We start from the raw sequence: 57,671 nt of genomic DNA on the forward strand, positions 1-57,671 counted from the left end.
GGATAATTAGTATTATTGTCGGCAAGACCGGCTATCGATTCGGAGTCCCTGCCCTGTTACTATTCCTTGTCGTCGGCATGATTTTCGGTAGCGATGGTTTCGGACTACAGTTTCATAACGCTAAAGAAGCACAATTTATTGGTATGGTTGCTCTTAGCGTTATTTTGTTTTCTGGCGGTATGGATACTAAATTCAGCGAAATTAAACCGATTCTTGTTCCGGGTATTGTCCTCTCCACATTCGGCGTACTGCTTACCGCCGTCTTTACAGGATTCTTCATCTGGTGGATCTCCGGCATGAGTTGGTCAAATATTTATCTTCCTATCACTGCATCCCTACTACTTGCTTCTACCATGTCATCTACCGATTCCGCTTCTGTATTTGCCATCTTGCGTTCGCAGAAAATGAATCTGAAACATAACCTTCGTCCTATGCTGGAGCTTGAAAGTGGTAGTAATGACCCCATGGCTTACATGCTTACCATCGTACTGATACAGTTCATACAATCCGGTGGAATGGGTATTGCAGGTATCTTCGGCTCATTCGTTGTACAGTTTATAGTAGGTGCAGCAGCCGGATATCTTCTTGGCAAACTTGCCATCCTCATGCTGAACAGACTTAATATTGATAATCAAGCCCTCTATCCTATTCTTTTGCTTGCATTCGTATTTTTCACTTTTGCCATTACCGATCTTCTGAAAGGAAACGGTTACCTCGCCGTTTACATTGCCGGTATTATGGTAGGCAACAACAAGATAATGCATCGAAAAGAGATTTATACTTTCATGGATGGATTGACCTGGCTGTTCCAAATCATCATGTTCCTTTGCCTCGGTTTGTTGGTAAATCCTCACGAATTACTCGATATTGCTTTGGTAGCAACGCTTATCGGTGTATTTATGATTGTTATCGGTCGTCCGCTTAGTGTCTTCCTCTGCTTGCTGCCTTTCGGCAAGAAGATTACAAACCATTCGCGACTCTTCGTTTCCTGGGTAGGTTTGCGCGGAGCAGTGCCTATCATCTTCGCCACTTATCCGGTAGTAGCGCAAGTACCGGGTGCCGATGTGATCTTCAATATCGTATTCTTTATCACGATTGTTTCCCTCATTATCCAGGGTACTACCGTTTCCTTAGCCGCCCGCTTGCTGAAACTTTCTACCCCGTTGGAGAAGACCGGCAATGAATTCGGTGTGGAGTTGCCCGAGGAAATAGACAGTGATCTCAGTGATATGACCGTTACCACAGAGATGCTGGAAGAAGGCGATACCCTGAAGGATATCACTCTGCCTAATGGAGCACTCGTAATGATTGTGAAACGAGGCACGGAATTCCTGATACCGAACGGATCGTTGAAATTACATTTGGGGGATAAGCTGTTGCTGATTTCGGATAAGAAGAATGATTAGCACATTATCCCCCCAATTGGTTATTTTTTCTTTTTCTTTCGCCTCCCACCAAAGAATAAATATATAAACTTGCACGCCATCACATTTAGCTCTATATTTGCGCAGTTTTAACTAAAGTGTGCAAATTTAACAGATGGAACAAGAACAACACTTCATTGATTACATTGAACAAAGCATCATTCGGAACTGGAACTTAAACGCCTTGACTGACTACAAAGGTGCTACTCTCCAATATAAAGACGTAGCTCGCAAGATTGCAAAATTCCATATTGTACTGGAAAGTGCCGGTATCCAGCCGGGTGATAAAATTGCCGTCTGCGGTCGTAACAGTGCACACTGGGCAGTTACTTTCCTGGCAACCATCACTTATGGAGCTGTTATTGTACCTATCCTTCACGAATTTAAAGCGGATAATATACATAATATCGTCAACCACTCAGAAGCCAGACTGCTTTTTGTGGGAGACCAGGTGTGGGAAAACCTGAATGAAGACGCCATGCCGCAATTGCTGGGCGTTATTCTGATGACTGAATTCACCCCTGTAGTCTGTCGCGACAAACGATTGATGGAAGCTTTCGAGCACCGCAATACTCTCTACGGACAACGCTATCCTAAAAACTTCCGTCCCGAACACATCTGCTATCGGAAGGATGAACCGGAAGAACTTGCCATCATTAACTATACTTCCGGTACTACCGGATATTCCAAAGGTGTCATGCTTCCCTATCGCAGCCTTTGGTCCAACGTGAATTACTGCCATGAGATGCTTCCGGTGAAACCAGGCGATAATATGGTTGCCATGCTTCCTATGGGACATGTGTTTGGAATGACTTATGATTTCCTTTACGGTTTTTCAGCCGGGGCACACCTCTACTTCCTCACTCGCATGCCGACTCCTAAAATTATCGCACAATCTTTCGCTGAAATCAAACCACGCGTCATCTCATGCGTGCCTCTGATTGTAGAAAAGATTATCAAGAAGAATATTCTGCCCCGTATAGATAATAAAATAGGTAAGTTACTGCTTCGTCTTCCTATCATCAATGATAAGATCAGAGCTCTTGCACGCAAAGAAGCAATGGAAATATTCGGCGGTAACTTCGATGAAATTATCATCGGTGGAGCCCCGTTCAATGCAGAAGTCGAGCGCTTCCTCAAACAGATAGGTTTCCCCTACACCATCGCTTACGGTATGACGGAATGTGGTCCGATCATCTGTTCCAGCCGCTGGGAAACCCTGAAGCTGGCATCATGCGGTAAGACAACCACACGCATGGAAGTGAAGATCGATTCGTCTGATCCGGAGAAGGTGGCGGGAGAAATCATTTGTCGAGGTACCAACCTGATGCTGGGATATTATAAGAACCAGGAAGCAACGTCACAAATCATTGACGTAAATGGCTGGCTGCATACCGGCGATTTAGGCACAATGGATGCGGAAGGTTATGTAACTGTGCGCGGGCGCAGCAAGAATATGTTGCTCACTTCCAGCGGACAAAACATCTACCCGGAAGAGATTGAAAGCAAACTGAATAATATGCCTTACGTTTCCGAGTCGCTCATAGTGTTGCAAAAAGAAAAATTGGTAGCACTGATTTATCCGGACTTTGACGATGCATTTGCCAATGGACTGCAACAAACAGATGTAGAGCGTATGATGGAAACTAACCGTAACGAACTCAACCAGCAATTACCGGCTTATTGCCAGATATCAAAGGTGAAGATACATTTTGAGGAATTTGAAAAGACAGCCAAAAAATCTATTAAACGGTTTATGTATCAGGAGGCTAAAGGTTAACAAAGATATAAGATTAAGTCTATATTTTTAATTAATGTTATAGAACATACTTTTTTATTTGGATAATTTGCAGTTATCCTGAAAGTACGTATCTTTGCACTGTGTTTTTCATAGTATTAGATTTAAGGTTAACAAAGGTTGGAGTACAGCGGTACTCCTTTTTTTATGCCTATACTTTCCGGAATATTTATATCAGAAGCAGGAAGTTGCCACAAAGTGCCATCTTCTCCTTTCACTTATAGTTTTCGATGCAAAAATAAGTAAAATCCTCAATAATCCGGCAATCAATTGTTATCTTTACTTCCAAACCAAAACTCTGTTATCATGGATATACATACTTTTATGACCAATTATCGAGAAGCATTTGGTGAACGCGCAGAACTTCCCATCGCCTTCTGGTACTCCGATAAACAGGAAAGCGAAACAGAAAAAATTGGCGGTTGCTTCTTCAAGGACCTGCAACAAGTAAGGGAAGGTAAAACTATCAGCCTGAACAGCGACGTCATAGGATGTGGCGGCGGAAAATTCTACACCGGTTTCACGGAAATGCCTATACACGTACCTAACTTCGTATCTCTGAAAGAGAAGTACAAAAAGACTCCTGAAATGGTAACAGATTTCATAAAGCAAATCCAGGTACCGCGTACGGAAAAGGCCTATCTGCATTTTGCCCGGATAGATAAACTTACTTCTTTCGATGATGTAGAGGGTTTGCTGTTCCTTGCTACGCCTGATATCCTGTCAGGGCTTACCACATGGGCTTTTTATGATACGAATGCATTCGATACCGTAGCTACTCCTTTCGGTTCCGGTTGCAGTTCCGTTGTAACCCTCACTGTTCTCGATAACCAAAAAGACGGTAAGCGCTGTTTCCTCGGCTTCTTCGATCCGTCCGTGCGTCCCCACTTTGAAGCCAATCTGTTGAGCTTTACTATTCCCATGTCCCGTTTCAAAGAGATGTATCACACCATGCGCGAAAGTTGCCTGTTCGATACACACGCCTGGGGAAAGATAAAAGAGCGTATCAACGAATAAAACCTTGAAAAAAAGTAAAGAAACAATGTCTATCTTTTAATTAGTGTTATAAAAACACTTATATTGGTCTAATCATTTGGAAATACGCAGAATATCCGTACCTTTGCACTGTGTTTTTCATAGTATTAGATTTAAGGTTAACAAAGGTTGGAGTACAGCGGTACTCCTTTTTTTATGCCCATACGTTTGGAATATCCTCGCAAAAGGTTTTTCTTTGTGATAATGCTTTAAAACAATAATGCCATGAAAAAACACTGTTACTCATCAATCTTCTTCTACTCTCTGTATGCGTATTCCCGCAAGAGAATATCGAAGTAAACTATGCTACTATTAAAAAGTATGTAAAAAAATAGTCGGATGATTACCAACAGCTGATTGAACGCTTTGAAGCTAATGACAGCTTATTATCCTTAAACGATTACGCGCTAATCTACTACGGTCATTTCTTTCACCTCAAAATACAAAGGGAGTATGGAGCTTTGGAAAGAGCTTGAGACGCTAATGGAAGAAAAGAAATGGGAAGAAGCATATACCCTATTAAAAGAATGCCGGAAAAAGAATCCTGTATCTCTTAAATTACTCATTTATGCCGTGAATCTGGCGAGTGAGCTGCAAAGAGAAGAAGAAGTTCAGGCTTATATAGATAAATACATAAAACTTTCCTCTGCCATCATATCCAGTGAAGATGGCACAAGCGAAGATACAGCATTCAAAGTCATCAGCGTCAATGATGAATATCAGATATTAAACAATGTCTTCAAAGTAGAAGGTCTGAAGCAACAATCATTAGTAAACAAATGCGACCTGATGGAATTTGAAAGCAGTCCATACTATGAGGGCACTCAAATCTACTTCGATATCAGCCGCTCGCTGGACTATATGAAAGATTTATTCAAATAAAAAACAATATCCCCTTCCTTCACTCTGAACCACTGTACTTGGTGATCGGAGAGCTGAGGAAGGGGATTTTTATATACCAGATATTTCGGTTTATCAGATATTACCGGACAGTTTTTTCAATCCTTTCAATTCCGCCTTATCTTTCACCTCCATAATACTGATGGCATAACCACCACCCGGAGCCGCTTTCAATTTCAGTACGGTTTTAGGAGAAACAATCCCTTTACGGATTACGTAAGCCTGCGGATTCGTTTTATAATCAGCATCCTTTGCGTCCGCATAAACAGTAGCTATATACTGTTTATCAGCATCCAGAAAATCCAGTTTCAGAGTAGAAGCATGTCCCTGCTCACTGCTGGTACAACCTATAAACCAATCATTCGTACCTTTCGCCTTACGGGCAGCCGTGATATAGCGTCCCGGTTCTGCTTCCAGGTATCGGCTGTCATCCCAGTCCAGAGCCACATCTTTAATGAACTGGAAAGCATCCATAAAGCGTTCATAGTTCTCGGGCAGATCGGCTGCCATTTGCAGAGGGCTGTACATCGTTACGTAGAGTGCCAACTGACGCGCCAATGTAGAGTTTACATGAGCATGACTATTCGGATTCAGTTTATTCATATCCATTTCAAAGACACCCGGCGTATAATCCATCGGTCCGCCTTGCAGACGGGTGAAAGGAAGAATGGTCGTGTGGAAAGGCTTGCTGCCTCCGAAAGCTTCATATTCCGTGCCACGGGCAGATTCATTTCCTATCAGGTTCGGATACGTACGGCACAAACCAGTAGGCCGTACAGCCTCGTGGGCATTCACCATAATCTTATGCTTGGCAGCTTCGGTCACGGCATACAGGTAATGGTTGTTCATCCACTGCCCATAATGATATTCGCCACGCGGAATGATATTGCCCACATAGCCGCTTTTCACGGAATTGTAACCGTATTGGTTCATCAAGTCATAGGCAGCCTCCATGTGGCGTTCGTAGTTGCGTGCGGAAGCCGATGTCTCATGGTGCATCATCAGTTTGACACCTTTGGAGTGGGCATACTCATTCAGGTATTTGATGTCAAAATCAGGATATGGAGTGAGAAAGTCGAAAACATAATCCTTGCTGTTGCCGAACCAGTCTTCCCAACCGGTATTCCAGCCTTCTACCAATACCTGGTCGAAACCGTGCTCCGCAGCAAAATCAATGTACTTCTTTACATTCTCCGTATTGGCGGGGTGAATACCATTCGGTTTCACTTTCGTATAATCCGTTTCATCCAGTTTTACGGAAGGGAGATCAAATGTATAAGCCCACGGCTTGCCTGCCGCAATCATTTCCCACCATACGCCTACATACTTCACAGGCTTAATCCAAGAAGTATCCTCATACTTGCAAGGATCATTCAGATTCAGTATCAGATTGGAAGCCAGCATTTCACGGGCATCATCACTGACTATCACCGTACGCCACGGAGTGTGGCAAGGTGACTGCATATACCCTTTATCACCCTGTGCATCCGGTGTCAGCCAAGATTCAAAGATAAGGTTCTTATCATCCAGATTCAGATGCATGCACGAATAATCCACCAAAGCAGCTTCATGGAGATTCAGATAGATTCCGTCAGCTGTTTTCATCTGGAGTGAAGTCTGTACACCTGTCAGTGAAAACTGGGTTTGTGACGCATTATCAGTAATGGCTCCCTGCATCAAACCGCGAATTTCCGAAAGTTTGGATTCCGTATAATCATATTCCTGAGTATCGTAATCACCGGGAATCCACCAGGCGGTATGATCGCCCGTCATAGCAAACTGGGTATGTTCGTCCTTAATCACAAAGTAAACCAGATTCTTCTGTTGCGGAAACTCATAACGGAATCCTACACCATCATCATATACACGAAAACGAAGGTTCATATAACGATCCGTGGCGGGCTGTTTCAATTCAACCAACAATTCGTTGTAGTGATTACGAATATCTTTCGTCTCACCCCACACCGGTTGCCAGGTTTCGTCGAAGGTAGAGGTAGAAGCTTTCAGGACTTCAAAACCATCCAACAGATTATTGGCATTCTTCAATTCCAGTCCCAAGGTGCTGGGGTTAATCACGGATTTCCCTTTATACTCCACCTGATAGGTCGGAGCACCATTCTTTGATAATTCGAAATCCAGCTTCACCTGGCCCGAAGGAGACGACACTCCTTCTGCTTTCCCCGCTAAGGCAAAAAGAAGACAAATTGCACTAAGCATTAACTTTCTCATAACTATACTTTTTAATAATTTAAGTTTCACATGCTGCCTATATACAATTGAGATACTTCTATCAGCATATAACAGCATGCGGAATATGGTTTAATAAATAAATTCAATCGTGTGTTTCACCCCGTCATCCGGCAATCTCAACATACAAAGATTCTGTTTCTTATCCGGACACCATGCGATAACCTTGAACTCCGTCTCCATTCCTTCATTCAGTTTTTCCGCTTTCATCTTCCTTACTTTCTGTCCGTCAATAAGCGCTTCCTTCGGCATCTGCCCGGTATAAATGCAAAACATCAGGTTACGTTCTCCCAGAAGGGCATACTTCTCTCCCGCCCTTTCCCCGACTTCGAGCACATATCCCTTTTCCGTTGTCCGGCAAGATACAGGAGTACGCATAAATTCTCCACGCTGATATCCCAGATCAGTTCCTGCATCTTCATACAGAGAGAAAGACATTTCACCGCCCGTCACAGCCGGAAATACCTCAAATGTAATCGGATAAACCGCTTTCTCATCCGTATAATTCATCACAGGCATCTGAGGGATGATACTTCCTTTCCGCACAAACATAGGAATGGTATTCAGCGGAGCATTTGCCGTAGTCCACTGTTCACCGCTATATTCCGTGCGCTTGTCATTATAATCAATCCAGGTACCTTCGGGCAGATAAACATTCTTATTAGTTGCCCCCTTCTTCACCACCGGAGCCACCAGCAGTTCGCTACCAAACATAAATTGTGCATCTGTAGAGACTGTTTCCAAATCCGCCGGATATTCCATAAACATGGGGCGCATAATCGGCAAACCCGTTTCATACGCTTCGCGGGCATAAGTATAAATATAAGGCAGCAAGCGATATTTCATTTCTATGGCAGCTTTAACGTTCTTCTCCGCTTCCTCCCCAAAGAGCCACGGTTCTACTGCCACATCTCCTTCATGGTGAATACGGCTCAGAGGATTGAACGCTCCCAACTGTACCCAACGGGTATAAAGTTCCGCCATAGCGGGATAATCTTCAATATCCCCGCAATAACCGGAAATGTCACATGCCACGAAAGGAATCACACCCAGTCCGGCAGATAAAAGTACCGGGATCTGATTAGCCATCTGTCCCCAGCCTTGCAGCACATCATCTCCATTGCCACAATCTCCGGTCCAGCCGAAGGTGTAACGCTGTAATCCTGCATAGGCGGCACGTGTCATCTGGAAGACACGAAGATCCGGATTCCGTTTCTCAAACTGTTCCTTTACCACCTTGTCCCAGGTCAGACCATACACGTTATGAATTTCATCGTGCATACCCAGGTGGTGCTTCATTACAAGACGTTCCGTTTGTTCCTCATTGCTCCAGGCAGGCTCACCCATATCCGTCCAGAAGCCGGCAATGCCGTCATCTATCGGTTTCTGCTGATAGGCTCCCCACCAGTCCGCCACTTCGGGAATGGTAAAGTCCACCACACCGCAGTTGCCACCCCACGGCCAGGGCATATCATAGCTCTTACCTGTAGTGGAGTCTTTCACCAGATAACCCAAGCGGTCTGCTTCTTCCCATTGCTTTTTATTAGCCTGAGAGATAACCGGATCTTGCGAAACAATCACTTTGAAGCCCATCCCTTTCAGGTCGGCAAGCATCTTCCTCGGATTCTGATAGTTTTCTTTCCGCCAGTTGAAGTCCTGTAGGTATTGAGTCCAGCCTATATCCTGATAGATGATATCGCAAGGAATACCACGCTCGCGGTACCCTTCGGCTATTTCATAAGAGAGCTTCTCGGTAGTCAGCAGGCCGCGGCATTGTGCAAAGCCCAGTGCCCACTTCGGAGGCATGATGGGTTGTCCGGTCAATACGACATACTGTTTCATGATTTCCTTATAATCCTTACCGAAGATAAAATAGTAAATCATCTCCCCACCAGGAGCTTCAAAGCTGTAATAATCACGGCTTTCAGTGCCGAATTTGAATTCTGTCTTATACGTGTTATCCAGAAATATACCATAGCGATAACTGCTCATAAAGAAAGGGATACTCTTGTACAGGGGGTCTTCCACAACGCTGTAACAAGGTTTATCACTGTTCCACATCTTATAAGATTCGCCACGGCGGTCCAGTTTGCCGGTCTTCTCGCCCAGACCGAAGAAGTGTTCGTCCCGGCGCAGGGTCTTATACTCCACTTTACGCTCTCCATCGCTGATATGCCCCTTGTCGGCATAGTCGCCGAACAAGAGCTTCTGATACTTGTCGAATATCTGCAAGCTGAACGGAGCCTTGTTGATGCGGATACGCAATTTAGGCGTAAATATCTCATAGCAGGCATTCTGTTCGTCCACCCGGACAGTGCCTACATCTTCCAATTCTTCATTAATCACCGAAAAGGAAGGATTTCCCCGCTCCAACTTACCGTCCGGCGAAAACCAGACGCGCACAACGGAGGGACTGCAAAGTTGCAACTGCACAGCCGAATTATCGTCTAAATGAAACGTAACGTCTCTCCCTTCCTGCGAATAAGAAGTACAGTTTCCCGTTACATTTCCGCCATATAAGTGCGGAGACAGGCAACACAGTGTTAAAAATAAATATATATATTTTCTCATGGTTCTATATCTTTTATAATCTGTTCTTTTCTGTAGCGGTTATGAACTGAAAAAAACAGGATAACGGTGCATATTATTTACAAATAATATATGTTCCTAAAATAGTCGTATACTGAACCTAATTCAGTCGTATACTGAATGCCATTCAGTCGTATACAGAATAGGGTTCAGTCGTATACTGAATAGGGTATGGGCTAATAATTTGATAATCAGAAAATTGCAAAAAACCGCATTGCCATTAATAAATTCTGACAAATCTCTGTTATATATAGCACAGCTACTTTATCGCCCTATCACTTTACCACTTTACCACCTTATCACTCTTTTCTTTCCAATTTATTTTGAATCAACTCCAATAACCGTTTATTCTATTACAATCATGCTCCAGTATTTCAGCGAAGGAAGCGTAAAGGTTATCGCTCCGTCTTTCTGTTCAAAAGCTAATTCCTGCGAAGCTCCGGCATGTGCGTCGGGAGTAGCCACCCACACTTTGCTCACTTTCCCCGCAACATTCAGCTTCAAGGGCACTTTAGTCACCAACCGTGGTTCGGGCATTGTCCCGTTCAGGTCTCTCCAACTCAGGCTGTTTGCACTAAGGAAGTTCAGCAGATGAACCACCTGTTTGCCGTTCACCCTTCTGGCAAAAGAAGTAATGACCGATTTCTGTGGCGGCCAAGTGTTCAGATTCAGATTCTTGCTTGCATCCGTACATACCAAAGTTACCTCCTCCTCCTCCCCGCCATCACGAAGAAGATTCTGATAAGCAGTCATAAAGTCATAATAGCGCACAACAGCCGTCTTCAAGGCATCACTCATCTGCAAACGGGTATTTGGAAAATATTCACTGCACAACATGTGGTCGCCTCCCAATTCCAGGTGCGAACCTCCCAGAGCAAACATCACCGCATCCGTCAGCAAGATTCCCGGCATATTGAACTCGCCGGAACCTTTTTCATAATTCATATAAGCCGCAAACACCGTCTTCAGTGCCTGATTTCCGTACTGATGGCTCGCTTTCAGGATCGTATATAAATCCGTAAAATCAGCTTCATCCCCCCAAACTTCATTATACAGGAAATCCACTTTCCCCGTACCTGCAATCTGGGATGCACCATAGCTGCTTACTGCATTCATCACCAGTCTCTTATCAGGATGTTTCCCCTTCATAGCCTCAATAAACGAAACATAAGTCTTAGGCAGATTCACCTTATTCCCCTTGTAATCATAGCGATCACCGCGGTTTCCCAACTGGTCTATCTGATAGCCGTCAAAGTCAAGATTGGCATAAACATCATCGTTGCGTTGGGCGATATATGCCTGCCATTCGGCATTACCCGGATCGAGCAAATAAATATTGCTCTTCCAACTGTCAGGCAACGTATGCGCATCCTTATCCGTATGCCCTGTGCCTTTAAAGATGTACCATTCTTCTTTCACACCGTCACCGGCTGCATCATCGAGCGCACCGAAACAAAGATTATAGAACATAGCCTTCATTCCAAACGAGTGCTGGATGCGGATATAATCCTTTACCGACTGTGTATAGATATCCCGGTTGGCGATGTCCTTATATACCGCATCGAGATGTTCACGCGTACCGCCTAACGGCCAGTGATGCTTGTTGTGCCAATCCTGAAACTGCACACCATTGATATGGCAACGGTTCAGAAAAGCCATTTCCTCCTGAATTTTACTTTCCGTTTTAGAAGCGTCGAAGGTGGCGACAAAGCCATAACGCGGGAAGCGTGTCCAGTCGCTGGATACATCGACGGCAACAGTACCGAGAATGACTTCCGTACCGTCTTCTTTAGTGCGATAGATATCCGCCAGATATCCGGTGAAATCCGTTGCAGGGGCAGTCCACGTCCAGGAACTGCCTGCGGCTGCCTGTTCGGAGATTACCTTATTCAAAGTACGGTAACGTATCTTTGCTCCCGCAGGCAGGGCATCGGCTGTGAAGGAAACGGTTTCACCCGGTTTGTAACAAGCCTTGTCAGTGGTCAGGTTCACGGTCAAATCGGAGGTAACGGGAGTGACATCAGTCACTCCTCCGGTTTCTCCTCCACCGCCGTTACCACCGCCGGTTTCATCATTGTCTTTGCTGCACGAAGCCAAAAAGAACGTGGCAGCCATTGCATAAACTATATATTTCATCGTTTCACTGTTTCACTATTGAAATCGTCTCTTCCAGTTGATTCAGGGTAATCTTATAAGAACCTGCCGTCGTGATTTTCCATTTCAGGTCGATACCTCCAATCATTACATCCAGGTATTGAGCTTTGAAAGCGTCACTGGCCTTATCCAGGAACAACATTGGTTCCGTCTCGCCCGAAGGCTGCTTATCGGCTACGGTCGGCATAAACCAAGCACCGTTCCAGTCCTCTTTCTTATCACAGGTCAGTTTCAACTCACCCACATTCAGTACACCTTGCCAGGTAAATATATACGGATTATCCGTGGCCTGCATCGGCGTGGCATCTCCAATGCTCCATCCCGCAGGCGTAGCATCCCCTACCATATAAATCATCTCATAAGGAACAAATTCGCTCATCATCATGCGCTCTTTCCCTGCACGGATATCGACACATATCTTATAGGCCTTGCCACATTCGGCATCTTTCAGCACCCATTTATTGTCAGGATCGAACCCTTTCACAAACACCATTTCCGTATCGGTGTAAGCGGCATCCGCATTCTTTGCCTTATACATATTCTCCCAGCTTCCTTCCGAAGTTCCGAACTTGAATTCCCCACTCTGGCCTGCATCGAACGAACGGGCATAGCGGAACAGGAATGGATCGAGCACATCCTTTTTCATCGGCACAAATCCCCAGTCGTTCATACCTCCTACGAAATAAAGCTGATCGTAAGCCGGTCTGAGGTTCTCGGTCTGAGTCAGAGTGACAACACCGGTAAACAGGTTCGCTTCAACAACATAGTTGAACTCTTCTTCAATCGTAAACGATTCGTCCGGCTGATCGGCACTGGTACGAAGCACCAGTTTACCGTCAGTCCCTTTGTTGTACGACGGCAAGAAAGAACCCAGCGTAGTGATAAACTTAAAGGAACCCGCAGTCATTTTTCCCGTCCATGTAAAGATACCATTATCTTTCCGAGTCATTTCCGTTGCATCGTCCGCACTCCAACCGCCGGGAGTGGCATCACCTATCAGGTAAAGAGTGGCAGTCAACGGTTTGTAGGCAGTGACACTAAAAGAGGTGGTGGCCACCTGCGTCTCTTCCCGATCCGTTACTTTGGCTGTCAGGCGTGCTTCCAGAGAGATGTTTTCAGTAGTTTCCGCACCGAAATGCTCACGAAGGATGTTATTCAATTCCTCCACGTTCTTCTTCCAGGTATATTCCTGCACAACGTTCTCCAAAGCCACATAAGGAGCGGCAAAATTACTGCCCGCCTTGGCTAGTTCCAGTGTATAGGAAATCTTGTTTCCCGTACCATAATTCGTGCCCGTTGTCCAGGAGAGTTCCAGGGCATCATCACCATGCGCCTGTTCGTTCAAAACGACTTCCGTGTTGCTGGTGGAAAGTGCCAGTTCATTGTGCCCCTTGTCCAGTTCCATATAGTCATTGTCCACGCATGCAGACAGTGCCATGCAACCCAGCAATGCAAATACTAAATGTGAAATATATCTTTTCATATTCTTCTTCTGATTTAAGTGATTAATAACCCGGATTCTGTGTCATCAGTATATTCGCATCCATTTCCGTCTGCGGAATGGGGAACAACAGGCGATTCTTGTTCACACTGTTCTTGCCGATGGATTGCAGGAAACGGATGGCAGACTCTCCATTATTGACGCGGATCATATCGAACCAGCGATGTCCTTCGAACGCCAGTTCCATGCGCCGTTCGTGAATAATCTTCTCACGCATCGCCTCCTGTGACAGACCCGAAACTTCCGGCAACCCGGCACGTTTGCGAACTATATTCAGGGGAGCGGTAGCCTGATCGGGTTGTCCCATTTCATTCAACGCTTCCGCTTTCTTCAGCAAGACGTCCGCATAGCGGTACACAACAAAGTTATTGGGGTTCGTATTGTATTCCGGCGAAATAGTCTTGGACACCAGAAATTTGCGCACGTTATATCCGGTATTGGAATAAGAACTCTTGTAAGTCTTTCCGTCGAAGTCCGGGCAACCTGCATAAAGAACCGTCAGTTCCTTCCGTTTGTCACCTTCTTCATACTGGCTCACAAATTCCTCCGTAGGCTGGTTCCAGCCGTAACTGCCTGCAACAAAGTTCGAGTTACGGGGCCCCATAAAAGTGGAAAGCCAAGAAGATTGACCGTCCGTTCCCCAGAAATCATATTCCGTACTTCCGGAATACTGCACTTCAAACAGAGATTCGGGACCGTTATTGATAGTAGCATCGAAGTTATTTTCATACTTACAGGTGGAAAGGTCGTAACCCAAGTTCGTAATCTCATTGCACAGTTCCACCACGTCTTCATAATAACTCGTATGGTTGGGAGCCAGTGTCAGGTAAATATCCGCCAGCATGGCAAGGGCAGCATCCTTACAGGCACGTCCTTTTTCTTCTTCATTATATTCAGCTTTCGCCGGAAGCAAATCGACCGCATTCTTACAGTCCGAAATGATCTGCTCATAAGTCTGATCCAACGTAGTGCGTGCTATTGCAGTAGATTCACCCGGATTATAAGGTTCCAGACGCAAAGGAACACCACCATACAAACGGGCTAAGATATAATAGTAATGGGCACGAAGGAAATATGCTTCACCCATACAACGGTTCTTTATGCTTTCCGATACGGCCTCGGCCTGCGGAAGACTGGTCAGCACAATGTTGCACTGCCCGATGCCTACCCACGGAGAACGCCACATATACAGGGCCATACCATTATCGCTCTGCGTGATAAAATTGGATGCCTGTATGGTTTCCAGACCGTCCGTACCACCGCCTGCACCTACCAGGCTGTTGCCCGCAACGATATCCAGCGACCACATACGCTGGTTGTAGAGATTGGAAGACTGAAGCGCCTTGTAACAAGCGCTTGTCAGTGCCACGGCCACATCATCGGTCACGGTTGTTTCAGGGTCAACGGCATATTTGGGCGACTTATCCAGGAAGTCGTTACATGATACCAGCATCAATACAGCCAGCACGTATAGTAAGTTTGTTATCTTTTTCATATCCGAATCTATTTAAAAGTTAAAGTTTAATCCTACACTGAATGTACGGGAAATGGGATAACGGGACAGATCAATACCGTTGATATCCACCTCCGGATCGAAACCGGAATACCCGGTAATGGTAGCCACATTCTCACAAGAAAGGGAAAGGCGTGCATTCTCTATCTGCAACTTCTGCAAGCATTGTTTCGGGAAGGTATAAGAGAATGTGATGTTCTTTACACGCAAGTAAGATCCGTCTTCTACAAAGCGGTCAGATACACGGCAGTTCTGATTAGGATCACCGAACACGGCACGCGGCATGGAGTAACTTGTCCCCTCTCCGCGCCAGCGGTTCAGCACATCAGTCGTCTGGTTGTATGCGGCAGCCATACCGACGTTGTCGATATTGTTGGCATTATAAATCTTATTGCCGGCCACTCCCTGAAGGAATATGGAAAGCTCGAATCCTTTATAAGACAAGTTATTGTTCATTGAGAAGAACCAACTGGGATTGGGATTGCCAATCACCGTGCGGTCACTGTCGTTGATGACACCGTCGTTGTTCAAATCCCTGAAACGGATATCGCCCGGTTCAGCTCCCGGCTGCACGGCATGCGCATCCACTTCCGCCTGGTTTTGGAACAAGCCGTCCGTCACGTAGCCGTAGAAGGCATTAATCGGATAGTCTTTTGCCAGCATCGTCACATACGAGTTGTTGATCTGGTTGATATAGTAAGGAACCGCGCTGTTCAGGTCCTTAATCTTATTCTTATTATAAGTGGCGGTCACGTTTGTTTCCCAACCCAGTTCTCCGGTCAGGTTGATGGTGTGCAGACTCATTTCCAAGCCTTGGTTGCGCACTTTACCGGCATTCGTATAAGTGGTGGTGGTATCTTCAAATCCCGATGTGATGGGGATGGATGCCTTCACCAGCATGTCCCTTGTCTCTTTCAGATAAGCATCCAGTGAGAATACGATCCGTGAATTGAACAGGGAAGCATCAAAACCGATATTCGTCTGTGCCACCTCTTCCCAATGGATGTAAGGATTGGCAAGCGTAGAGGAAACCAATGTGGTCTGATTGCCACTCGTTGTTCCGAATGGATATACACTGGTGTTGTAAGATGCCAGGTAACTATAATTGCCGACACTTGCCTGGCTACCCGTCACTCCATATCCTACACGTATTTTCAGGTCGTTCACAATGTCATTCTTCGGGAACCAGCTTTCCTGTGAAATGCGCCATGCGGCAGATACAGAAGGGAAAGTACCCCAACGGTTCTTCTTACCGAAACGACTGGAACCATCACGACGAATAGTTGCCGTCAGCATATAGCGGTCTTCGTAAGAGTAGTTGATACGTGCCATGTAAGAGAGCAATGCCCATTCATTGGAACTGCCTCCAATAGCGTACATCTCCTGACCGTTATCCATTTCATGCACATTATCGAACATGAAGACGTTCTTCTGAGCATTCAGGTAATCATTCTCATTCCACTGTGCAGACGAACCCGCCATTACTCCCACACGATGCTTTTCTGCAAAGGTATAGTCGAACAGGAAATAGTTATCCCACAGGTAAGTGAATGATTTATTATCGCTTTTGTAACGTGAAGTTTCTTCCGTCGGAATAGGCTTCCAATTATATTTCGGCGTGAAGTTATCGATGAACCAGAATTTGGCATCGTAACCGAAAGTACTCTTGAATTTCAGCCATTTGGTAAAAGTCAGTTCCGCCGTCAGGTTGGCAAGGAAGTTATAACCTTTCGTCTGACTCTTGTTCAGTTGCGTAGGTCCTATCGGGTTGCGGATGCTACCGTACCATTCCGAATTACCTTCCGGCCCACTCCATGAACCGTCTTCATTCTTCACCGGAAGAACGGGAAGAGCCTTCAGCGCATCACCGATATTATAGCTGCCCGAATCCTTCGTATCAGTACTGAAAGTGATATTATTGGAGAACTTCAACCACTTCAGCACCTGTGCGTCGCTGTTGGACTGAAACGTAAAACGGCGATAGTTTACACTGCGCACCGTACCTGACTGATCGAGAAAACCACCGGACACATAATAATGGGACTTCTCATTTCCTCCGGAATAACTTACCGTATAGTTCTGCATCACACCCGTGCGCAGCAATTCGTCCATCCAGTCAGTACCTGCACCCAGTTCCGAAGGATTTGCCCAATTCGGGTTCGGGTTGCGACCGCTGTTCACCATCATATCATTACTCAAATCGGCATACTGGCTTGCGCTTAGCAAAGAAGGAACGTTCGTGGCGTTCTGGAAAGCACAATTAGCGGATACCGACAATTTGCCTTTCCCTTCCGTTCCGCGCTTAGTGGTAATCATCACTACCCCATTGGCTCCACGCGAACCGTAAATGGCTGTAGCCGATGCGTCTTTCAATACGTCCAAGCGTTCCACATCCGCCATGTTCAGTGAAGACAAACCCAAGTCGGTAGGCACACCGTCAATCACCACCAGCGGATCGCAGTTGTTAATGGAACCCAGACCACGAATCTTGATAGATACATTGTCACCGGGCTTTCCGGCATCCACTACCTGCACACCGGAGATGCGGCCCTGAATGGCTTGTCCCAGATTAGAAACGGGGGCATTTTTGATGTCCTTGCTTCCCAAAGAGGAAACAGCACCGGTAAGATCACTTTTCTTCATGGTTCCATAACCGATGACCACCACTTCGTCGAGCATTTCACTGTCTTCCGAGAGTGTTACCATAATCTGTTTCTGCCCTTTCACGGGAACTTCCAAAGACTTATAGCCCACGAATGAAACTACTATAACGGCATCCGAAGGCACATTCAGCGAGAAGTCGCCATCAATACCCGTTATCGTACCGTTCGTTGTGTTCTTCTGCACCACACTGGCACCGATAACGGTTTCTCCGGTCTGGTCTTTCACTACACCTTGTACTGTGATTTGCTGTGCGAACATGCACATCGGAAGTAACATTCCTATCAGACAAACCATGATTCGAAGCCTGATCGGCATTTTGTACTTTTGCATAATATAAGAGTTTAAAGTTAGTAATAAAAATATAGATTCACATGCATTTGTCCCCTCTGTGAAGGAACAATGCAAATGTATCTGATAAGAGGAAGCAATAAGGGGGAAAAGAGTGAAAAAGTAGTAGTTTTAGGCGTTTTACAAGGCATAAAACGCTGATAATAAACATTATCAAGAAGACACATTGTGCCAAAAAAAGTAGTAAAAATATAAGCGTAAAAAAGACACTTATATGCCTTAAAAGTGTGGTTTTAGTCTCTCGACTTACCTATTTTCATTACTTCCTGTTCCAGTTGGTCACGGTCGCCCGCAGCTTTATTACGAACTTTGGTACGGTAATTATAAATGGTAGTCACAGAATAGCGCAGGAATTGGGCAATCTTCACACTGTCGGTAATTCCCAAACGGATAAGGGCGAAGATACGCAGTTCGGTACTCATTCGTTCGTTGGCCTTGGGGTAAATCTGCTCCCCTTCAGCAAGCAGGGTGTTGAAGTCTTCTACAAAAGTGGGAAACAGTTGCAAGAAGGTATTATCAAAATTGGCATAAAACTCTTTCAGCTCCTCTTCTATGAACTTGGAAGATTTGATGTTTTTGTATAGCTCATCTACCTTGCCCGTAGCGGCTATCTTGCCCAGCGAACGGCGATAGTTGTCCATCTTTTCCAGATATACGGAACACTGGTCCATATAGCGGCCGATGTATTCCTCTTTCAGGTAGGAGTTTTCGGCAATGATGTGGTTGGCTTCTTTCAGTTGCAGATTGTAGCGGTGGAGTTCTTCATTCAATTCTTTCAGACGCTTGTTGGCATTTATCACTTCATGGCGTGCAGCTGCTACGCGTTTCATCTGCTTATACACATAGAAGATTGCGATCAGTAGGAAAATGGACAGCAGGCTGATAGAGATTAACGCCCATTTCATTTGTTCCTGTTGTTTTTCAGCCTTTTGCTGGTAAGTGTCGTTGATGAGGGGGAAGATTTGCAGGATTTCCAGAATACGTAACCGGGCGTTGCAGAACACGGCATCGTCCATACACAGTTTCAGATACGAATAGGCACGGTCTATGTCTCCTTCCTGATAGAGCAACACAGCCAGTTTCCTCAAAGAAATATATTCGCGCACTGCGGACTTCATGTCTGCAATGGAGGAAAGAATCAAATACTCCTTCTCTTTTTCGGTGTCTTCTTTCAGGCGGTATGACTCTGATAAAGTGTAGGCACAGATGGCCACATCGTGCACATTGTCTATCTGTCCCGCCAGGTAGTCGGTCAATAACTGGATGGCTTTATCGAACTCACCCCGCACATTATGCTGGTCGGACTGAATCAGCGTGTACACCAGAAGATTGTCTTTGTTGACCAGTAGCAGAGAATCACGGTATCTATCCGTTATCTCGGCATAGAGTTTTTTCTCCTGTTCCGTAACGGCATAATCGGCCATGAGGCCATAGACGGTACGATAAATATGGTAATAATATGGGTGGAGTTCATCCGGCAGTTGATTGATTTGTACGTTGTGCATCAAGTCGATTGCTTCTTTATACATGCCTGCCGTGCCCATAATCTCAGCAGTGTTCATGAGGGCGTTGTCCTGATGTTCCTTGTTTTTCAGTCGCAGGGCTACCTGGTATCTCTCACGTGAGATGTAGAGCGAAGAGTCGGTGTTGTAGGAACGATATTCATCCAGATATTCCCCCAATAGGGCAAAGCGGTTTTCATCAGAAATACGTTGTCTCAAGGCTCGTCTCAGGTCGTTCAGCTTCTTTTCTTTTTGCTCGATGTATACAGGGCGGTTTTGAATTACATGGTCCAGTTGGGATAAGAGGGAGTCTACAACATTGTTGGCGGCATGGAGCTGACACATACATACACAGCATAATATATATAAGAATGTGAGTATTTTCTTCATCTGAGTTTCGATTGGTTAAAGGTTACTTCTACAAGAAGTTCTATGCAAAAATAAGTAAAATTTAATAGAATCCCATGCGGATAGCACTTAAATCAGAATATCTTTAAAGGTAAAGCATTACTTGTCAAATAACATTCATCAATCCCCAGTGTTAGTAAACCGTCCTTCCGGCAGGGCTACACCCTTTCTCCCAGATGGCTACACCCTTTGGAGGTAATGGCTACACCATCCGCAAGAAAGGGTGTAGCCCTGTAAAAGTTGTACCACAACTATCTCCTGAGCGGATATAGACCGTTTTTACTATATTCCGTCCCGACATTATCATGTAACATTTTCATACTTCCGAAAGTTCTTTTAAAAAGGGCTTCTTTAAATGACTGTTAGTTGGTACGGAATTAGGAAATATCTTTTTGATGACCCGTGCAGGATTACCGGCCACAATTGTCATCGCAGGAACATCCTTTGTCACCACACTACCGGCTCCCACAATGGCTCCGTAACCAATCTTAACGCCCGGTAGTATCGTGGAATTTATACCTATCCAAACCTTGTCTTCAATCACAATCGGGCGACCATATGTGGCACTACGGTTCTCCGGATTCACGTCATGGTTAATCGTAATCAGATTCACTTTCGGTCCGATAAACACCTCATTGCCTATCGTAATTCCACCTCGTCCGAAAAACGTGCAGCATTGCTGGATAAAGCATCCTTTACCGATAGTTACAGGCTTTCCGTAATCGATGTAGAGTGGCGGCAGAACGGTGGTACTTGCATCCAGTTCCTTATCCAAAATACGTCCCATATATTCATGCACTACTTCGGGAGTGTGATAACCTGTATTCATTTCGGTTGCAGTCTTCATTGTGGCGAAGATGTCAGTTATCAGTTCGTCATAGCCCGGTTCATTAGGTGAAACCATCTCACCGCTTAGATCTTTTGCAAAAATATCGTTCATAGCTTATTTGTTTTTAATATTCTGCGACAAAGGTACGTGAAACAGGATACATGGACTTTGTTGCACGGCTCAAAGTATTTTGTTCGGAAGGTCATAAATAAAGATACTCTGCATCCACCTCTCCTTATCAACTCGTGCGCGGCTTCAAGACGGCGTTGTATCAACCATTTCTGCGGAGAGAGGTTGTATATTTCCTGAAATCCCGTTTGAACGTGGAGAGACTGCGTCCCGTGTTGGCTATTTCTTCTATTGACAGATCATTCATGTAATTTCGTTCTAAAAATTCAAGAATATCAATCTTCCAAGGATCGATAAAGTCAAAAATGGAGGCATAAAGGTTTTTACTGGTATTGAGCAGTACACGAAGCCCCTCAGTCATTTTCAATTGGAGTAACTTATCTGTAGTCTGAATGTTTGAATTGAAATAAGGAGTCATAGACTCGAACAAACTTACAATATCGGGGCGATTGGATGGTAGTTTGCAAAGACTTACTTCGAGATTACTCCCGAATGAATTGAATGGGCAACAGAATTAGCGCAAACCAAATATAAAACACCTCACATCATTGAATTAAGCCATAAAACCGATACGGATGACCAGATTTATTTAGAAGGGCTGACCAACGTTATTTTCGATAAACTTAATATAGATTTAAACGATATACCTACGATATGTAAATGCTATGGCATCTATCTTATAAGGCAAGGATTTGCTGAGAATAAAGATGTATATGAAATATTAACCCAGCTTGCCAACCTGTTTATAGTGACAAATTACTATGTATTTTACGATTTCTACACTCTTTACTTAGCATATACAGAACTAAAAAAAGAAGGAGAACAAAATTATTGGGATGGATTAGATTTCAAGAATAAGGAAGAATATATCTGGAACAATGGATAAAAAATTCCAGTAGTCAACTTTATAACAAATGGAATGAGAAATCTAAATTTCGAAAAACGGCAGAAATATATTTATTCAACCAATATACCTATTGGCTATATATTAGAGTTTATGGTAATTCGCACTTCAGCGCACGCGCGTATGTGCGCATATACAAAAACTAATCTACAAGAACTCTATTATAAAAGTTATGGGGAATACTACTGAAACGCAAACCATAGCTTATACCAATGTCACAACTTCAGCTTTAAGATTACTTGGATTACCACTAAAGAAAACTGTAAAGAAAGAAGAGGGTAAGAAATCTCCTTGGATAGAACAAATAGATATTACTTACGATTCCCAATACAACATAGCAAAAAAAGTTTCTTCAGTTAATACTACATATACCACTTTAGAAGAGAGTTATACTTATGATTCTTTTGGCAATGTTTTGACAAAATCAGGTAAACCGTACACGTCTACGAACCCATTAACTACTAGTTATAAGTACTCCGCAAATGGAAAATTTCTTTCGGAAATGACAAACTCGTATGGATTTAAGACAACTTATGCTTATGATGGACGGGGAAAAATGATTCAGGAAAAGAATCACAAAAATAAGATTACTCTGTATGAATATGATAATATGGGTAATTTAATCAAGACAACGTATCCTGATAATGTGGTTGAAACTAATGATATATCATGGGCACAATCTGTTCCACAAGCTTTATATTCTGTTGTGAAGTCATCTACTTTAAGTCCTACTACTACCTATTATAATATTTTTGATAAGGTTGTTAGATTAGGAACTACGCAGTTTGACGGTAAAATAGTATATACAGACTTTTATTATGACCGGAACTGCTTATTACAAAAAGAATCTTTACCATTTGTAGGTACTTCGGCAACACTATGGAATACCTATACATATGATGAATTTGACCGTCCGGTGAAGATACAATATGCATCTGGTAAAGAAGATCTCTTCAGTTATGCCGGAACATCCATTACAGAAACCAAAAACGGAATAACAACAACTCGCACAATTAATGATTTGGGTAAACTGGCAAAAGTCAGTGATGAATCCGGTAGTATCACCTATAGTTACCTGACTAATGGAAATCCTGATTCTATTCGTATATCGAATGAAATTTATACAACTTTCACCTATGATACATATGGCAGATTGGTTAGTATAGCCGACCCGTCAGCGGGAACAATTACTTATGGATATGACAGTTATGGTAACAGGAGCACGGAAACGGATGCAAGAGGGAAAACTGTTAGTTCAACGTTTGATAAGTTTGGCAAGGTTTTAAAACGAATTACTCCGGAAACCACATTTACTTATACATATAATTCAGACCAATTGTTGTCTTCTATCTCAGGAACGAACAGTACTTCTTTTACTTATACATATGATGGTTACGGCAATATACTAACGGAAAAAGAAGTAGGGATAGATAGTAAATGGTTACAGAAAAATTATTCATATATCAATGGAAGAATAACGGGAACAACTTATGTGTCTCAAACAGAAACGATAGCTTCGGAAAATTACACTTATACCAATAACCATCTTAAAACTGTCAAAATAGGAAATGTCCCTATTTGGGATTTACAGGCAATAGATGTTTTCGGCCATCCTACTAAAATTGTAACCGGAAATATAACGCGGAATTATACTTATGATGGGTATGGTTTCCCTACTGGGAGAACGGCCTCGTCAACAGCAAGTGGCACTTTCTTAAATAGTACTTTTGATTTTGAATCGGTTAATGGAAATTTGAATTCCCGCAAAGATGTAACAAGAAACCTCACTGAGAATTTTACATATGACGGTTTGAATCGTTTGACAGGTTATAAAAATGCAACAATTTCTTACAATAACTTGGGTAATATTATGTCAAAAAGCGATGCTGGCACGTTAGGATATGACAAATATAAAGTACAAACTATCACACCGATTAGCGGACTGTCCAATACGCTGTCTAAGCAGCAGGATATTACTTATACGTCTTTCATGCGCCCCAATTCGATTACGGGAAATGACTATCAAGCTACATTTTCGTATAATGCGGACAACCAGCGTGTAAAGATGCAGATTAAAAAGGGCGGAAATAATTATCTGACACGCTACTATCTTGGGAATGTTTATGAAATTGATAATAAAGTTGGAGAAACCAAAGAAAAGTTGTACTTTGGTGGCAATTATTATGATGCTTATGCGGTCTACGTCAAACAGAATGGTGTCTGGCAACTGAATTACATTTGTCGGGACTATCTGGGAAGCATTACTCACGTCACAAATAGCACAGGCGCTTTACTGGCTGAATATAGTTATGATGCATGGGGAAGGTTGCGTAATCCGGTAAACCAATCGGTTAATGCGCCAGAAACGGAACCCGAGCTTATGTTAGGACGTGGATATACTGGTCATGAACATTTAGCGGTCTTTGGTTTAGTTAATATGAATGCCCGGTTATATGATCCGATTCTTGGGCGTTTTCTTTCTCCGGATCCATATGTACAGTTGCCTGATAATCTACAAGGATTTAATCGTTATACATATGGTATGAATAATCCATTATGCTATGTAGATGAGAATGGTGAATTCTGGTGGTTCGTAGCTGCTGCTGTAGTTGGAGGAATCATAAATGTCGCAACGAATTGGAATAATATAGATAATTTCTGGCAAGGACTGGGATATTTTGGTGTTGGTGCCGCTGCTGGTGCTCTTGGATATGCAACAGGGGGAGCTGTAACCGGTGTTTTAGAAGGTTTAGCCGGAGTCGCAGGAGGTGCTGCTGTTGGAATGGCAGCAGGAGCAGCGTCTGGTTTTGTACTTGGAGGTGGTAATGCGATTATGGCTGGGGGGAATTTTACGGATTTCATGACAGGTGCAACAACAGGGATGTTCTATGGAGCGGCAACAGGGGCAGCGTCCGGAGCAATAGTCGGAGGGGCGATTTCTTATTTCCAGGGAAAAAATGTGTGGACTGGAGCAGATATCGCACAAGGTCGGAACCCATTCTCTGTAAAGAATACACCGATTGGCAATATAGAGCATCCTGAATCTCCAATAGCACTTCCGGAAGAATTGCCGAATGCAGCTTCTACAGAAGTGTCTCCAACAACATTAAATGATTCTCCAACAACATTGACTCATTATACAACGGAGCAAGGATATAACAGTATAATGGAGAGTGGAGAATTGCTACCATCAACTGGACCGGTCCATGCAAGATTTGGTGATGGACAGTATTTAACGGATATAAACTCTTTGGATTTTACGGCTGGGCAGGTCTCTAGACGTTTGTATGGCGTTCCTTGGAAGGCTAATTCATTGACTCATTATATAAAGATTGACGTAACAGGATTAAATGTAATAAAGAATATGTCACATAATTTTCTTATACCTAATAATCAACCGCTAAATATTAGCAATAGAATTTTGGATGGTGGTATTACTATTTTTAAAATAAAATTTTAATATGAATGATTGTTTCATAAAAAAATATTGGAAAGAAGAAGATATATTGTTTTATCTTCATTTTCATAATAAATTAGTTGTTAGACAAATAGAAGTGTTATCGGGAGAAACTGTTTGTTTAACAATAGAAAGCCCTGTTCAGGGAGAACATCTACTATGTGATAAAGAGTTGGATGATTTGTCTCTTGAGGAATCTGATTATATTTCGGAAAAAGAATTTAACAAAGCATGGTCACTACAATTCATTAAAAATAAATAGCAATATGGTAAGATACGTAAATGAAGGGAATATTTTCACTATTAATGGAATTAAGTGCTATGCACATGGTTGTAATTGTGCAGGTGCTATGGGGAAAGGAATTGCGTTGCAATTTAAAATGAAATATCCTAAAATGTACAGGCTATATAAAAAGAAATGTATAGATGGGACGTTTACAGTTGGGGATGTTTTTGAATATGTAACGGGAGATGAACATATCTATAATTTAGGAACTCAAAAGGATTGGAAAACGAAAGCGGATTTGGAAGCCATAAGAAAATCAATTAGTACAATGATGGAGTTGGCTTCTCAAGGTAATGTAAAAGCAATAGCTATGCCTAAAATAGGTGCGGGGTTAGGAGGACTGGATTGGTGTGACGTTAAGGCTATAATTGAGGATATCGCTTTGAAATACTCTGATATAGAACTGGTTGTAGTAGAGAATTATAAGGAGAAAAACACTGATTGTCAATAACAGAACGTGTAATACAAAGCTTTTAACGAAGCAGTAGTGTATTATATCATAAAAAATCCGTAGTGAGTTCTATGATAGTGAACAACAAAGTAAATTGTATAATTATTTTCTGGTAATTGAATAAAAAATATAATCTTTTATAGATAATTTGGAATAGAACATTAGATAAAATGAAGAGTCTGTTTGGGACAAAATTATTGGTTGTATTATTTTAATTTTTCATATAAAAATATTAAGACACTAGAATTAAGCATTATTTTTAATGAAAGAACAAAAAAAGAAAATACAGTTATTATTGGAAGAACATTTTTCCCAATATGGGTTCAAGAAAAAGAAGCTCAATAATTATATACGCATTAAAGATGGTAATGTAATACAAGATATTGGCTTTACTACGACAACTCATGGTGAGAGACATGTAATCTATCTGAATCCTGTTGTAGGAGTTATTTACAAGAATGTGGATGAGATAATGGTACAACTTAGAGAAGGAACTAATAGTTGTCTTGAAATGTATACCCCCATGATTTCACTTCCCATCGGTTATCTTATGCCTGAGAACAATTTTAAAGAATGGAAATTCACCATAGATAAAGATGTTAATGAAGATGTTAATAACATGGCAAGAGCTATTATAAACTATGGTTTACCCTATCTTGAAGAATTGTCAAATATGGACCAGGTGATTCACGGGCTTGTAGCTTCGCAGTATTCGTATATCGGAGAAGCAAAAGATTATATTTTACCTGTATTGTACCATTTGCATGGGAACAGTGAACAAGCATTGAAAACAGTAGAGGAGTCTATAAAAAAACGCTCTAAAGATATAAATATAGATGAATACAGGGTAATGCAAGCAATGTATGGTGAGGATGTTATACAAATTCCATCTAATAAAGCTTTAGATTCTTATATGCCATTTGTTGAGAAGTTCAAGCAACTTTTGAAACAAAAAAAGTAATCTTAGAGCCTGTTTAAATTTTGTTCGGAAGGGAGCTATCTCAAAAGTAGGATAGCTCCTTTTCCACTTGAACATGTAGAAGGTCTGACACATATCTGGTTACGAAAAACAAATAAGAAAGAAAAATATCAAGGAGTTTATACGGTTGGCAGTGGTGTTCGCCTCATTACCCTATATCCTTTCCCAAAAAGCAATCAACTTATTCTTGGGAAAGAAAGACCTACCCATAAATTACTGACATGGTATGAGGGATATGTTTCCGAACCTCAAAAAGAAAAAGACAATTGGTATATTGAATTTACAGAAGAAAGCGCAAGAAGAATACCCATTTATATACACCAATGAGACATATTATCTTTTTATAAGACAAAAGAACATAAGAACAAAAATATTTGAGAAATGGAAATAGAGAGCTTAATAAAAACAATTATTCAGCGTGCGTATAATGTAAGAATGCACCTTGCCACTGGTTTTCTTGAAGCTGTTTACCAAAAAGCATTGGTAATTGAGTTAATAGAGAAAGGAATTGATGCAGAAACAGAAGCGCCTATAAATATATATTATTAAGAATATAGTTGTAGGAGAATTCAGAGCAGATATAATTATAGAAAAAAAGATTATCATTGAACTTAAAGCTGTTCAAAATTTTATTCCAATACATGAAACCCAGCCAGTAAATTACTTAACTGCCACTAATACAGATCATGGCTTATTAATAAACTTTGGAGGTGAACGTATCGAAATAAAAAGAAAATTCAGAGAATATAAACATAAAAAATAACTCATAAGAAAAAAATTGTACTTTTGTTCTTATGTCTAAAAAATAAGAATGTCTATTATGGAACAACAAATTCAACTCAACGACCACAACAAACAGGAATACCCACCTATGCATACCTGCGAGCATATAGTCAACCGTACCATGATGAATCTTTTCGGTTGTGGACGGTCAGTATCCGCACATATAGAGAGAAAGAAAAGTAAGCTGGACTATGCTTTGGAAACTGCTCCTACCGAAGAAGATGTGAAACAGCTGGAGGAAGTTGTAAATGCAGTGATTGCGCAAGGATTGGATGTTACCACAGAATTCATCACGCAGGAAGAAGCACAAGGACGCTTTGACTTGAAACGACTGCCGGAAGATGCTTCGGAAACCGTACGCATAGTGAAAGTAGGCGATTATGACGAATGTCTTTGTTTGGGAACGCACGTAAAAAACACCTCTGAAGTAGGAACCTTCAAAGTCATCAGCCACGACTGGAATGAAGAAGCCAAACGATGGAGAATGCGTTTCAAACTGCAATAAACATTCTCATCTGTTTCCAATTGGGTATGCTAATGTTGCATTTGCACGTAAAGTGCTAATTTCCATTTGCCTGTTGCCTATAAAGATTTTATCTTTGCCTGTGAAGGTACAGCTAAATCTAATAATATCATATTAATATGAAGAAAATCATCTTATCCATCTTTATTATGATGGGACTGGCAAATCTCTCGCATGCTCAACAAGGATATCAAAATCCAATCATTCCGGGCTTCCATCCTGACCCGAGTGTTTGCCGTGTTGGCGAAGACTATTACCTGGTCAACAGCAGTTTCTGTTATTTCCCTGGAGTACCCCTGTTTCATAGTAAGGATCTGGTCAACTGGGAACAGATTGGAAATTGCCTGACGCGGGAATCACAGGTAAAGTTAACCAATGCCGGCACATGGGGCGGAATCTACGCCCCTACCATCCGCTACAATGAGGGAGTGTTTTACATGATTACTACCAATGTTTCGGACAAGGGAAATTTTCTGGTTCACACCACTGATCCACGTGGTGAATGGTCAGAACCTGTTTGGATAAAGCAAGGAGGCATCGATCCATCCCTTTATTTTGAAAATGGGAAGTGCTATTTGGTCAGCAATCCGGATGTAGGCATCTATCTGTGCGAAATAAATCCGATGACCGGAGAGCAGTTAAGTGAATCCAAACGTATCTGGAACGGTACGGGCGGACGCCATCCGGAAGGACCACATATTTATAAGAAAGATGGTTGGTACTATCTGCTGATTTCCGAAGGAGGTACTGAATATGGGCACAAGGTAACCATTGCCCGTAGCCGGGATATTGACGGCCTGTATGAGGGTAATCCCGCCAACCCCATCCTGACGCATATAAACAAAAACGCACAGAACAGTCCGATACAGGGAACCGGTCATGCCGATCTGATAGAAGCTCACGATGGTTCGTGGTGGATGGTATGTCTCGCATTCCGTCCGCAAACCGGCTCGCATCATCTGCTGGGGCGCGAAACGTTTATTGCACCTGTACGATGGGATAAGAATGCCTGGCCTGTGGTAAACGGAGATGGAACCATAGCCTTACAGATGGATGCCCCCACTCTTCCACAGCAACCTTTTGTATCGAAAGCTCCCCGCACCACCTTCAATACCGAGAAACTGGGACCGGAATGGATCTATCTGCGCAATCCCAAACAAGAGAACTACATCCTGAACGGTAAGACACTCCGATTGAAAGCAACTTCCGTCAATCTGAACAGTATGGACTCTCCCACTTTCATCGGCCGCAGACAGCAACATATCAGTTTCACAGCCGGAACATCCGTTGAACTACAGAAAGGACAACCGCAGGACGAAGCCGGAATAACGGTATTCATGGAAAATCATTCGCACTATGACCTTTTTGTAAGGCAGGATGCTAAGGAACAGCAGTCTATCATCCTGAGATATCAGTTGGGAGAGCTGAAACATATAGAAAAGGAAATCAATATCCCTCAAGGAAAAGTGCAACTGCAGGTCAAGGGGAATAATGAGTTCTACTCATTCAGCTATTCCACCGCCGGAAATAAATTCCAGGAAATAGCCAAAATGAACACGCGCTACCTCAGTACCGAAACTGCCGGCGGATTTACCGGTATCATATTGGGCTTGTATGCCGTATCCGCCTCCTCAAAGGCACAGGCTGACTTTGATTATTTCGACTATCAGGGAAACGAATAAGCCGGAGGCGAAACATTTCACATTCATAGTATTCGAAAGCAATTTTATATAACAAACATACAAAACGGCATAAAACAAGTAATTTTGTCAGAATTTTAGTGACATTTTGTTAATCAGCGAAACTAAAATCAATTGGCACACGTTTTGCAATTATGTTTGTGAACGACGGTTCAGGAACCGCATGGGAAGTGATTGAAAAATGACTTCCGAAAGCAGCTCAGGACCGGAAGTTCAGAACTAACCGAATGTTTAACTTAAAGGATAGGAGACTAAAATTATGATGCCTGTTAGAAGAACTCAAAATTGGTTACCAAGTATCTTCAATGATTTCTTTGATAACGAATGGATGGAAAAAGCCAATGCAACCGCTCCGGCTATCAACGTGCTGGAAACGGAAAAGGAGTACAAAGTAGAATTGGCTGCTCCGGGAATGACCAAAGATGACTTCAACGTTCATATCGACGAAGACAACAATTTGGTTATCAGCATGGAAAAGAAGACTGAAAACAAGGAGGAAAAGAAAGACGGTCGCTATCTGCGTCGCGAATTCTCATACTCTAAGTTCCAACAGACCATGATATTGCCGGACAATGTGGACAAGGAAAAGATTGCAGCACAAGTAGAAAATGGCGTGCTGAACATTAATCTGCCGAAGTTCTCAGCCGAAGAAAAACAGAAGAATAAGAAATCCATTGAAGTGAAATAAGGTTTCCGGTGAACCCAACAGATGTATTAACCAGAACGGGCAGCTTCTCGCAAGAGAGGTTGCCCGTTTCTTTTTATATCTCCGGATGTATTTATTTCGCCTTACGCGCTCCTTTCAGAAAACGATTGGTCAGCCATTTGCGTACCGGTTCGTCATAGAGCTTCAGGCAGACATAAGCAAGGACGAAAGCTCCGACAAAGGTCAGTATCATATAAGGAAGACCTTCGGTAATGGTTGCATTATGGTTGCATGCCCAGGCTGTGTATGTATATATCAGTGGATAATGAGTGATATAAACGGGATATGAAATATCGCCCAGGAACTTACAGATACCCACAGAGCGTTTTCCCGTCACTTTACCACCGGCTCCCATCGAGACAATGACCGGGAAGATGAAGATAATGCAAAGTGCCTCGTAGAGTCCGTTCATCCAGAAACCATCTTCACCACCGATTCGGGGAACGGAAAGAACAATCACAATCATCAGGCTACACCACCAGAATGCACGTTTCTTCACCCGTATGAGCCAACCCAAGCGTGAAAGTAACAAGCCTGCAAAGAACGGATAGAGTAAACGGACAAAGCCTACATATTGTTGCTCCCAATTCAAAGCCCACCCGCCTACAATATCACCTTTCGGGGCAGTAAGACAGAGATGTAAAGTTGCACAAGCTGCCAGAAAAACAAGAATGGATAAAGCGACCTTGTTGAATTTACGGACAAACAGTGCGTACAGGATATTGCCGATATATTCATAATAGAGCGACCATGCCGGCCCGTTCAACGGGTGCATTTCCGTCCACCCGCGAATGTCCCACTTCAAAGGAAGGGGAAGCAACGTACAGCCATAGAGCATGATTATCAGAACTGTTCCGACCGATACGTTATCCATATTGGGAAAACAAGGGGATTTCTGGAAGAAAAAGAAAAGGGCGCCGATAATGCTACCCATAATTACCATAGGATGCAGGCGGATGACACGGCGTTTGAAGAAAGTAGCGATACTCATCCGATTCCAGCGGTCATCATAGGCATAACCGATTACAAAGCCCGAAAGCATAAAGAAAAAGTCGACGGCAAGATAACCGTGATTGATGATTTGCGTGAGATGGCTACCACCTGCATGTGCTTCGAAAAGATGGAATATTACGACCATAACAGCTGCCACTCCACGCAATCCATCCAGGATTTCATAATGTGGCTTAGAGGCAAGATAAGTTGTCTGCGTGTTCATTAGGATATCAGATATAATTAATTTCAGATGCAAAAGTAGGATAAAATGTGGAATTACTGAAAGGTACATCAATTATTCTTTCTATAACTCCTCACCGCCCACAAATTAAAGAACACTGCAAAAGCTATCAACGCTCCCAGCTGTGGAAGTAGCTCTACAATGCCACCACCCCGCAGGTAAATGGTACGCATCACCTCTACAAAGTATTTCAGCGGATTGAGCGCGGCAATCAGTTGTGCCCACTCCGGCATGCTGTGTACAGGAGTGAACAAGCCGCTCATCAACATCAGTATCAGCATAAAGAACCACATGACGAACATGGCCTGCTGCAACGTAGCGGAATGATTGGAAATCACCAGACCGAATCCGGAGACAACAAACAGGAAGACCACTGCAAAAAGATATATCGTCACGAAATGCCCCACAGGCAGAATGCCATAAAGCAGCCATGCCAGAAAGAAACATATCGTAAGCACAATGAAACCTATCAGCCAATAAGGTATCAGCTTGGCAAGAATAAACGTCAGTTTGGAGACAGGCGTTACATTGATCTGCTCGATAGTGCCCACCTCTTTCTCGCCTACCACATTGAGCGCCGGAAGAAAGCCGCAAATCATTGTCAGCAACATCACCATCAATGCCGGAACCATAAAGAGCTTATAGTTCAGGTTCGGGTTATACAGATTCTGCGTTGAAATGCCAATCCGGGGTAATCCCATCCCGGCAGACATTGCCTTTGCCGGTGATTCCGATTGCAACTCACGGGTATAGTCATTAATGATGGAAGACAGGTACGATCCGCCCAATCCTCCCTTTGTACCGTTCACCGCATTGACGGCAACCAGCAGGCGGGGACTTTTGCCCGTCACCCAGTTTTTCTCAAAATCGCGGGGAATCTCCAGGATAATATCCGCCGAACCGATTTCGATGGAGTGCAATCCTTCATTGTAAGTATCAGGAAGGGCCGTTGTACGGAAATAGGTGGATGCACCGATCTTATCCACAAGGCGGCGCGAAAGGACGCTGTGGTCATTATCCACAATGTTCAGGTTAATGTTCTTTATCTCCAGATTTGCCGCCCAGGGCATCAGTATCATAATCATACAGGGAAAAATAAGAATCATCTTCGGCAAGAACGAGTTACGGAGCAACTGCTTGAATTCTTTTTCTATCAGAAACTTTATCATACCACCACTCTCCTATTCTAATCGGTTCTTAAACTTCTTGAAACTAATCGTAATCAGCGCAACCGCCATTACAGCAAGAATACTGACTTCCGTCAATACCAGTGAGATGTCCACTCCTTCGATCATCAGCTTCCGCACAGCCTGAATGTACCAGCGGGCAGGAAGTACGGCCGAAATGCCTTGAAGCAGCAAGGGCATGCTCTCTATGGGGAATATCATACCGGAGAGCAGCATGGTAGGCATCATCAGTATCAATCCCGATGCAAGCATGGCAGCAACCTGCGTCCGCGTCACCGAGGAAATCAGCAAGCCCAGAGCTAGGGAAACAAAGATAAAGAGCAGCGATACCACAATCAGCCAAAACAAGCTACCCGCCACGGGAACATCGAGTACATGAACGGACAACAGCAAAATCGTTGTCAGGTTGACAAACGAAAGCACAAAGTAAGGAACTGCCTTAGCAAGAATAATGAATAGCGGCTTCACCGGAGAAACCAACAGTATCTCCATCGTTCCCGTCTCCTTCTCCCGAACAATGGATATGGAAGTCATCATGGCACAAATCAACATCAAGATCAGTCCCATCACACCCGGCACAAAGTTGTAGGCGCTCTTCATCTGCGGATTATAAAGCAGCTTCACTTCGGGAACAATAGTGGAAACCTGCATTCCCGCCGGAAGCATTTCGCGTCCGGCAGAGGATATGATGTTGGCGGCATAACCGGTCTGTGTGGTTGCCGTATTGGGGTCAGTAGCATCGGCCACCAATTGTACACAAGCATCTCCGGTATAAACGTGATTCGCAAATTGCTCGCTGAAGATGACTGCCAGGTCAATGTCTCCCCGTCTGAAAGACTTCTCAACCTCGTCCGGAGTATTCAGATTCGTGGTGACGGAGAAATATTCACTCGCATCCAGACGGTCGATAATGCGCCGGGTGACAACATCGTTCGACGGGTCGAGAACGGCGACACGGACATTCTTCACTTCCGTGGTTATGGCAAAGCCGAAAAGGATAATCTGCACCACAGGCATACCCAGCAATATCAGCATGGTTCGCCTGTCGCGGAAGATATGGAAGCATTCCTTTCGGACAAAAGCTATAAATTGTTTCATTGTTAATTAAGTTACGAGTTACAAGCTACGAGCTACAAGTGGCTGCGCTATGTTTTGAAAGTTACAAGTTATAAGCTACAAGTTACGAGCTACAAGCTACAAGTGGCTACGCTATATTCCGAAAGGTACTTGTAGCTTGTAGCTCGTAACTTGTAGCTAAGTCCGCACCGCCTCCCGTGCCAACTGCTGGAAAACATCATCCATCGTAGCAACTTTAAATTGCCGTTTCAATTCATCGGGTGTATCGAGAGCACGGATCACGCCATCCACCATGATAGAGATACGGTCGCAATATTCAGCCTCATCCATGAAGTGAGTGGTGACAAAGACAGTGATCCCCCGGTCGGCAGCCTGATAAATAAGCTCCCAGAACTGGCGACGGGTAGCAGGATCTACCCCACCCGTCGGCTCATCCAGAAAGACGATCTTCGGTTCGTGAAAGATGGAAACGGAGAAAGCAAGTTTCTGTTTCCAGCCCAGCGGCAGACTTTTTACCAGCGTATCACGTTCGGCACTCAGCCCGATGCGTTCCAGAAGTTCATCGGTCTTGCGGGCTATTTCATCTTCCGTCCTACCGTAAATCCCGGCAAACAGCCGGATATTCTCCCACACTTTCAGGTCTTCGTAAAGAGAAAACTTCTGGCTCATATAGCCGATATTCTTTTTCACATCCTCTGTCCGGGTGGCCACATCAAAACCGGCTACGCGGGCCGTGCCCCCTGTGGGATGGCTCAATCCGGTAAGCATACGCATGGCAGTAGTCTTTCCAGCACCGTTGGCGCCCAGGAAGCCGAATATCTCGCCACGATGGACTTTGAAAGAGATATGATCCACTGCCGTGAAATTGCCGAAACGTTTGGTGAGCTTATCCACTTCGATGACATACTCATCTTTCTGTTCCACCTTGCCGTGTTCCAGCCCTGGCGGACAGAGAATGCTTGCGAACTGGTTCAGAATACGTTCCGGAGTATCTATTCCATGTATCTGTCCCTCATTGATAAAGGCAATGCGGTCACATTGGCGTGCCTCATCAATAATAGGCGTAGAGGCTATAATGGTGATGCCCTGTTCCTTCAACCGGCGAAGCATCCCCCAAAACTCCTTGCGGGAAACAGGATCTACCCCTGTTGTCGGCTCGTCGAGGAAAAGCACATCCGGTTTATGGATAAGCGCACAACTCAACGCCAGTTTCTGCTTCATACCTCCGGACAAAGCTCCGGCACGGCGTTTGCGGAAAGGCTCTATCTGCTGGTAGATATCCTTCACCAATTCATAATTCTCCTCAATGGTGGTATGGAAAACAGTAGCAAAGAAGTTCAGGTTTTCTTCTACTGTCAAGTCCTGATAGAGGGAGAAGCGTCCCGGCATATAGCCTACGCGACGACGGATTTCTTTATAATCCTTCGCTATATCCAGACCGCACACCGAAGCATTTCCACTATCGGGAAGCAGCAAGGTGGTGAGGATACGGAAAAGAGAAGTCTTCCCCGCCCCGTCAGGCCCGATAATACCGAACAACTCTCCGGAAGGAACCGTCAAGGAAACACCCTTCAACACCTCCACCGCCCCATACTTCTTGGTAACGTTATCTACAACAACCGCATGTTCCATAAATTAATCACTAATCACTAACCGTTAATCACTAAACTCCACTCCCCCATACATACCTATCTTTAACAGCCCATCATTGTGCACGGCAATCTTCACGGCATACACCAGGTTGGCACGTTCATTCTTAGTCAGGATAGTCTTCGGGGTAAATTCCGAGGTATCCGAAATCCAGGTTACTACGCCCGGATACCGCTTGTGCTCATCGGTGCCGTAATCGGAGAAGACGGTTACTTCCTGTCCCAGCTTTACCTGCGACAGTTGTTCGGAGGTGATGTAAGCACGAAGGTACATCTGTTCCGTATCGGCCACTTTGAAAAGCGGAGTGCCTATAGCTGTCAGTTCTCCCGCTTCGGCGTACTTTGCCAGTACAGTGCCGGTTATCGGAGAGGTGATGTGACACTTCTTCAACTGGTCTTCCACCTGTGCCACCTGAATACCGACGGATGAACTTTGCCACGTCAGGCTTTGGTGACTGTTGGACAAGCTAGAGTTCTGCGCAACAAGTTGCTTGCGGAGCACTTCAAGCTGGTCTTCCGCATCATCCAGTTGTTTCTGGTTTGCCGCACCTACTTTTAGTAAGTTCGCTACACGGTTCCGTTCGCGCCCGGCGGCAGATATTTGTTCTTTGGTGGCTGCTACCTGTTTCAGGATATCAGGACGCTGTTCTTCGACGGATTTAATGCTTGCCTCCAGTTGCAGCTTCTTCAGGTAGAGCTGTACGGTATCCACTACACCGACTTCTTCACCGGCCTTCAGCAACATTCCTTCTTCTATATCGAAATAAAGCAGGCGGCCCGACGCTTCGGCAGATACAAGCACTTCCGTAGTCTCAAACGTTCCTGTTGCATCCTGTTTCGGGGCACCGTTTCCACAAGCGGAAAAGAGGGCCAATAGGGAACAAAGTCCCAGTAAATTCCTTGATTTCATAATGATATATATTTTTATGCCTTTAATTATTCAATGTATATTTCAGGTTCCAGATGTTCATCAGTAACTGCACCTCATGCAAAGCCTTGGTTTGACGTGCCAGGTTCTCGGCAGTGATTTCACGAAGCATATCGGTTACGGTCAGCGTACCGTTCTCCACTTTAGCTTCGGCAGCCTTGCGGATGTTGACACGTAAACGGATAATCTCATCATCATCCACCATCTGCCGGCGCATGGACTGAATGGCCGAGCTTTGTTGGGTAGATTGCAAGTTGGTATTGAACAGGAACACATCACGGCTGGTCTCCAGCTTACGGCGGTTGTTATCTATCAGCCTGCGATCATTGCGCAACGTGTAGAGGCTACCGAAGTTCCACGACATACGGACGCCCGCTACATAGTATGCGGAGAAATCATCTTTCAACATATTCAATCCCGGATTTCCGTAAGCTCCCTGCACGAACAGCCCGAAGCGGGGACGGAAGCGCGTCTTTAATGAAGATTCCTGTACGTTCAATTGCCCGCCCTGGGCATCGAACCAGCGAAGTTCCGGACGGTTGTTTACCAATGAAGTGGATTCAAAAGCATCGGCAGGCTTCTCCAATGTGGTTCCAGAAGCTATTTCCTTTCCTATAAAGATAGAGAGCATACTCAGATAGGCCTGTCGCGAAGATTCCAGTTCAATGCGTTTCTGCTTCGTGTTCAATATCTCCACGCTTACGGCATCCAGATCGCTCTGATTGGCAATGCCGTTTGCCATATAGTTGGACACCTGCTGATGAGTGCGTCCCAAGTCTTCCAGCAAAAGCTGATTCTGCCTTAACTGTTCGTCCAGCAACAGGATGCCGAAGTATAGCTGATTCACACGATCATTCAGCGCATACATATCCACTTCCTGCTTCTCGCGGTCTATCTCCGAAGCGGCCCGGGTCAGTTGCTTTTTGGAACGGATGTCTCCACCGTCCCAGATGTTCTGCGACACTTCCAACATCACCTGATACTGATCTTTGGGCATACTCTTTATATCGATTCCCGGAACGTCCACCGACAGCTTTGTAACATCACTTTGATAGGTTGCTTTTCCTGAAAGGGTGAATTGTGGCAGATAGCCTTTTCCGGCATTCTCCAAGTTATACTCCCGCGCTTTCTCTATCAGACCGTATTGCCGCACCAGCGGATAATTGGTCTGTGCCGAGTGTTGGCATCCCTCCAGCGTGAGTTGGGCATGCATCTGCACAACGGCAAACAGGAGGGTGAAGAAGAAAATCATTCGTTTCATATCATTGTTTATTAGTTACGAGTTACACGATGCAAAGATAGACCATAAAGCTACACAAATACTTTCTATTAATCGAATGATATGTTCCATTTGTGCGATAAACAGCAAGAATGTTTATAAAATAGCACTGTTTTCTTACCTTTGCCACAGGTATACATCCCCTAACAGAGACGAAAGTAAAATGAAAAAGAACAGACCCCTGAATCTCGGATTTCAAGACTTGAAAGATAATGCAAATCTCATCGCCCATGCTGAGTTCCGTTCCATACAGAAAGGAATCGCCATGGTTATCAATTTTGCTCAGATGCAAAGCACACTGTTCCGCACAGGGCAACCCTATCGTGCCAAAGAAAGCCGCCTCATTCGCATCACGCAGGGTGAAGGCAGGATTTCCATAAATCTGGTGGAGTATGATATAAAAAAGCAAATGATTGTCGTCATCCCCCCCAATTCACTGATAGAAGTGATAGAATTAACACCGGATTATAATTTCCAGGTAATTGTCCCCGAAAATGATTTTCTTCCCGTCGCTCAAGGCAATAGTTTGACAGATTTATATGGCAGGCAGGAAATAGTTCTGTCTCTGAGTGCAGAGGAATGGAAACGCACCGATACATACTTCTCATTGCTGTGGGACAACATGCACTGCACGCTATTTCACACTGAAGTAGTGCAACATTTGGTCACTGCCATATTATATGATATAAGGTATATGCGCGACCAGAAACAGACTTCCACCTCTTCCCGCCTCTCACGGCAGGAGGAGATCTTTAATCGGTTCATAGCATTAGTAAACGAATATGGCAAGCACGAGCACAACATCGGTTTTTATGCTGGCAAACTTTGCCTGACACCGCACTACCTAAGCACAGTAATCCGTGAAGCCAGTGGGCAGACAGTGATGCAATGGATCAACCAGGCGGTTATCCTTGAAGCAAAAGTATTATTGAAACATAGTGATATGCTGGTATTCCAGATATCGGATGAACTGAACTTTCCCAACCCGTCATTCTTCTCAAAGTTCTTCAAACGAACAACGGGAATGACTCCGGCGGAGTATCAGAAGAATACGTAAACAGCCCAAACAAAGACGAGGATGTGTCAAAATAAAGATTTAGAACACAAATTACACGAATTACACGAATAATGTTTTTTATACTTCAGATAATCAGAGCTTATCTGATTTGTTATTTGCGTAATTCGTGTAATTTGCGTTCTTTTATTCAGTTTTGACACACTCTCGTCGCCCTTCCCCAATTTATATAAAAAGGATTATAACTATTCTTATAGCAAGATAATGCGCTTCTGCATGATATCCGTCAGTTGCGCTTTCAGTTGTTTGGCGTTGATAGGTTTGGGCATATATCCGTCAAAACCACTTTCCATGACTTTCTGCTCGTCCGAAGCATAGGCAAAAGCTGTAATGGCAATGACAGGAACCTTTGCCGAGAATTTGCGAATTTCCTGCGTTGCTTCATAACCGTCCATAACGGGCATGTTGATATCCATCAGAATGATTTGCGGATTATGCTCCTTGAACATCTCCACGGCTTCCCTCCCATCCCAGGCATGCAGCAGATTGTAGTCATACTTCAGGATAGATTCGAACAGTTTGTAATTGCTTTCATTATCCTCTGCAATCAGAATCGTCAGCTTGTCCTGATGAACCACGATAGGCTGCACTGCCTCCGGCTTCTTTACTTTGTCTTCCTTCACCGCCGTCCTGTAGGGAAGTGTGAACCAGAACGTAGAGCCTTTTCCTTCATCAGACTCAACCCCGATTTTACCTCCCATGTGGTCCAGCAGCGTCTTGCAAATGGGAAGTCCCAATCCGGTTCCCTGCGCGAAGGTGTTCAGCTTCACGAAACGATCGAAGATGTTCTTCTGCTTGTCTTTGGGGATGCCGCATCCGGTATCGGTTACATAGAAATACAGTTCCTGCCCTCTCACTTTATAGCCGAAGCGGATGCTTCCTTCCTTGGTGAACTTAATGGCATTGGTCACCAGGTTAATAACTAGTTGGGACACCCGGTTCTTCTCCGTATATACCATGCAAGGTTCGGCAGCCTGAAGTTCCAGTTTCACGGCGTCGGACTTCATTTTTAGCAGTAAGCCACGTTCCAGTTCTTTCATCAGCACATTCAGCTCCACATTGGAATAGTGCAACTCTAATGTCCCCGATTCAATCTTCGACAAATCGAGTATATCGCTAACCAGTTGCAGCAACAGCGTATTGTTGTTCTCAATGATGCTGATGTATTCCTGCTTCTCCTGCTCCTCCTCGGTAGATGCCAATATGCCCGAGAAACCGACAATAGCATTCAGCGGTGTACGGATTTCATGGCTCATATTAGCAAGAAAAGCAGATTTCAAACGGTTGGATTCTTCGGCACGGTCTTTTGCCGTGGTGAGTTCCTGCTCCATCTTTTTACGGTTGGTGATGACGAGGGACGAACCGACCAGAGTCAACGGCTTTCCATTCTCATCACGCGTTTCTACGGCTGCCTGCGCTTCCACCCAATCTATCTTGCGCAGATTGTTCTTTTGTACGTTGACTACACGATACTCTTCTTTTACCTTCTCAATGCGTCCTTCTATCAAATCCCGATATGCCTGTTCCACACGTTCGCGGTCTTCCTTGAATATCTTGGAGAAGTATTGGGAATCGGGTACGGCCAGTTGTTCTTCTTCCACTTCCTGGCCCTGAACGCTCAATTCGATCGGCCTGTTGACATCGCACAGAATGGTTTTACTCAGTAAGTCCCATTTCCAGGGAACGATATTGGCCACGTCCAGCGCCATGGCAAGCTTATGGTTCGTAGCGCTGAGTTTCTGCTGCGCTTTATGCAATTCTGTGCTGTCCATACAGAAAATGTCAATCATATTGCCCTGATTGATACCTTTGAGCACTACATCATAAAAGGTATTGGTAGCTTTGAAATAATAAGGAAAGGTAATGGCTTTATTCTCCGTCAACGCCATATTGGTAAAATGCAGGAACTCGGGCATAGTCTCCGGGAAGACCTCGCTTTCCTTTTTGCCTACCACTTCCTCTTTGCGGAAGAATTGCCTTTCGTATTCCGAATTTACATTCCGGTAAATCAGGTCGACGGGATTACCATTCTCATCAGTTATCAACTCTTTCTGCATGTAGAGCAGAGGCATGTTGTTTACCAATGTCTTGTAGGTAGTCATCAACTCTATTTCTTTCCTCTGTGCCTTCTTCAGTTCATTCAGGTTGCGAATGCGGTAGAGGAAAAACAGGGTCAGCAACAAGATGGCGACGAAGGTGCCCAGAATGAAGTAGCGGTATTGCTCCCAGAATGTGGGAGGCTTGTTCAGGAAAAGAGTATCCGCAGGGCATACGGATGGTGAAAGCCCTTTACGCATCAGTAGATCATAATTCATGACAGGCTTTCCACCTGTAGGTATATAGTCGGGGATGTCACGTGCCTGCTTGCCTTTCAGTATATCCGAGATGGTTTGAATCAGTTTATCCTGAAAAAGCTTCTCATCATAGGTATATCCGCCCGTTACGCCTCCTTTCCCGTCCGTCAGGTCTACAAAGTTGAGGGAAAACACGGGGGCAGAAACTGTGGTGATTATTTTGTGAGAGTTGGCGGACAACAGAGTGTTACCGGCAAGATTATATTTGTAGAACCACGAGCCAAACAATACGCCTGTCGTTTGAGGGTTCACATAATAGAGCGAATCCAGCAGTTGGTTCGTGGTTATATTTTCAGAAGACAGGAACTGATATTCGATAGCCGGATAATTCGTCTTCAGTTCTTCCGCTATAATCGCATTATTTTCTAGACTGACTTGCCGCCCGTCACCTATATAGATGAATTTCTCCATAGCCGGAAGCATCTGGGATATCAGACGGACACTCTCCTTCAGGCAGGGATCGGCATATAGCAGGACTAAGTTATAGGGGTCGGCCAAATCAGAGAGAGGAGTCCGGTCGGAAGGCTTGATAAGCGACTTGTGGATATAGACATCCCGCGGCCCCACATAATTCTCCTGCGCGCAAAGCACAATAGGAATATCCCCCCAGACTTTCCTGTATTCATCCCTCAGGATCAGCGCTGAATTTCCCAGCAACACCAGCATGCGGGGGGCATGTTTCGCATACTTGCTGAAGATGCTATCCTTGAACTCATTCAGAATGGTGTCGTTCTCAACCAACAGCATATTCATGTGCTCTGCATAAAGAGTAATGCCGGGGTCTTGCTGCAAGTATTCCGTTATTCGGGAAATCATCCGGCTGCTCCAGGGCGAAGAGTCCGTATACGAATTGATGCACAGGACGTAGTTTTTACTGCCTATAGCGTCTTCTTGCGCTACGGCAAAATTCACAGAAAAGAAAGATAAGAGAAAGATTATGAATTGTTTCTTCATCAATATATGGTGTTTTATATTATGCGAAATAACATACTTGTTTTATTTTGCGCAGCAAAAGTAATCAAAAAAGAAAAAATATACAACTATATTATGATACAGAAAGTGCCTAAAAAACACGCTCCGTTGCCTGGATGATGCAACGAAGCGTTCATATATCGGAATTAATTTCTGAATTCAGGTGTGTTTTCTATTGCTTCCGTATCTTTTCCCTGCAATACGACCGATGCCCATAGATGACAATCACCACAAAGCAAATGAACGGAAGGATGAATGAGAGATTCACCGCAGGCATGCCCAGCAACGTATGGCAATCGATGATACTTGCCTGGAGCGGAGGTAATACCGAACCGCCCAGAATAGCCATAATCAATCCTGCAGCACCGAACTTGGCATCATCGCCCAACCCCTGAAGCGCTATACCGTAAATAGTGGGGAACATCAGAGACATACAGGCTGATACTCCTACCAGGCAATACATCCCCAGGATACTCTGGAAACTGATTACTCCTATCGTGAAGAAAGCAGCCGCAATAGCCAATACCTTCAACAGCAATCCCGGACTGAGGTATCGCAGAATAAACGTACAGATAAAGCGACTGGCACAGAAGATAATCATGGCGATGATATTGTACTCCTGCGAAAGCACTTCCGCCGCCTTTTCTTCCATACCCTGCGACATAAACAGGCGTGTGCCGTATTGGATAACAAATGTCCAACACATGATTTGCGCTCCCACATAGAAGAATTGGGCTATGACTCCTTCACGGTAATGGCGTATCGTGAATATCCGCTTCAATGTAGGCAGAAAGTTGATGCCATGAGACTGGTCACCATTCTTCGGCATCTTCACCATACGGATCACTATCAGCATCGCCAGGATCACAAGCCCGATAATCAGATAAGGCGCAATCAGCACCGCCAGATCCGAATCGCGCACAGCGGAAAACTCCGCATCCGAAAGCCGGCTGCGCTCCACCGTATCCATCGGGTTCAGGCGATTCTGGATAAAGTTCATCGCCACGTACATGCCAAGCAACGAGCCCATCGGATTGAAAGACTGCGCCAGATTCAACCGGCGGGTGGAGGTAGCTTCATCGCCCATAGAAAGGATATAGGGATTACAACTGGTCTCCAGGAACGAGAGTCCGCATGTCAGGATAAAGTAGGCAATAAGGAAGGGATAGTAATTACCTGTCAGCATGGCAGGATAGAACAGGAATGCACCGATGGCATACAGTCCCAACCCCAGCAATACACCCGCTTTATAGGAATACTTGCGGATGAACATAGCTGCCGGAAACGCCATGGCAAAATATCCGCCATAGAAAGCCACCTGCACCAGTGCCCCGTCGGTAACACTCATACGGAAGATCTTGGAAAAGGCTTTCACCATCGGATTCGTAATATCGTTGGCAAAGCCCCACAAGGCAAAGCAACTGGTGATAAGAATGAACGGAATGAGGTAACTTACTCCGTCTTTACTGATAATACTGGTTTTCTTGGTGTTGTTCATGGTATTTCTGTCTTTTGTCAATTAGTCATATAAGTGGAAAATTCGTTCCATCGGTTGCCATTTCTCGGCGGCAGTGGAACCGGGTTTCACAAGCTGGAAGATGGCCATATAGTCTTCCCATTCCTGTTGCCGGGGCAAGGAAGCGAGGCGCTCCATAGCTGCATCCCAATCAAAGCCCACAGGCACTTCGACTATCATAAACAGGCGGGTATCCAAAAGATATATTTCCATTTCCAGAATACCGGCTTCACGGATACCGGCAGGTATTTCGGGCCAGATAGTCCCTTGGCTATGCCGGCGGCGGTATTCGGCTATCAACTGCGGATCGTCACGGAGTTCCAGTGTCCGGCAGATGCGCTCCACAGGTTGTTGATGCTCTTTGGCAGGATAACGTTTGATTGATGTGTCCATGGTAAATCAATATTGAAACGCAAATAAACACAGATTTTAGCAGATTAAAAAGTGATACGGTAATTATCTACGCAAAGCAGTGTTTATCTGCATTCCGGCTAAGTTATTAAATAAATTCTTTGATATCTTCACGATTGCCGATCTCTCCTTTGGCTATGGCCTGCACCAGGATATTACCGATAGCGGTTGCCTCTACAGGTCCGGCATAGACAGGAATACCCAAAGCCTCGGCTGTCAGGCGGTTCAGCAACGAATTACGGCATCCGCCACCGATGATATTGAGCTGTTCTATCGGAGCGGGAAGCAGACGGTTCAGTTGGTCTATTCCTTGCTTATAGCGCAGGGCGAGTGATTGAAGTACACAACGCACTACCTCACCGTAAGTTTCCGGTATAGGCTGTCCGTGCGCTTCGCAATACTCCGCAATGGCATCCTCCATATTCACAGGGTTCTGGAATATCTTATCATCTACGTCAATGACGGATGGAATATCCGCAGATTCGGCGGCAGAAAACAAGAAATCGTACCCACATAGCTCTCCGCTTTCTTTCCATTGTGCCATAAGGCGTTGCAAGATCCAAAGCCCGGTGATATTCTGAAGGAAACGGATCTTACCGCCTACCCCGCCCTCATTGGTGAAGCCGGCCCGACAAGCTTCTTCCGTGAGAATAGGCTCATCCAGTTCAACACCCAGCAGAGACCACGTACCGGAACTGAGGAAAGCGCAAAGGGATTTATCCACCTGTGTCGAAGGAATCGCATAAACAGCGCTTGCCGTATCGTGCGAACCGACAGCTATGACATCCACTTCATCCGTCAGACCAATTTCTTCGGCAATCTCCCGTTTCAGTTTGCCACGTACCGTACCGGGCATCACAATGTCTCCGAAGAGATGTGCAGGTACTCCCAAACGATGGATGAGTGGCTGATTCCAAGTCCGGCTACGTGCATCAAGCAGTTCGGAGGTGGATGCAATGCAGTATTCATTATTTGCCACGCCTGTGAGGAAGTAACTGAAAAGATCGGGCATAAACAGAAGACGATCTGCAACTTCCAATTGCGTATCACCACTTTTCTTCATGCTGTAAAGCTGGAAAAGTGTATTGATGGACATCACTTGTATGCCGGCTTCGGAATAATGCCGAACAAGATTGCCTCCGAAAAACTCTTCCGGCAAACCATCCGTTCGCGGATCACGATAGCACACAGGGTTTCCCAGCAAATTACCGTTACAGTCTATCAATCCAAAGTCCACGCCCCAGGTATCAATGCCAATGCTCCTGATACTATATCCCTTGCGCACCGCTTGCCGGAGTCCGTTCTTCATCTCATCAAACAGAGCAAGGAAATCCCAGTACACATGGTTCCCCATCCGCACCTGGCGGTTCGGAAAACGGTACACCTCTTCCAGTTTCAACGTACCCTGGCAGATGGAACCGGCCATCACACGACCGCTTCCACCTCCAAAATCTACTGCCAGATAGGTATTCATCATTTAGTCTTCTTTCCTAAAATGTATGTTTCAAGATCGTTGATTTCTTCAGGAGTAAGTACTGTGTAGTCTCCTCCGGACTGGATCATGATGCGGCATGCCATTTCAAAGAACATAGCGCGTTCAAAAGCCTGGTCAAAGTCCTTACCACACACCACCTGCCCATGTTTCAGCAAGAGGACGGAATTGTGATCTTTCAAAGCATCAATCACCCCCTGTGCCAATTCTTTCGATCCCGGACGATAATAAGGAACTACCGGAATCTCACTTCCCACATGGCAAGGAATCTCCGCTGTTACGTTGAAGTTCGTAGGACGATTCTTCATACACGCCACAGCCGTGGCATAGTGTGACTGAAAATGCAGAACTACATTCACATCAGGACGCTCACGAAGTACTCCCAGATGGAAACCGCTTTCCATAGAGGGTTTCACTCCATTCAATACTTCTCCTGTAGAAAGGCGGCAGACAGCTACTTTTTCTTTAGGCAGAGAAGGTACCCATGAGCCTGTTCCGGAAAGCAGGACTTCGTCACCAATGCGCCAAGAGATATTGCCGCTACTACATATTGTCAATCCGGCATCTCCTACCCGATGCGCCTGGGCAATGAATTGTTCTATGTGTTCGTTTGTTATCATGTCTATTTCTTATTTGTTATTTATAGATAGGTCCGTACGTTGTGCAAGCTCTGTAATCAGCTCCTTCTTTATCCATACCGAATGCATTCCAGGCAGCAGGACGGAATATCTTCTTCTCATCCACATTGTGCATGCAAACAGGAATACGAAGCATGGAAGCCAGCGTAATCAAATCCTGACCGATATGTCCGTAACTGATAGCACCATGATTAGCTCCCCAGTTATTCATTACCGAGTACACGTCTTCAAATGCCGGTTTATCGCAAAGACGGGGTACAAACCAAGTAGTAGGCCAAGTACGGTCCGTACGTTCATCCAGCAGCTTGTGAACTTCCGGATCAATCTCTACCGTCCATCCCTCAGCAATCTGAAGCACAGGGCCAAGGCCTTTTACCAGATTCAGACGGGTCATAGTTACAGGCATTCCACCCTTTGACAGGAAGTTGGAAGAGAAACCACCGCCACGGAAATAATCACGGTTAGCGGGATACCAGGTGGTAGCTTCAAGACATTTCTCCATTTCAGCCTCAGAAATTTCCCAATGAGGTTTCATAACAGGTTCACCCTGTGCATTTGTTTGCTGGCCTGTACCGTCCAGAGTGGTAGCACCGGAGTTTATCAGATGGATAATACCATTAGCTGCCAAACCGGTCAATTCTTTACCTGTAACACGTTTCACAGCTTCAGGACTCCAATATGTACGCACGTCAGAGAATATCTGTGCACGGTTTGTCAGCAAATGGCCGAAAAGCATGGCTACACCGTTGCAGGCATCATTTTCAGTAGCTACTACATATGCTTCACGGATACCGTTCCAGTCAAAAGAAGTATTCAGCAGAGCTTCGGAGTAGTCACCATTCGGATAAAAATCCGTCCACTGGCGTTGTCCCTGGAAACCGGCGGCAATGGCATTGTGTCCAAGTGCTTCTTCCTTGAATCCCATTTCGCGAAGTTTCGGATTACCTTGTATAAGGTCGCGCATGATGAGGGTCATCTTCACAATAAACTCCCAGTCTTCGTCTTTTTGCTCACGAGTCTTGGTCTTTGCGGGGATATTGAAATCCTTACCCTCATTTTTCTTGCAATATTTCTCTGTCCATGCCATGGCTTTAGCGAACTCTTCCTTATCATAGATGCCCTCAGTCATGCGACGGATAATTTCAGTCAGGTCTACAGATTCGCAACGGATGCCCAGATATTCCTGAAAGAAATCCGGATTCACAATAGAACCGGCAATACCCATGGATACGCTACCCATCGACAGATAAGATTTTCCGCGCATGGTTGCTACTGCCTGTGCGGCACGTGCAAAACGAAGCAGTTTTTCTGCAACGTCGGCAGGGATGGAATTGTCATCCAGATCCTGCACATCACGTCCGTAAATCCCAAAAGCAGGTAATCCTTTTTGTGCATGTCCCGCCAGTACAGCTGCCAGATATACAGCTCCCGGACGTTCCGTACCGTTAAATCCCCAAACAGCTTTCGGATAATACGGATTCATGTCCATAGTCTCGGCACCGTAGCACCAGCAAGAGGTCACTGTGATAGTAGAACCCACGCCTTCGCGTTCAAACTTCTCGGCACAAGCCGCACTTTCGGCTACGCGACCGATGGTACTGTCTGAAATCACACACTCCACCGGACTTCCGTCACCATTCTTCAAGTTACTGGTGATCAACTCGGCTACTGCTTTAGCCAGATTCATTGTCTTTTCTTCAAGGCTTTCACGTACGCCACCCTGGCGGCCGTCGATAGTGGGACGAATCCCGATTTTCGGATACTTTTTCATGCTATCATTATATTTGGTTAATAAAACATCATCTATGCTGAACTGTGCTGAAATCAGTTTGTAAAAAAGGCTATAAAGAGCCTCTTAAATTTACTTCCGTCGGCAAACAAACCTGTATGGGTTTGCCACTCAAGATGAAATCTGCCGTCAGGATTCCCATCTTTTGCCAATCAACACTCATCACTGTTATTCCCTTATCAATCACTTCATAAGCCGGCGTATCATTATAGGCTATCAAGCCGAAATCAACGCCACACGTCAAACCTGCCGCACGGCTCTTCTTCACAATCTCCACCACATCCACCTGACGGATGGCAATATAGGCTTCACCGGAATGCACTTCCCTGTCGTCCAAAGTCTCTATTATCTCACATTCCAATTGATGATCTACACAAAACTTCCTGAAATAATCGCACGTCTCCTTGGGATGCTTACTTTCCCGTGCCAGAAACAGGATAAGCTTGCGATAGTTCTGCAACCTATCTGACAATTGAGCCATAGCTGCGTAAAAAGCTTCACCGAAGTCCTGACAGATGTATGAATATTCCCGCTTATCAAACTGCCCGAAATCAAGCAGCAACAGGCGGGAAGAGTCTATCTTATAGAGATAAGGAGAAATCTTTTCATTATCGAAGTTCATTACCACGTACTTATTATAACGGCCAATGGAATCGCGAAGAATAGCATTGAACAATGCTTCGTTATACTGATGAAACCACAGGTCTACCTTATAACGCGTGGAAAGACGGCGGATGATGCTGTTATACAGCGTATCTTTAAAAGGTGAATATTCATCGAGCAGCAGCAGGATATTTTTCTGGCGGTTCACCACATAGTAACCTTTACCAGGAGTAGAGTCGATAATCCCCCGCTCCTTCAGATCAATAAAAGCTTTAAAAACCGTATCGCGGGAAACTTTATAATCGTGGCTCAGCTGATTGATGGAAGGCAGGGCGGTATCCGTCTTGTAACGTCCCATGGAAATATCCTGGCTAATCAAATCGGCCAGTTGTTTTACCTTCGTCGTTTGTTGCCCGAAAATTGTTTTCATATTGCGTATACAGGTTTAATCAAAGTAAGGATGGCACAGGTAACTGTGCTGAACTGTGCTGGTGCAAAGAAAGCTTATTTATTCTGAATCAGCAAGAAATAGAGATATGTTTTGCAGCATATAAAAAGCAAAAGCCCCGTTACATCTTTGCAATGTAACGGAGCATTCTATTTCCAAAGTTATTAAAACAAATCCGAATGTGTTCCGGTATTAAGCAGCAACAAAGTCAATTCCTTATCATTCTGCTCCCATATCAACAACCAGTCCGGCTTTATATGACACTCCCAATATCCGGAAAATTGTCCCGACAATATATGAGGTTTATATTCAGCCGGCAATGAACCGTTTTCTTGTAAAAGAGTTATCACTTTATGCAAAAGTTCAATATCTAACCCTCGTTTCTGGCAACGCTTCAAATCTTTCTTGAACTATCCGGTATATGTCAATGTATATGCCATCAGCCTAATATTTGCTTAAATAACTCATCTGCATCTTTTGCTTTATACACACGTCCGGCCTTCACATCCTCCATAGCCTTTTCTATACCCGACTTTTTGTCAGTAATAGTCCAGCCCATCTTCTTTGCCAATTCTTTGAATAACTTTAAGTCAGCTTTCGGCAACTCAAATGAAATGGTTTCCATCGTTGTATCCATAAATCTACCCTCCTATACTTTTATAGTTATAGATGCAAAGTTAAACCATTCTCCCCGACTAACAAATGCTTTTCTCATTTTGTTATACAGAGATTATTTATACTCCGCCCACGATTTAATTGCCAGATCATCCAGCGTCATCGTACAGAAAGCATTGATGAAAGCACTTGCCAGGCGGGCATTCGTAATCAGCGGAACATTCAGGTCGATAGCGGCACGACGAATCTTATATCCGTTGCTCAACTCACCCGCAGTGAGGTTCTTCGGAATATTCACCACCATGTCAATCTCCTTTTTGTGCAGCATATCCAACGCTTGCGGCTGTTGGTTAGTCTCACTGGGCCAATACACCTGCGTATTCTCCACCCCATTCTCCGTAAGGAACTTACTGGTACCTCCCGTTGCAAAGAGCTTATACCCTTTTTGCTGAAGCAGACGGGCAGCGGAAAGCATTTCCACCTTCTGTTTCGGTGTACCGGTAGAAAGCAGGATATTCTTCTTCGGTATGCGGTAACCTACAGAAAGCATAGCCTTCAGCACGGCACAGGACGTATCACTTCCGATACAACCGACCTCACCTGTAGATGCCATATCCACACCCAACACCGGGTCGGCCTTTTGCAAGCGATTGAAAGAGAACTGGCTGGCCTTGATGCCTACATAATCCAGTTCAAAGAGATTCTTATTCGGCTTTTCTACCGGAAGCCCTAACATCACCTTCGTAGCCAGTTCGATAAGATTAATCTTCAGCACCTTACTAACGAACGGAAAACTACGGGATGCACGCAGGTTACACTCAATCACCTTGATGTCATTCTCACGAGCCAGGTACTGGATATTGAACGGACCGGAGATATTCAATTCGCGTGCAATCTCACGACTGATACGCTTAATGCGGCGTACCGTCTCCACATAAAGCTTCTGAGGCGGAAATTGAATCGTAGCATCACCCGAATGTACCCCGGCAAACTCAATATGTTCAGAGATAGCGTATGCCACAATTTCTCCATTCTGTGCCACCGCATCCATCTCCACTTCCTTGGCATGTTCGATGAACTGACTGACAACCACCGGATGCTTCTTCGATACATTGGCCGCAAGTTGCAGGAAGCGTTCCAGTTCTTCCTGATTGGAACAAACGTTCATTGCAGCACCCGAAAGCACGTATGACGGACGCACAAGTACCGGGAAACCCACTTCTTCCACAAACTCGTTGATGTCATCCATGCTCGTAAGCTCGCGCCAGCGAGGCTGGTCTACGCCGATACGGTCCAGCATGGCAGAGAACTTCTCACGGTCTTCGGCATTGTCAATGCTTTTGGCGGAAGTACCGAGTATAGGTACCTTCTGCGCATCCAGACGCAGGGCAAGGTTATTCGGTATCTGACCACCGGTAGAAACAATCACCCCGTGCGGATTTTCCAGTTCAAGGATATCCATTACCCGTTCGAAGGTAAGTTCGTCGAAGTAGAGGCGGTCGCACATATCATAGTCCGTAGATACGGTTTCGGGATTATAGTTGATCATAACGCTGCGATACCCCTCTTTACGGATGGTATTCAGTGCCTGTACACCGCACCAGTCAAACTCTACGGAAGACCCGATACGATACGCACCGGAACCAAGTACAACGATGGATTTACGGTCACCGAGGTAATGAACATCATTAGAGATGCCACTATACGTCAGATACAGGTAATTAGTCTGTGCAGGATATTCGGCAGCAAGAGTGTCTATTTGCTTCACTACAGGAACAATGCCGACACTCTTGCGATGATTGCGCACATAGAGGATACCATCTTCCATATCTCCCTCGTAACCAATGGCGCGGGCTATCTGGAAGTCGGAGAAGCCTTGCACTTTCGCTTTCTTCAGCAGTTCAAGGGGCAGGTCGATGATTTGTTTGTGGTTCTTGCTCCATTGCTCCAGCTCTTTGCTGGTGTTCATGATGTTCATCAGCTTCTCCAGAAACCACTTATCGATCTTCGTCAGTTCGTGCACCTGATCAACGGTATATCCGGCACGGAAAGCTTTGGATATGACGAAGATACGCTTGTCCGTCGGTTCACGGAGCGCTTTATCTATATCAGAGATAACAAGTTCCTTATTTTCCACGAAACCATGCATCCCCTGTCCTATCATACGCAGACCTTTCTGAATAGCTTCTTCAAAAGTACGGCCGATAGCCATCACCTCGCCTACTGACTTCATGCTGGAACCCAGTTCCTTGTCTACACCATGGAACTTACCCAAGTCCCAACGGGGTATTTTGCAGACCACATAGTCCAATGCAGGTTCAAAGAAAGCACTTGTGGTTTTTGTTACAGAATTCTTCAGGTCGAATAATCCGTAGCCAAGACCGAGTTTTGCAGCAACGAAAGCAAGCGGATAACCCGTAGCTTTAGAGGCCAGAGCAGAAGAACGGCTCAAGCGGGCATTTACTTCAATCACTCTATAATCTTCACTTTCAGGATCATAAGCATACTGCACATTGCATTCTCCTACAATACCGATGTGGCGAATGATACGGATAGCAAGTTCGCGCAGCTTATGATAATCGGAGTTACTGAGCGTCTGTGACGGAGCGATAACAATGGACTCTCCCGTATGGATACCCAGCGGGTCGAAGTTCTCCATGTTGCAGACGGTGATACAGTTGTCAAAGCGGTCGCGCACCACCTCATACTCCACTTCTTTCCATCCACGCAAGGATTTTTCCACAAGCACCTGCGGGGAGAAGGAGAAAGCTTTCTCAACCAACACATCCAGTTCTTCTTCATTGTCACAGAAGCCGGAACCCAGTCCGCCAAGCGCGTATGCAGCGCGGACAATCACCGGATAACCCAATTCGGCAGCAGCACGACGGGCATCAATGGCATTTTCTACGGCTTCGCTTTTAATAGTCTTTACATTGATTTCATTCAGCTTATGAACGAAAATCTCACGGTCTTCCGTATCAATAATGGCTTGTACGGGAGTACCGAGAACTTTTACACCATATTTCTCAAAAACTCCGTCTTTGTAGAGGGCAACACCGCAATTCAGTGCCGTTTGTCCGCCAAAGGCAAGCATAACGCCATCCGGACGTTCTTTTTCGATGACTTTCTCTACAAAATAAGGAGTGACAGGCAGGAAGTAAATCTGATCGGCAACGCCTTCCGAAGTCTGCACAGTAGCGATATTCGGGTTGATAAGAACGGTGTAGATACCTTCTTCTTTCAAGGCTTTGAGTGCCTGGCTGCCGGAGTAGTCGAACTCACCTGCCTCACCGATTTTCAGAGCACCGGAACCGAGTAGCAGGACTTTCTTTATATTGTTTTCTTTCATTGTATTTATTCTTTAATAAATTCTCAAGTCTATTGTTTTTATAATAGCTTCACGAACTCATCAAACAAAAAACCCGTATCCGTCGGTCCGCTGGCAGCTTCCGGATGGAATTGTGCAGAGAACCAGGGATTCCGTTTATGTTTAATGCCCTCATTAGACCCGTCGTTCATATTGATGAACAGTGGTTCCCAATCTTCCGTCAGCGTAGTGTTGTCCACTGCATAACCATGATTCTGCGAAGTGATGAAGCAACGCTCCGTGCCCACCATACGCACCGGCTGGTTGTGACTGCGATGACCATATTTCAACTTGTATATCTTTGCTCCTCCTGCCTTGCTCAGCAACTGATTTCCCATGCAGATACCGAAGATAGGTAGTTTTTCATTCTTCATTGCCCGGCGGATATTCTGCACCGCAGCATCACAGGTATCCGGATCACCCGGGCCGTTACTGATAAAAAGTCCGTCGAACTCCAGTTCATTATAATCATAATCCCAAGGCACACGGATGACTTCCACATCACGCTTCAGCAGACAGCGGATGATGTTGGTCTTCACTCCACAATCCACAAGCACCACTTTTTTCAATGAAGAATGAGGAATGAAGAATGAAGAATTAGCTGCGCTGCGGGTAGCGTTGCCATCGGGGAAGTAGTGAATAATCTCCTTGCAGCTTACTTTGTCTACATAGTTTACGCCTTCGTAAACAGCGGATAGTGCAGGCAATTCTTCATTCTTAATTCTTAATTCTTCATTAAATACGATGCGCCCCATCATCACGCCATGTTCGCGGAGCACCTTTGTCAACTCACGCGTATCGATACCTGTGATACCCGGCACCTGTTCGCGCTTCAGCCAACCAGCAAGGCTTTCCACAGCGTTCCAATGGCTAAAGTCCTCACTATAATCACTCACAATGATGGCTTCCGCATGGATACGTTCACTTTCCATAAAGGTAGCCAGTCCATTCGGTTCGATAGTGAAAGGCGGCACACCATAATTGCCCACCAACGGATAAGTGAGCGTCATCAACTGTCCGGCATACGAGGGGTCAGTCAAGCTCTCAGGATACCCCGTCATAGCTGTGTTGAAAACCACCTCTCCCGCTACCGGCTTTTCGTAGCCAAACGACTTGCCGTGGAAGCGGCTCCCGTCGTCGAGGATAAGAGTTACATTTCTCATCTATATATTTACGATTTAACTATTTACTATTTACGATTGAGATTACTTCTTCTTGGCGATAACGTTCTACAATGACATTCTTCAATCGTAAATCGTACATCGTCAAATCGTACATCTCAAAATTGATATACTTGTTCTATATAGTCAATAAAGGCATTATTCAGCATCTTCACCCCGCCCGGCGTAGGATAATCACCGCTGAAATACCAGTCTCCCCGATGATTGGGACAAGCCTCATGCAGCCCCTCCAACGGTTGGTATACGATTTCCACCTTCGCCTTTGTTCCGGCAGGTGTCAGCAGTTCCACCATCTTGGCGGAGATTTCCTCGTCGGTGAAAGGTGCGTAGATATCCTTCACATAGTTCACCATTTGCTCCTTCGGCAGTCCTACCTGGTCTTTCGATTTACGGTAGGCAGCGGCGATCACATCTTTCATATCCCGGTCTTTCAGTAACTCAATGGCAGCCTTGAAAGCGATGAATTCACTCATCTTTGCCATATCGATGCCGTAATAGTCGGGATAACGCACCTGCGGGGAAGAAGAAACAATCACAATCTTCTTGGGGCCCAGACGGTCGAGAATACCGATGATACTCTGTTTCAGAGTGGTTCCACGCACAATGGAGTCATCGATGATGACGAGATTGTCCACACCCGGCACAAGACTGCCATAGGTGATATCATACACGTGCGCAGCCAAGTCATTACGGCTGTTTCCTTCTGCAATAAACGTGCGCAGTTTGATGTCCTTGATGGCTACCTTCTCACTACGGATACGGTGGGAAAGTATCCGTTCCAGCTCCTCCAGATTGGGGCTATGTCCCAGGGAAGCGATCTGTTGCACTTTCTCTTCATTCAGATAATCATCCAGTCCCTGCAACATGCCGTAGAAAGCAACTTCCGCTGTATTCGGGATAAAGGAAAACACGGTATGGTCAAGATCTTTATTAATGGCTTTCAAGATGTTAGGTATCAGTTTCTCACCCAATAGTTTACGTTCCCTGTAAATATCCACGTCACTGCCCCGTGAGAAATAAATACGTTCGAAAGAACAGGGTTTCACCTCACGCGCTTTATTAATCTGGGTGGTACGCAGCTTGCCCGCCTTGTTAATCAGCAAGGCTTGTCCGGGCATCAATTCCTTAATGCTGGCTGCCGGCACATTGAAAGCGGTCTGTATCACAGGACGTTCGCTGGCAAGCACTGCCACTTCATCATCCTGATACCAGAATGCGGGGCGGATTCCCCACGGGTCGCGCACGGCAAACGATTCACCACTTCCCGTCAGTCCGCATATCACATAGCCTCCGTCCCACTCCTTGCTCGAAGTGCGCAACACATTGGCCAAGTCAATATGATCTTCTATATAGTGAGTCACGCCCATGCCTGTCAATCCTTCCGCTTCGGCAAGATTGAAGAGGCGCTCCACTTCACGGTCCAGTCGATGCCCCACTTGCTCCAACATGATGTACGTATCGGCATACTTCCGCGGATGCTGGCCGATGGCAGTGATACGCGCAAAAATCTCATCCACGTTCGTCATGTTGAAATTGCCGCAAAGAGCGAGGTTCTTAGCCCGCCAGTTGTTACGCCTCAGAAAAGGGTGAACATAGGAAATACCGCTCTTTCCGGTAGTGGAATAGCGCAAGTGCCCCATGTAAGCCTCGCCCACAAAAGGGAGGTATTTCTTTGCGTAATCCGCATCATGAAGCTGCTCTTTTGTCAGATCCTTAAAGTTGCCCTGCACCGTACCGAATATCTCGGTAATGGCGCCCGAACCGAGTGCACGCTCACGGAACATATACTCCTCACCGGGATTTGCTTCCAGCTTTACGCAAGCCAGACCGGCGCCCTCTTGTCCGCGGTTGTGCTGCTTCTCCATCAGAAGATAGAGTTTGTTCAAACCGTACATCCATGTACCGTACTTCTGTTCATAGTATTCCAGAGGTTTCAGCAGGCGTATCATGGCAACGCCGCATTCATGCTTCAGTTCTTCCATCGATTTATTTACTATTTGACGATTTACTATTTACTATTTGATAGATATGTTGTTCACTCTACCGTGACGCTCTTCGCCAAGTTTCTCGGCTGATCCACATCCATCCCCTTGCATACTGCGATATGATACGCCAACAACTGCAACGGTACCGTAGTAACCAACGGGTCAAGGCACTCTATTGTTTCCGGCAACTCGATGCAAGTATCGGCAATCTTGCTGATAACCGTATCCCCTTTTGTCACCAGGGCAATCACTTTTCCCTTACGCGCCTTGATTTCCTGTATATTGCTCAGTACTTTCTCATAAAGTCCGTTCTGGGTGGCAATCACTACTACCGGCATTTCGGCATCTACCAATGCGATAGGCCCGTGCTTCATTTCAGCAGCCGGATAACCCTCGGCATGGATGTAAGAGATTTCTTTCAGTTTCAACGCGCCTTCCAAGGCTACAGGGTACGAATATCCGCGTCCCAGATAGATAAAGTTATGCGCATACGTGAAGATCTTGGAAAGCTCCGCAATGCTACCGTTCAGTTTCAACACTTCTTTCATCTTATCAGGAATATGGTTCAGTTCCTGCACGATGGCAAGGAATTGCCCCTCATCTATCGTATTCTTTTCCTTGGCAAGCGTCAGCGCCAGCATAGTGAGCACTGTCACCTGTCCCGTAAACGCTTTGGTAGAAGCCACTCCGATTTCGGGGCCTACGTGGATATAAGAACCCGTATGCGTAGCCCTCGGAATAGACGAGCCAATCGCATTACAGATGCCATAGATAAATGCCCCACGGCTCCGCGCCAGTTCCACAGCTGCCAGTGTATCCGCCGTCTCGCCACTTTGCGAAATCGCAATCACTACATCCTTGCTGTCTATCACCGGATCGCGGTAACGGAATTCCGAGGCATACTCCACTTCCACCGGAATGCGGCAAAGGCTTTCTATCAGATGCTTCCCGATGAGCGCCGCATGCCAGGAAGTACCGCATGCCACGATGATGAAACGTTTGGCTGCCAACAGGCGGTCTTTGTTATCAATCACTGCGGAA

At 44.8% G+C, this 57,671-nt stretch carries 40 protein-coding genes and 2 pseudogenes (1 of these 42 running past the window's edge); 14 read left to right on the forward strand and 28 right to left on the reverse strand.

What is annotated here, in order from left to right; all coding sequences use genetic code 11:
* The first annotated feature begins 2 nt into the window (after positions 1–2).
* The 5 genes from BN161_RS17300 (at position 3) to BN161_RS17315 (ending at position 5,139) form a co-directional block, all read left to right on the forward strand.
* Positions 3–1,406: a potassium/proton antiporter gene (locus tag BN161_RS17300; RefSeq protein WP_044268657.1), complete on the forward strand. Its 1,404-nt coding sequence runs from the start codon at positions 3–5 to the stop codon at positions 1,404–1,406.
* Between the two features lie 133 nt (positions 1,407–1,539).
* Positions 1,540–3,204 (forward strand): long-chain fatty acid--CoA ligase, encoded by a 1,665-nt coding sequence (locus BN161_RS17305; RefSeq protein WP_044268660.1) that lies wholly within the window; start codon positions 1,540–1,542, stop codon positions 3,202–3,204.
* A gap of 324 nt (positions 3,205–3,528) precedes the next feature.
* Positions 3,529–4,239, forward strand: coding sequence for a DUF169 domain-containing protein (locus BN161_RS17310; protein WP_044268662.1), 711 nt, complete (start codon positions 3,529–3,531; stop codon positions 4,237–4,239).
* A gap of 374 nt (positions 4,240–4,613) precedes the next feature.
* Positions 4,614–4,733, forward strand: a complete 120-nt coding sequence (locus BN161_RS30840; RefSeq protein ID WP_262483919.1) for a DUF4919 domain-containing protein — start codon at positions 4,614–4,616, stop codon at positions 4,731–4,733.
* Positions 4,711–5,139 (forward strand): DUF4919 domain-containing protein, encoded by a 429-nt coding sequence (locus BN161_RS17315; protein ID WP_262483918.1) that lies wholly within the window; start codon positions 4,711–4,713, stop codon positions 5,137–5,139. The genes BN161_RS30840 and BN161_RS17315 overlap by 23 nt, the downstream gene beginning before the upstream one ends.
* A gap of 93 nt (positions 5,140–5,232) precedes the next feature.
* Here BN161_RS17315 and BN161_RS17320 read toward each other — a convergent pair whose 3' ends face one another.
* From BN161_RS17320 to BN161_RS17360, 9 genes and pseudogenes are all read right to left on the reverse strand, one after another.
* Positions 5,233–7,386, reverse strand: coding sequence for a glycoside hydrolase family 97 protein (locus BN161_RS17320; protein WP_044268670.1), 2,154 nt, complete (start codon positions 7,384–7,386; stop codon positions 5,233–5,235).
* Between the two features lie 90 nt (positions 7,387–7,476).
* Positions 7,477–9,975: a glycoside hydrolase family 31 protein gene (locus BN161_RS17325; protein WP_044268672.1), complete on the reverse strand. Its 2,499-nt coding sequence runs from the start codon at positions 9,973–9,975 to the stop codon at positions 7,477–7,479.
* Between the two features lie 363 nt (positions 9,976–10,338).
* Positions 10,339–12,129 carry an endo-dextranase gene (locus tag BN161_RS17330; protein ID WP_044268674.1) on the reverse strand — a complete coding sequence of 597 codons (1,791 nt, stop codon included), beginning with the start codon at positions 12,127–12,129 and terminating at the stop codon, positions 10,339–10,341.
* A gap of 4 nt (positions 12,130–12,133) precedes the next feature.
* Complete coding sequence (locus tag BN161_RS17335; protein WP_044268677.1) at positions 12,134–13,630, reverse strand: SusF/SusE family outer membrane protein; 1,497 nt, start codon at positions 13,628–13,630, stop codon at positions 12,134–12,136.
* 22 nt (positions 13,631–13,652) lie between these two features.
* Positions 13,653–15,143: a RagB/SusD family nutrient uptake outer membrane protein gene (locus tag BN161_RS17340; RefSeq protein ID WP_044268681.1), complete on the reverse strand. Its 1,491-nt coding sequence runs from the start codon at positions 15,141–15,143 to the stop codon at positions 13,653–13,655.
* A gap of 12 nt (positions 15,144–15,155) precedes the next feature.
* Positions 15,156–18,155: a SusC/RagA family TonB-linked outer membrane protein gene (locus BN161_RS17345; RefSeq protein ID WP_044268687.1), complete on the reverse strand. Its 3,000-nt coding sequence runs from the start codon at positions 18,153–18,155 to the stop codon at positions 15,156–15,158.
* Positions 18,156–18,406: 251 nt separating this feature from the next.
* Positions 18,407–20,065, reverse strand: coding sequence for a DUF6377 domain-containing protein (locus tag BN161_RS17350; RefSeq protein WP_044268689.1), 1,659 nt, complete (start codon positions 20,063–20,065; stop codon positions 18,407–18,409).
* A 334-nt stretch (positions 20,066–20,399) separates the two neighbouring features.
* A complete protein-coding gene (locus tag BN161_RS17355; protein ID WP_044268692.1) occupies positions 20,400–21,023 on the reverse strand; it encodes a DapH/DapD/GlmU-related protein in 624 nt (207 codons plus the stop codon).
* A gap of 101 nt (positions 21,024–21,124) precedes the next feature.
* Positions 21,125–21,519 (reverse strand): annotated as a pseudogene (locus tag BN161_RS17360) (AraC family transcriptional regulator); the annotation flags it as partial.
* Between the two features lie 598 nt (positions 21,520–22,117).
* Here BN161_RS17360 and BN161_RS30845 point away from each other — a divergent pair.
* The 8 genes and pseudogenes from BN161_RS30845 to BN161_RS17405 all read left to right on the forward strand — a co-directional run bounded on the left by BN161_RS30845 (position 22,118) and on the right by BN161_RS17405 (position 30,812).
* Positions 22,118–25,405, forward strand: a complete 3,288-nt coding sequence (locus BN161_RS30845; protein WP_052356318.1) for an HYD1 signature containing ADP-ribosyltransferase family protein — start codon at positions 22,118–22,120, stop codon at positions 25,403–25,405.
* A gap of 1 nt (position 25,406) precedes the next feature.
* Positions 25,407–25,664 (forward strand): hypothetical protein, encoded by a 258-nt coding sequence (locus tag BN161_RS17375; protein WP_044268695.1) that lies wholly within the window; start codon positions 25,407–25,409, stop codon positions 25,662–25,664.
* A gap of 4 nt (positions 25,665–25,668) precedes the next feature.
* Complete coding sequence (locus tag BN161_RS17380; RefSeq protein ID WP_044268698.1) at positions 25,669–26,139, forward strand: macro domain-containing protein; 471 nt, start codon at positions 25,669–25,671, stop codon at positions 26,137–26,139.
* Between the two features lie 262 nt (positions 26,140–26,401).
* The gene (locus BN161_RS17385) at positions 26,402–27,100 is read left to right on the forward strand and encodes a DUF4304 domain-containing protein (RefSeq protein ID WP_044268701.1); all 699 of its coding nucleotides are present in this window, start codon (positions 26,402–26,404) and stop codon (positions 27,098–27,100) included.
* 399 nt (positions 27,101–27,499) lie between these two features.
* Positions 27,500–27,881 (forward strand): annotated as a pseudogene (locus BN161_RS17390) (GxxExxY protein).
* 57 nt (positions 27,882–27,938) lie between these two features.
* Positions 27,939–28,406 (forward strand): alanyl-tRNA editing protein, encoded by a 468-nt coding sequence (locus BN161_RS17395; RefSeq protein ID WP_044268764.1) that lies wholly within the window; start codon positions 27,939–27,941, stop codon positions 28,404–28,406.
* A gap of 137 nt (positions 28,407–28,543) precedes the next feature.
* Positions 28,544–30,106 (forward strand): glycoside hydrolase family 43 protein, encoded by a 1,563-nt coding sequence (locus BN161_RS17400; RefSeq protein ID WP_044268704.1) that lies wholly within the window; start codon positions 28,544–28,546, stop codon positions 30,104–30,106.
* Positions 30,107–30,383: 277 nt separating this feature from the next.
* Positions 30,384–30,812, forward strand: a complete 429-nt coding sequence (locus tag BN161_RS17405; RefSeq protein WP_007214301.1) for an Hsp20/alpha crystallin family protein — start codon at positions 30,384–30,386, stop codon at positions 30,810–30,812.
* Positions 30,813–30,903: 91 nt separating this feature from the next.
* Here the strand turns inward: BN161_RS17405 and BN161_RS17410 are convergent, their stop codons facing one another.
* The 6 genes from BN161_RS17410 to BN161_RS17435 form a co-directional block, all read right to left on the reverse strand.
* Positions 30,904–32,046 (reverse strand): acyltransferase family protein, encoded by a 1,143-nt coding sequence (locus tag BN161_RS17410; protein ID WP_044268766.1) that lies wholly within the window; start codon positions 32,044–32,046, stop codon positions 30,904–30,906.
* Positions 32,047–32,114: 68 nt separating this feature from the next.
* A complete protein-coding gene (locus BN161_RS17415; RefSeq protein ID WP_044268710.1) occupies positions 32,115–33,233 on the reverse strand; it encodes an ABC transporter permease in 1,119 nt (372 codons plus the stop codon).
* Between the two features lie 12 nt (positions 33,234–33,245).
* Positions 33,246–34,349: an ABC transporter permease gene (locus BN161_RS17420; protein WP_044268714.1), complete on the reverse strand. Its 1,104-nt coding sequence runs from the start codon at positions 34,347–34,349 to the stop codon at positions 33,246–33,248.
* A 156-nt stretch (positions 34,350–34,505) separates the two neighbouring features.
* The gene (locus BN161_RS17425) at positions 34,506–35,960 is read right to left on the reverse strand and encodes an ATP-binding cassette domain-containing protein (protein ID WP_044268716.1); all 1,455 of its coding nucleotides are present in this window, start codon (positions 35,958–35,960) and stop codon (positions 34,506–34,508) included.
* 24 nt (positions 35,961–35,984) lie between these two features.
* Positions 35,985–36,887, reverse strand: a complete 903-nt coding sequence (locus tag BN161_RS17430; RefSeq protein WP_044268718.1) for an HlyD family secretion protein — start codon at positions 36,885–36,887, stop codon at positions 35,985–35,987.
* 22 nt (positions 36,888–36,909) lie between these two features.
* Positions 36,910–38,166, reverse strand: coding sequence for a TolC family protein (locus tag BN161_RS17435; protein ID WP_044268720.1), 1,257 nt, complete (start codon positions 38,164–38,166; stop codon positions 36,910–36,912).
* Between the two features lie 181 nt (positions 38,167–38,347).
* Between BN161_RS17435 and BN161_RS17440 the strand changes: the two genes are divergently transcribed.
* The gene (locus tag BN161_RS17440) at positions 38,348–39,241 is read left to right on the forward strand and encodes a helix-turn-helix domain-containing protein (protein WP_044268723.1); all 894 of its coding nucleotides are present in this window, start codon (positions 38,348–38,350) and stop codon (positions 39,239–39,241) included.
* 209 nt (positions 39,242–39,450) lie between these two features.
* Here the strand turns inward: BN161_RS17440 and BN161_RS17445 are convergent, their stop codons facing one another.
* From BN161_RS17445 to glmS, 13 genes are all read right to left on the reverse strand, one after another.
* Positions 39,451–42,567, reverse strand: a complete 3,117-nt coding sequence (locus BN161_RS17445) for an ATP-binding protein (RefSeq protein ID WP_044268732.1) — start codon at positions 42,565–42,567, stop codon at positions 39,451–39,453.
* Between the two features lie 190 nt (positions 42,568–42,757).
* A complete protein-coding gene (gene fucP / locus BN161_RS17450) occupies positions 42,758–44,083 on the reverse strand; it encodes an L-fucose:H+ symporter permease (RefSeq protein ID WP_044268737.1) in 1,326 nt (441 codons plus the stop codon).
* A 21-nt stretch (positions 44,084–44,104) separates the two neighbouring features.
* Entirely contained in the window at positions 44,105–44,494 is a 390-nt protein-coding gene (locus BN161_RS17455) for an L-rhamnose mutarotase (protein WP_044268740.1), read from the reverse strand.
* Positions 44,495–44,600: 106 nt separating this feature from the next.
* Positions 44,601–45,986 (reverse strand): rhamnulokinase, encoded by a 1,386-nt coding sequence (locus BN161_RS17460; RefSeq protein WP_044268769.1) that lies wholly within the window; start codon positions 45,984–45,986, stop codon positions 44,601–44,603.
* Complete coding sequence (locus BN161_RS17465) at positions 45,986–46,624, reverse strand: class II aldolase/adducin family protein (protein ID WP_044268744.1); 639 nt, start codon at positions 46,622–46,624, stop codon at positions 45,986–45,988. Before BN161_RS17465 ends, BN161_RS17460 begins: the two co-directional genes overlap by 1 nt.
* 16 nt (positions 46,625–46,640) lie before the next feature.
* Complete coding sequence (gene fucI, locus BN161_RS17470; protein WP_022393551.1) at positions 46,641–48,413, reverse strand: L-fucose isomerase; 1,773 nt, start codon at positions 48,411–48,413, stop codon at positions 46,641–46,643.
* Between the two features lie 70 nt (positions 48,414–48,483).
* Complete coding sequence (locus BN161_RS17475) at positions 48,484–49,464, reverse strand: winged helix-turn-helix domain-containing protein (RefSeq protein WP_044268751.1); 981 nt, start codon at positions 49,462–49,464, stop codon at positions 48,484–48,486.
* A gap of 182 nt (positions 49,465–49,646) precedes the next feature.
* Positions 49,647–49,880, reverse strand: coding sequence for a type II toxin-antitoxin system YafQ family toxin (locus tag BN161_RS17480; RefSeq protein WP_244436541.1), 234 nt, complete (start codon positions 49,878–49,880; stop codon positions 49,647–49,649).
* A gap of 41 nt (positions 49,881–49,921) precedes the next feature.
* On the reverse strand, positions 49,922–50,119 hold the full coding sequence (locus tag BN161_RS17485; RefSeq protein ID WP_044268755.1) for a hypothetical protein: 198 nt from the start codon (positions 50,117–50,119) through the stop codon (positions 49,922–49,924).
* Between the two features lie 93 nt (positions 50,120–50,212).
* Positions 50,213–53,446, reverse strand: a complete 3,234-nt coding sequence (gene carB / locus BN161_RS17490) for a carbamoyl-phosphate synthase (glutamine-hydrolyzing) large subunit (RefSeq protein WP_044268756.1) — start codon at positions 53,444–53,446, stop codon at positions 50,213–50,215.
* 38 nt (positions 53,447–53,484) lie between these two features.
* Complete coding sequence (gene carA / locus BN161_RS17495) at positions 53,485–54,627, reverse strand: glutamine-hydrolyzing carbamoyl-phosphate synthase small subunit (RefSeq protein ID WP_044268757.1); 1,143 nt, start codon at positions 54,625–54,627, stop codon at positions 53,485–53,487.
* A 116-nt stretch (positions 54,628–54,743) separates the two neighbouring features.
* Positions 54,744–56,627 carry an amidophosphoribosyltransferase gene (locus tag BN161_RS17500; RefSeq protein WP_044268758.1) on the reverse strand — a complete coding sequence of 628 codons (1,884 nt, stop codon included), beginning with the start codon at positions 56,625–56,627 and terminating at the stop codon, positions 54,744–54,746.
* Between the two features lie 53 nt (positions 56,628–56,680).
* A protein-coding gene (gene glmS, locus BN161_RS17505; RefSeq protein WP_044268772.1) for a glutamine--fructose-6-phosphate transaminase (isomerizing) crosses the window boundary here: on the reverse strand, positions 56,681–57,671 show its 3' portion. 854 nt of this gene lie beyond the right edge of the window; only the last 991 of its 1,845 coding nucleotides appear in the window; the start codon falls outside the window, past its right edge; the stop codon is at positions 56,681–56,683.

The sequence above is a fragment of the Bacteroides timonensis genome (assembly GCF_000513195.1).
GTDB lineage: Bacteria > Bacteroidota > Bacteroidia > Bacteroidales > Bacteroidaceae > Bacteroides > Bacteroides timonensis.

What these genes read in the sequence shown, in the direction of transcription:
- BN161_RS30845 (WP_052356318.1), top strand. Translation starts at nt 22,118, where the DNA reads ATGGGGAATACTACTGAAACGCAAACCATAGCTTATACCAATGTCACA.
- BN161_RS17330 (WP_044268674.1), bottom strand. Translation starts at nt 12,129, where the DNA reads ATGAAATATATAGTTTATGCAATGGCTGCCACGTTCTTTTTGGCTTCG.
- BN161_RS17460 (WP_044268769.1), bottom strand. Translation starts at nt 45,986, where the DNA reads ATGAATACCTATCTGGCAGTAGATTTTGGAGGTGGAAGCGGTCGTGTG.
- BN161_RS17445 (WP_044268732.1), bottom strand. Translation starts at nt 42,567, where the DNA reads ATGAAGAAACAATTCATAATCTTTCTCTTATCTTTCTTTTCTGTGAAT.
- BN161_RS17485 (WP_044268755.1), bottom strand. Translation starts at nt 50,119, where the DNA reads ATGGATACAACGATGGAAACCATTTCATTTGAGTTGCCGAAAGCTGAC.
- BN161_RS17405 (WP_007214301.1), top strand. Translation starts at nt 30,384, where the DNA reads ATGATGCCTGTTAGAAGAACTCAAAATTGGTTACCAAGTATCTTCAAT.
- BN161_RS17305 (WP_044268660.1), top strand. Translation starts at nt 1,540, where the DNA reads ATGGAACAAGAACAACACTTCATTGATTACATTGAACAAAGCATCATT.
- BN161_RS17410 (WP_044268766.1), bottom strand. Translation starts at nt 32,046, where the DNA reads ATGAACACGCAGACAACTTATCTTGCCTCTAAGCCACATTATGAAATC.
- BN161_RS17435 (WP_044268720.1), bottom strand. Translation starts at nt 38,166, where the DNA reads ATGAAACGAATGATTTTCTTCTTCACCCTCCTGTTTGCCGTTGTGCAG.
- carB (WP_044268756.1), bottom strand. Translation starts at nt 53,446, where the DNA reads ATGAAAGAAAACAATATAAAGAAAGTCCTGCTACTCGGTTCCGGTGCT.
- BN161_RS17325 (WP_044268672.1), bottom strand. Translation starts at nt 9,975, where the DNA reads ATGAGAAAATATATATATTTATTTTTAACACTGTGTTGCCTGTCTCCG.
- BN161_RS17340 (WP_044268681.1), bottom strand. Translation starts at nt 15,143, where the DNA reads ATGAAAAAGATAACAAACTTACTATACGTGCTGGCTGTATTGATGCTG.
- BN161_RS17465 (WP_044268744.1), bottom strand. Translation starts at nt 46,624, where the DNA reads ATGATAACAAACGAACACATAGAACAATTCATTGCCCAGGCGCATCGG.
- BN161_RS17500 (WP_044268758.1), bottom strand. Translation starts at nt 56,627, where the DNA reads ATGGAAGAACTGAAGCATGAATGCGGCGTTGCCATGATACGCCTGCTG.
- BN161_RS17420 (WP_044268714.1), bottom strand. Translation starts at nt 34,349, where the DNA reads ATGAAACAATTTATAGCTTTTGTCCGAAAGGAATGCTTCCATATCTTC.
- BN161_RS17335 (WP_044268677.1), bottom strand. Translation starts at nt 13,630, where the DNA reads ATGAAAAGATATATTTCACATTTAGTATTTGCATTGCTGGGTTGCATG.
- fucP (WP_044268737.1), bottom strand. Translation starts at nt 44,083, where the DNA reads ATGAACAACACCAAGAAAACCAGTATTATCAGTAAAGACGGAGTAAGT.
- BN161_RS17415 (WP_044268710.1), bottom strand. Translation starts at nt 33,233, where the DNA reads ATGATAAAGTTTCTGATAGAAAAAGAATTCAAGCAGTTGCTCCGTAAC.
- BN161_RS17455 (WP_044268740.1), bottom strand. Translation starts at nt 44,494, where the DNA reads ATGGACACATCAATCAAACGTTATCCTGCCAAAGAGCATCAACAACCT.
- BN161_RS17315 (WP_262483918.1), top strand. Translation starts at nt 4,711, where the DNA reads ATGGAGCTTTGGAAAGAGCTTGAGACGCTAATGGAAGAAAAGAAATGG.
- BN161_RS17425 (WP_044268716.1), bottom strand. Translation starts at nt 35,960, where the DNA reads ATGGAACATGCGGTTGTTGTAGATAACGTTACCAAGAAGTATGGGGCG.
- BN161_RS17350 (WP_044268689.1), bottom strand. Translation starts at nt 20,065, where the DNA reads ATGAAGAAAATACTCACATTCTTATATATATTATGCTGTGTATGTATG.
- BN161_RS17475 (WP_044268751.1), bottom strand. Translation starts at nt 49,464, where the DNA reads ATGAAAACAATTTTCGGGCAACAAACGACGAAGGTAAAACAACTGGCC.
- BN161_RS17430 (WP_044268718.1), bottom strand. Translation starts at nt 36,887, where the DNA reads ATGAAATCAAGGAATTTACTGGGACTTTGTTCCCTATTGGCCCTCTTT.
- fucI (WP_022393551.1), bottom strand. Translation starts at nt 48,413, where the DNA reads ATGAAAAAGTATCCGAAAATCGGGATTCGTCCCACTATCGACGGCCGC.
- BN161_RS17385 (WP_044268701.1), top strand. Translation starts at nt 26,402, where the DNA reads ATGAAAGAACAAAAAAAGAAAATACAGTTATTATTGGAAGAACATTTT.
- BN161_RS17320 (WP_044268670.1), bottom strand. Translation starts at nt 7,386, where the DNA reads ATGAGAAAGTTAATGCTTAGTGCAATTTGTCTTCTTTTTGCCTTAGCG.
- BN161_RS17395 (WP_044268764.1), top strand. Translation starts at nt 27,939, where the DNA reads ATGGAACAACAAATTCAACTCAACGACCACAACAAACAGGAATACCCA.
- BN161_RS17355 (WP_044268692.1), bottom strand. Translation starts at nt 21,023, where the DNA reads ATGAACGATATTTTTGCAAAAGATCTAAGCGGTGAGATGGTTTCACCT.
- carA (WP_044268757.1), bottom strand. Translation starts at nt 54,627, where the DNA reads ATGAGAAATGTAACTCTTATCCTCGACGACGGGAGCCGCTTCCACGGC.
- BN161_RS17440 (WP_044268723.1), top strand. Translation starts at nt 38,348, where the DNA reads ATGAAAAAGAACAGACCCCTGAATCTCGGATTTCAAGACTTGAAAGAT.
- BN161_RS17345 (WP_044268687.1), bottom strand. Translation starts at nt 18,155, where the DNA reads ATGCAAAAGTACAAAATGCCGATCAGGCTTCGAATCATGGTTTGTCTG.
- BN161_RS17380 (WP_044268698.1), top strand. Translation starts at nt 25,669, where the DNA reads ATGGTAAGATACGTAAATGAAGGGAATATTTTCACTATTAATGGAATT.
- BN161_RS17310 (WP_044268662.1), top strand. Translation starts at nt 3,529, where the DNA reads ATGGATATACATACTTTTATGACCAATTATCGAGAAGCATTTGGTGAA.
- BN161_RS17400 (WP_044268704.1), top strand. Translation starts at nt 28,544, where the DNA reads ATGAAGAAAATCATCTTATCCATCTTTATTATGATGGGACTGGCAAAT.
- BN161_RS17375 (WP_044268695.1), top strand. Translation starts at nt 25,407, where the DNA reads ATGAATGATTGTTTCATAAAAAAATATTGGAAAGAAGAAGATATATTG.